At 69.0% G+C, this 56,718-nt stretch carries 51 protein-coding genes and 1 pseudogene (1 of these 52 only partly in view); 20 read left to right on the top strand and 32 right to left on the bottom strand.

All coding sequences use genetic code 11. The features are described 5' to 3' along the window. The 3 genes from ACFOWZ_RS24260 to ACFOWZ_RS24250 all read left to right on the top strand — a co-directional run. Window positions 1-621, top strand: partial view of a CaiB/BaiF CoA transferase family protein gene (locus ACFOWZ_RS24260; protein ID WP_382376152.1) — the 3' portion only. The gene continues 465 nt to the left of window position 1, outside the view; the window shows 621 of its 1,086 coding nt (coding positions 466-1,086); its start codon lies beyond the left edge, outside the window; its stop codon occupies window positions 619-621. 1 nt (window position 622) lies between these two features. Next, window positions 623-1,783 carry an acyl-CoA dehydrogenase family protein gene (locus tag ACFOWZ_RS24255; protein WP_382376150.1) on the top strand — a complete coding sequence of 387 codons (1,161 nt, stop codon included), beginning with the start codon at window positions 623-625 and terminating at the stop codon, window positions 1,781-1,783. A 100-nt stretch (window positions 1,784-1,883) separates the two neighbouring features. Further along, entirely contained in the window at window positions 1,884-2,426 is a 543-nt protein-coding gene (locus ACFOWZ_RS24250; RefSeq protein WP_382376149.1) for a TetR/AcrR family transcriptional regulator, read from the top strand. 118 nt (window positions 2,427-2,544) lie between these two features. Here the strand turns inward: ACFOWZ_RS24250 and ACFOWZ_RS24245 are convergent, their stop codons facing one another. The 4 genes from ACFOWZ_RS24245 to ACFOWZ_RS24230 are packed head-to-tail and all read right to left on the bottom strand — an operon-like array spanning window position 2,545 to window position 5,377. Then, window positions 2,545-3,237 carry a peptidylprolyl isomerase gene (locus ACFOWZ_RS24245; protein WP_382376147.1) on the bottom strand — a complete coding sequence of 231 codons (693 nt, stop codon included), beginning with the start codon at window positions 3,235-3,237 and terminating at the stop codon, window positions 2,545-2,547. A 50-nt stretch (window positions 3,238-3,287) separates the two neighbouring features. After that, the gene (locus tag ACFOWZ_RS24240) at window positions 3,288-3,620 is read right to left on the bottom strand and encodes a hypothetical protein (RefSeq protein ID WP_382376145.1); all 333 of its coding nucleotides are present in this window, start codon (window positions 3,618-3,620) and stop codon (window positions 3,288-3,290) included. Window positions 3,621-3,680: 60 nt separating this feature from the next. After that, window positions 3,681-4,307, bottom strand: coding sequence for a response regulator (locus tag ACFOWZ_RS24235; protein ID WP_382376143.1), 627 nt, complete (start codon window positions 4,305-4,307; stop codon window positions 3,681-3,683). Then, window positions 4,304-5,377 carry a sensor histidine kinase gene (locus ACFOWZ_RS24230; RefSeq protein ID WP_382376141.1) on the bottom strand — a complete coding sequence of 358 codons (1,074 nt, stop codon included), beginning with the start codon at window positions 5,375-5,377 and terminating at the stop codon, window positions 4,304-4,306. Before ACFOWZ_RS24230 ends, ACFOWZ_RS24235 begins: the two co-directional genes overlap by 4 nt. A 108-nt stretch (window positions 5,378-5,485) precedes the next feature. Here ACFOWZ_RS24230 and ACFOWZ_RS24225 point away from each other — a divergent pair, with 108 nt between their 5' ends. From ACFOWZ_RS24225 to ACFOWZ_RS24200, 6 genes are all read left to right on the top strand, one after another. Beyond that, complete coding sequence (locus ACFOWZ_RS24225) at window positions 5,486-6,169, top strand: ABC transporter ATP-binding protein (RefSeq protein WP_382376139.1); 684 nt, start codon at window positions 5,486-5,488, stop codon at window positions 6,167-6,169. Then, window positions 6,166-7,941: an FtsX-like permease family protein gene (locus ACFOWZ_RS24220; protein WP_382376137.1), complete on the top strand. Its 1,776-nt coding sequence runs from the start codon at window positions 6,166-6,168 to the stop codon at window positions 7,939-7,941. Before ACFOWZ_RS24225 ends, ACFOWZ_RS24220 begins: the two co-directional genes overlap by 4 nt. A gap of 54 nt (window positions 7,942-7,995) precedes the next feature. Beyond that, window positions 7,996-8,187: an antitoxin gene (locus ACFOWZ_RS24215; RefSeq protein ID WP_030466628.1), complete on the top strand. Its 192-nt coding sequence runs from the start codon at window positions 7,996-7,998 to the stop codon at window positions 8,185-8,187. A gap of 104 nt (window positions 8,188-8,291) precedes the next feature. Then, window positions 8,292-9,842, top strand: a complete 1,551-nt coding sequence (locus ACFOWZ_RS24210; protein ID WP_382376134.1) for a discoidin domain-containing protein — start codon at window positions 8,292-8,294, stop codon at window positions 9,840-9,842. 75 nt (window positions 9,843-9,917) lie between these two features. Beyond that, the gene (locus ACFOWZ_RS24205; RefSeq protein ID WP_382376132.1) at window positions 9,918-11,933 is read left to right on the top strand and encodes an NACHT domain-containing protein; all 2,016 of its coding nucleotides are present in this window, start codon (window positions 9,918-9,920) and stop codon (window positions 11,931-11,933) included. A gap of 52 nt (window positions 11,934-11,985) precedes the next feature. Then, window positions 11,986-12,681 carry a hypothetical protein gene (locus ACFOWZ_RS24200; protein WP_382376130.1) on the top strand — a complete coding sequence of 232 codons (696 nt, stop codon included), beginning with the start codon at window positions 11,986-11,988 and terminating at the stop codon, window positions 12,679-12,681. 505 nt (window positions 12,682-13,186) lie between these two features. On the opposite strand, the gene recQ is transcribed toward ACFOWZ_RS24200, so the two are convergent. Together recQ and ACFOWZ_RS24190 are read right to left on the bottom strand one after the other, a co-directional pair. Next, on the bottom strand, window positions 13,187-15,196 hold the full coding sequence (recQ, locus tag ACFOWZ_RS24195) for a DNA helicase RecQ (RefSeq protein WP_382376128.1): 2,010 nt from the start codon (window positions 15,194-15,196) through the stop codon (window positions 13,187-13,189). Window positions 15,197-15,235: 39 nt separating this feature from the next. Next, complete coding sequence (locus ACFOWZ_RS24190) at window positions 15,236-17,086, bottom strand: Xaa-Pro dipeptidyl-peptidase (protein ID WP_382376126.1); 1,851 nt, start codon at window positions 17,084-17,086, stop codon at window positions 15,236-15,238. A 102-nt stretch (window positions 17,087-17,188) separates the two neighbouring features. Here ACFOWZ_RS24190 and ACFOWZ_RS24185 point away from each other — a divergent pair, with 102 nt between their 5' ends. From ACFOWZ_RS24185 to ACFOWZ_RS24170, 4 genes are all read left to right on the top strand, one after another. Further along, complete coding sequence (locus tag ACFOWZ_RS24185) at window positions 17,189-18,127, top strand: maleylacetate reductase (protein ID WP_382376124.1); 939 nt, start codon at window positions 17,189-17,191, stop codon at window positions 18,125-18,127. Window positions 18,128-18,219: 92 nt separating this feature from the next. Beyond that, a complete protein-coding gene (locus ACFOWZ_RS24180; protein WP_382376122.1) occupies window positions 18,220-19,512 on the top strand; it encodes an alpha/beta hydrolase in 1,293 nt (430 codons plus the stop codon). Then, window positions 19,509-21,962 (top strand): rhomboid family intramembrane serine protease, encoded by a 2,454-nt coding sequence (locus ACFOWZ_RS24175; RefSeq protein ID WP_382376120.1) that lies wholly within the window; start codon window positions 19,509-19,511, stop codon window positions 21,960-21,962. Before ACFOWZ_RS24180 ends, ACFOWZ_RS24175 begins: the two co-directional genes overlap by 4 nt. Window positions 21,963-22,026: 64 nt before the next feature. Then, window positions 22,027-24,144 carry an ATP-binding protein gene (locus ACFOWZ_RS24170; protein ID WP_382376118.1) on the top strand — a complete coding sequence of 706 codons (2,118 nt, stop codon included), beginning with the start codon at window positions 22,027-22,029 and terminating at the stop codon, window positions 24,142-24,144. Here the strand turns inward: ACFOWZ_RS24170 and ACFOWZ_RS24165 are convergent. The 5 genes from ACFOWZ_RS24165 to ACFOWZ_RS24145 are packed head-to-tail and all read right to left on the bottom strand — an operon-like array spanning window position 24,141 to window position 27,220. Next, the gene (locus ACFOWZ_RS24165; RefSeq protein WP_382376116.1) at window positions 24,141-24,749 is read right to left on the bottom strand and encodes a LysE family translocator; all 609 of its coding nucleotides are present in this window, start codon (window positions 24,747-24,749) and stop codon (window positions 24,141-24,143) included. The two genes, ACFOWZ_RS24170 and ACFOWZ_RS24165, sit on opposite strands and share 4 nt — an antisense overlap. Before the next feature lie 19 nt (window positions 24,750-24,768). Continuing rightward, a complete protein-coding gene (locus tag ACFOWZ_RS24160) occupies window positions 24,769-25,377 on the bottom strand; it encodes a LysE family translocator (RefSeq protein WP_382376114.1) in 609 nt (202 codons plus the stop codon). 52 nt (window positions 25,378-25,429) lie between these two features. Then, complete coding sequence (locus ACFOWZ_RS24155; protein ID WP_382376112.1) at window positions 25,430-25,915, bottom strand: GNAT family N-acetyltransferase; 486 nt, start codon at window positions 25,913-25,915, stop codon at window positions 25,430-25,432. After that, window positions 25,903-26,484 carry a DUF4232 domain-containing protein gene (locus ACFOWZ_RS24150; protein WP_382376110.1) on the bottom strand — a complete coding sequence of 194 codons (582 nt, stop codon included), beginning with the start codon at window positions 26,482-26,484 and terminating at the stop codon, window positions 25,903-25,905. Before ACFOWZ_RS24150 ends, ACFOWZ_RS24155 begins: the two co-directional genes overlap by 13 nt. 7 nt (window positions 26,485-26,491) lie before the next feature. Beyond that, window positions 26,492-27,220, bottom strand: coding sequence for a S1 family peptidase (locus ACFOWZ_RS24145; RefSeq protein WP_382376108.1), 729 nt, complete (start codon window positions 27,218-27,220; stop codon window positions 26,492-26,494). Between the two features lie 117 nt (window positions 27,221-27,337). On the opposite strand from ACFOWZ_RS24145, the gene ACFOWZ_RS24140 reads away from it, so the two are divergent. Further along, entirely contained in the window at window positions 27,338-28,204 is an 867-nt protein-coding gene (locus ACFOWZ_RS24140) for a hypothetical protein (RefSeq protein ID WP_382376106.1), read from the top strand. A gap of 210 nt (window positions 28,205-28,414) precedes the next feature. On the opposite strand, the gene ACFOWZ_RS24135 is transcribed toward ACFOWZ_RS24140, so the two are convergent. The 3 genes from ACFOWZ_RS24135 to ACFOWZ_RS24125 are packed head-to-tail and all read right to left on the bottom strand — an operon-like array spanning window position 28,415 to window position 30,790. Continuing rightward, window positions 28,415-28,546 (bottom strand): hypothetical protein, encoded by a 132-nt coding sequence (locus ACFOWZ_RS24135; RefSeq protein ID WP_382376104.1) that lies wholly within the window; start codon window positions 28,544-28,546, stop codon window positions 28,415-28,417. 4 nt (window positions 28,547-28,550) lie between these two features. Continuing rightward, window positions 28,551-29,222, bottom strand: coding sequence for a response regulator (locus tag ACFOWZ_RS24130; RefSeq protein ID WP_382376102.1), 672 nt, complete (start codon window positions 29,220-29,222; stop codon window positions 28,551-28,553). Continuing rightward, complete coding sequence (locus tag ACFOWZ_RS24125) at window positions 29,219-30,790, bottom strand: ATP-binding protein (protein WP_382376100.1); 1,572 nt, start codon at window positions 30,788-30,790, stop codon at window positions 29,219-29,221. The genes ACFOWZ_RS24130 and ACFOWZ_RS24125 overlap by 4 nt, the downstream gene beginning before the upstream one ends. 141 nt (window positions 30,791-30,931) lie before the next feature. On the opposite strand from ACFOWZ_RS24125, the gene ACFOWZ_RS24120 reads away from it, so the two are divergent. From ACFOWZ_RS24120 to ACFOWZ_RS24110, 3 genes are read left to right on the top strand one after another with little or no spacing between them, the layout of a single operon-like run. Beyond that, on the top strand, window positions 30,932-31,912 hold the full coding sequence (locus ACFOWZ_RS24120; RefSeq protein ID WP_382376098.1) for a Bug family tripartite tricarboxylate transporter substrate binding protein: 981 nt from the start codon (window positions 30,932-30,934) through the stop codon (window positions 31,910-31,912). After that, window positions 31,909-32,400 (top strand): tripartite tricarboxylate transporter TctB family protein, encoded by a 492-nt coding sequence (locus ACFOWZ_RS24115; protein ID WP_382376096.1) that lies wholly within the window; start codon window positions 31,909-31,911, stop codon window positions 32,398-32,400. The genes ACFOWZ_RS24120 and ACFOWZ_RS24115 overlap by 4 nt, the downstream gene beginning before the upstream one ends. Then, window positions 32,393-33,889 (top strand): tripartite tricarboxylate transporter permease, encoded by a 1,497-nt coding sequence (locus ACFOWZ_RS24110; RefSeq protein ID WP_030466645.1) that lies wholly within the window; start codon window positions 32,393-32,395, stop codon window positions 33,887-33,889. Before ACFOWZ_RS24115 ends, ACFOWZ_RS24110 begins: the two co-directional genes overlap by 8 nt. Here ACFOWZ_RS24110 and ACFOWZ_RS24105 read toward each other — a convergent pair. Together ACFOWZ_RS24105 and ACFOWZ_RS24100 are read right to left on the bottom strand one after the other, a co-directional pair. Beyond that, complete coding sequence (locus ACFOWZ_RS24105) at window positions 33,886-34,476, bottom strand: TetR/AcrR family transcriptional regulator (protein ID WP_382376093.1); 591 nt, start codon at window positions 34,474-34,476, stop codon at window positions 33,886-33,888. The two genes, ACFOWZ_RS24110 and ACFOWZ_RS24105, sit on opposite strands and share 4 nt — an antisense overlap. A gap of 9 nt (window positions 34,477-34,485) precedes the next feature. Continuing rightward, window positions 34,486-35,277 carry an SDR family NAD(P)-dependent oxidoreductase gene (locus ACFOWZ_RS24100; protein ID WP_382376091.1) on the bottom strand — a complete coding sequence of 264 codons (792 nt, stop codon included), beginning with the start codon at window positions 35,275-35,277 and terminating at the stop codon, window positions 34,486-34,488. Window positions 35,278-35,387: 110 nt separating this feature from the next. Here ACFOWZ_RS24100 and ACFOWZ_RS24095 point away from each other — a divergent pair, with 110 nt between their 5' ends. After that, entirely contained in the window at window positions 35,388-38,372 is a 2,985-nt protein-coding gene (locus tag ACFOWZ_RS24095) for a BTAD domain-containing putative transcriptional regulator (protein WP_382376089.1), read from the top strand. Here the strand turns inward: ACFOWZ_RS24095 and ACFOWZ_RS24090 are convergent. Then, window positions 38,344-39,087 carry a hypothetical protein gene (locus tag ACFOWZ_RS24090; RefSeq protein ID WP_382376087.1) on the bottom strand — a complete coding sequence of 248 codons (744 nt, stop codon included), beginning with the start codon at window positions 39,085-39,087 and terminating at the stop codon, window positions 38,344-38,346. The genes ACFOWZ_RS24095 and ACFOWZ_RS24090 overlap by 29 nt on opposite strands. Before the next feature lie 80 nt (window positions 39,088-39,167). Further along, window positions 39,168-39,971: a calcium-binding protein gene (locus ACFOWZ_RS24085; protein ID WP_382376085.1), complete on the bottom strand. Its 804-nt coding sequence runs from the start codon at window positions 39,969-39,971 to the stop codon at window positions 39,168-39,170. 147 nt (window positions 39,972-40,118) lie between these two features. On the opposite strand from ACFOWZ_RS24085, the gene ACFOWZ_RS24080 reads away from it, so the two are divergent. After that, window positions 40,119-40,475 carry a helix-turn-helix domain-containing protein gene (locus ACFOWZ_RS24080; protein ID WP_030466651.1) on the top strand — a complete coding sequence of 119 codons (357 nt, stop codon included), beginning with the start codon at window positions 40,119-40,121 and terminating at the stop codon, window positions 40,473-40,475. 302 nt (window positions 40,476-40,777) lie between these two features. On the opposite strand, the gene ACFOWZ_RS24075 is transcribed toward ACFOWZ_RS24080, so the two are convergent. The 6 genes and pseudogenes from ACFOWZ_RS24075 to ACFOWZ_RS24050 all read right to left on the bottom strand — a co-directional run bounded on the left by ACFOWZ_RS24075 (window position 40,778) and on the right by ACFOWZ_RS24050 (window position 44,363). After that, complete coding sequence (locus ACFOWZ_RS24075) at window positions 40,778-41,368, bottom strand: ClpP family protease (protein ID WP_382376082.1); 591 nt, start codon at window positions 41,366-41,368, stop codon at window positions 40,778-40,780. Then, on the bottom strand, window positions 41,365-41,979 hold the full coding sequence (locus ACFOWZ_RS24070; protein WP_030466653.1) for a ClpP family protease: 615 nt from the start codon (window positions 41,977-41,979) through the stop codon (window positions 41,365-41,367). The genes ACFOWZ_RS24075 and ACFOWZ_RS24070 overlap by 4 nt, the downstream gene beginning before the upstream one ends. A 56-nt stretch (window positions 41,980-42,035) precedes the next feature. Continuing rightward, a pseudogene (locus ACFOWZ_RS24065) lies at window positions 42,036-42,518 on the bottom strand (SMP-30/gluconolactonase/LRE family protein); the annotation flags it as partial. Window positions 42,519-42,748: 230 nt separating this feature from the next. Continuing rightward, the gene (locus ACFOWZ_RS24060) at window positions 42,749-43,213 is read right to left on the bottom strand and encodes a hypothetical protein (RefSeq protein WP_382376080.1); all 465 of its coding nucleotides are present in this window, start codon (window positions 43,211-43,213) and stop codon (window positions 42,749-42,751) included. Then, window positions 43,161-43,481, bottom strand: coding sequence for a hypothetical protein (locus tag ACFOWZ_RS24055; RefSeq protein ID WP_382376078.1), 321 nt, complete (start codon window positions 43,479-43,481; stop codon window positions 43,161-43,163). The genes ACFOWZ_RS24060 and ACFOWZ_RS24055 overlap by 53 nt, the downstream gene beginning before the upstream one ends. Before the next feature lie 54 nt (window positions 43,482-43,535). Beyond that, window positions 43,536-44,363, bottom strand: coding sequence for a cellulose-binding domain-containing protein (locus ACFOWZ_RS24050; RefSeq protein WP_382376076.1), 828 nt, complete (start codon window positions 44,361-44,363; stop codon window positions 43,536-43,538). 206 nt (window positions 44,364-44,569) lie between these two features. On the opposite strand from ACFOWZ_RS24050, the gene ACFOWZ_RS24045 reads away from it, so the two are divergent. Beyond that, window positions 44,570-45,352, top strand: coding sequence for a GntR family transcriptional regulator (locus ACFOWZ_RS24045; protein WP_382376074.1), 783 nt, complete (start codon window positions 44,570-44,572; stop codon window positions 45,350-45,352). Here ACFOWZ_RS24045 and ACFOWZ_RS24040 read toward each other — a convergent pair. The 8 genes from ACFOWZ_RS24040 to ACFOWZ_RS24005 all read right to left on the bottom strand — a co-directional run bounded on the left by ACFOWZ_RS24040 (window position 45,316) and on the right by ACFOWZ_RS24005 (window position 56,467). After that, on the bottom strand, window positions 45,316-46,614 hold the full coding sequence (locus ACFOWZ_RS24040; protein WP_382376072.1) for a hypothetical protein: 1,299 nt from the start codon (window positions 46,612-46,614) through the stop codon (window positions 45,316-45,318). The genes ACFOWZ_RS24045 and ACFOWZ_RS24040 overlap by 37 nt on opposite strands. Then, window positions 46,611-46,994 carry a PTS sugar transporter subunit IIA gene (locus ACFOWZ_RS24035; RefSeq protein ID WP_382376070.1) on the bottom strand — a complete coding sequence of 128 codons (384 nt, stop codon included), beginning with the start codon at window positions 46,992-46,994 and terminating at the stop codon, window positions 46,611-46,613. The genes ACFOWZ_RS24040 and ACFOWZ_RS24035 overlap by 4 nt, the downstream gene beginning before the upstream one ends. Before the next feature lie 9 nt (window positions 46,995-47,003). Then, on the bottom strand, window positions 47,004-48,611 hold the full coding sequence (locus ACFOWZ_RS24030) for a PTS system mannose/fructose/sorbose family transporter subunit IID (protein ID WP_382376069.1): 1,608 nt from the start codon (window positions 48,609-48,611) through the stop codon (window positions 47,004-47,006). A 6-nt stretch (window positions 48,612-48,617) separates the two neighbouring features. Continuing rightward, window positions 48,618-49,094: a PTS system mannose/fructose/N-acetylgalactosamine-transporter subunit IIB gene (locus ACFOWZ_RS24025; RefSeq protein WP_382376068.1), complete on the bottom strand. Its 477-nt coding sequence runs from the start codon at window positions 49,092-49,094 to the stop codon at window positions 48,618-48,620. Window positions 49,095-49,237: 143 nt separating this feature from the next. Beyond that, window positions 49,238-51,175, bottom strand: coding sequence for a tachylectin-related carbohydrate-binding protein (locus ACFOWZ_RS24020; RefSeq protein ID WP_382376067.1), 1,938 nt, complete (start codon window positions 51,173-51,175; stop codon window positions 49,238-49,240). A gap of 1 nt (window position 51,176) precedes the next feature. Next, window positions 51,177-53,102, bottom strand: a complete 1,926-nt coding sequence (locus tag ACFOWZ_RS24015; protein WP_382376065.1) for a hypothetical protein — start codon at window positions 53,100-53,102, stop codon at window positions 51,177-51,179. After that, on the bottom strand, window positions 53,099-55,039 hold the full coding sequence (locus ACFOWZ_RS24010; RefSeq protein ID WP_382376063.1) for a tachylectin-related carbohydrate-binding protein: 1,941 nt from the start codon (window positions 55,037-55,039) through the stop codon (window positions 53,099-53,101). Before ACFOWZ_RS24010 ends, ACFOWZ_RS24015 begins: the two co-directional genes overlap by 4 nt. 108 nt (window positions 55,040-55,147) lie before the next feature. After that, the gene (locus ACFOWZ_RS24005; RefSeq protein WP_382376061.1) at window positions 55,148-56,467 is read right to left on the bottom strand and encodes a LamG domain-containing protein; all 1,320 of its coding nucleotides are present in this window, start codon (window positions 56,465-56,467) and stop codon (window positions 55,148-55,150) included. Window positions 56,468-56,718 lie beyond the last annotated feature (251 nt).

Here is a 56,718-nt window from a genome sequence, read left to right as displayed (position 1 = left end):
CCGGTGAAGACCGGTGTGGCGCTGGTCGACGTGCTGACCGGGTTGCACGCCTGCGTGGGCATCCTCGCGGCGTTGCGGCACCGGGACGCCACCGGGCAGGGGCAGCTCGTCGAGCTGGACCTGCTGACGGTGTTGTTGTCCAGCATGGTGAACCAGAGCGCCGGCTTCACGCTGGCCGGTTCGGTTCCGGAACCGATGGGCAACCGGCATCCGTCGATCGCGCCGTACGAGGTGTTCCCGACGGTCGACCAGCCGATCGTGCTCGCCGTGGGCAACGACAGGCAGTTCCGGCGGCTGTGCTCGGTGCTGGACGTGCCCGAGCTGGCGACGGACCCGCGGTTCGTCACGAACTCGGACCGGGTCGAGAACGTCGACGAGCTGTTCGAGCTGCTCTCGGCGCGGTTGCGCACGCGTCCGGCACAGCACTGGTTCGAGACCCTGACGCCCCTCGGTGTTCCGTGCGGTCCGGTGAACGACATCGCGCACGCGTTCGCGCTGGCCGAGTCGCTGGACCTCAACCCGACCGCGACGATCGGCGACATGACGCTCGTCGCGAACCCCATCCGCCTGTCGCGCACGCCGGTCAGCTACCGGCTGCGCCCGCCGAAGCTGGAGCAGTGAAGTGCAGGACCCGTTGCAGTTGCTGGACATCCCGTCGTTGCTGAGCGACGAGGAGCGCGACATCCAGGCCACCGTCGCGGCGTTCCTGACCGACAACGTGCGGCCGCACGTCGGGCAGTGGTTCGAGGAGGGAACCCTGCCGCGTGAGCTCGCCCAGGAACTGGGCAAGCTCGGCGTGCTCGGCATGCACCTCGAGGGTTACGGGTGCGCCGGTACGTCGGCGCTGGCGTACGGGCTCGCGTGCCTGGAGCTCGAGGCGGTGGACAGCGGGATCCGCAGCTTCGTGTCGGTGCAGGGTTCGCTGTCGATGTACTCGATCTGGAAGTACGGCTCGGAAGAGCAGAAGCAGGAGTGGCTGCCGCGGCTCGCCGCCGGTGAGGCGATCGGGTGCTTCGGGCTGACCGAGCCGGACTTCGGCTCCAACCCGTCCGGCATGCGCACGCGGGCGGTGCGCGACGGCTCGGACTGGGTGCTCGACGGCACCAAGATGTGGATCACCAACGGCGGCCTGGCGGACGTGGCGACGGTGTGGGCGCGCACCGAGGAGGGAGTTCGAGGATTCCTCGTTCCCAGGGGCACGCCGGGATTCTCGACGCGGAACATCAAGCACAAGTTGTCGATGCGAGCGTCCGTCACGTCCGAGTTGGTGCTGGAGGCGGTGCGGCTGCCGGAAAGCGCGCGGCTGCCGCTCGCGACTTCACTGCGCGCTCCCCTTTCCTGCCTCAACGAGGCCCGGTTCGGCATCGTGTTCGGCGCTGTCGGTGCCGCGCGGGATTCGTTGCAGGCGGCACTGGACTACTCCGGCACGCGCATCCAGTTCGACAAGCCGATCGCCGCTTTCCAGCTGACGCAACGGAAGCTCGCGAGCATGGCCGTGCAGGTCAACAACGCGATGCTGCTGGCGTTGCACCTCGCAAAGCTCAAGGAGGCGGGCACGCTGAAGCCGGAGCAGATCAGCGTCGGCAAGTACAACAACGTCGAGGCCGCCATCGCGATCGCGCGGGAAAGCCGGACGATCCTCGGCGCCAACGGCATCTCGTTGGAGTACTCGCCCCTGCGTCACGCGAACAATCTGGAATCGGTGCTGACCTACGAAGGCACGTCCGACATCCACTTGCTATCCATCGGCCACGCCTTGACCGGAATCGCCTCGTTCCGGTGATCGCTCGCCCTATCCTGCACTCGCAGCAGAGTCGTGGGGGGAGGGCGTTCTGCCGGAGGAGACGAACGGCCGCAGTGACGCGCGCCGCAACCGCAAGCGATTGCTGGATGCCGCGACGCACGTCCTGCGCGCTGAACCAGCTACAGCGACGATGCAGTCGATCGCGCGCGAGGCCGCACTTTCGCAAGCGACGGCTTATCGCCATTTTCCGTCCGTGGAAGCGCTTGTGGCGGCCTATCACGAGGACGTCATAGCGTCGTTGGCCGAACACGGCGAACGGTCCCGCAAGACCGGCAAGGAACTGTTCGAGCACCAGGTGACGCGCTGGGTGAAGATGCAGAACGTGCACGGCCCGGTCATCGTGCGGTTCTGGTCCCAGCGCGGTTACCTGGAGCGGTTGCACGCCGCAGATGTCCTGACGACGCTGTCTTGCACGGCATGGGACCGGGCGTTGCGCGGGGTGCTGATCGATCTGAGCCTGCCGGACGCTTTGCTGCCCGTGGCACGGTTTCTGCACAACGCGTTGTTCGACCCGCGCGCGATCATCGATCTGACGAAGTCCGCCGGACTACGTGACGAGCAGGTGGTCCGGCGGCTCTCCGACGCGTTCTACGGAGCGTTGACGGGGTGGGCCTCGCACTAGCGCCTGTATCGAAGTCCGGACCGAGCCGCTGCTGTTTGGCGCGAAAAGCACGTTCGGGCCATCTATCGGCCCGAACGTGCTTTTCGCGCCAAAAAATATGTCCGGTAGGCCTGAGGCGCTAGACGCCGAGCGGAAGCACCCACTTCAGCTCCGACTTGAGGTTCGGACGGCCGTCCAGCGGGTTCTCGCCCGCGATGCCACCGGCCGCGATCTTGTCGAGAGTCTTCAGGCCCTCGGGCAGGATCTGGCCGAACACCGTGTAGTTCGGGCGCAGGATCGAGTCCGACTGCACCAGGAAGAACTGCGAGCCGTTCGTGTCCGGGCCGGCGTTGGCCATCGCGAGCGTGCCGCGCGGGTAGATGCGGCGCAGGCCGGTCGGGTCGTTCGGCGCGGGCTTGAGGTCGACCGGCAGCTCGTCCTTGTACTTGTAGCCGGGACCGCCCTCACCCGTGTTCGACGGGTCGCCGCACTGCAGCACCTTCAGCGTCGGGTACGCGGTGAGGCGGTGACACTCGGTCTGGTTGTAGAAGCCGCGGTGTGCCAAGTGGATGAAGCTGTGCGTGGTGCACGGCGCCTTGGCTCGGTCGAGCACGAGCGGTATGTCGCCCTGGTTGGTCTTGACCTTCACCAGGACCTTGCCCTTGGTGAACCACGGGTCGTGAGGAATGGACACCGGACGAGCGGGAGGTTCGTCCGGCGTCGCCGTGTAACCGCAGTCAGGACGTGATTCCGCTTGGGCGGAAGCGGTTCCGGTCGTGATGAGTCCAACGGCCAGTGCCGCCACTGCCAGACCAGCTGCGATTCGCCTCATGCGCGTTTCCTAGTGGAGACGAAGGTGCGCCGCAAGGTTTAACGGATCACTCAGTTGATGGTGTCCTCGGTGATCTCGTACTCGCACGTCGCTTGCTTGCCCGCGTTCGAGATCTCCTTTTCCTTCTCGACGCGGAGCTTGCACGTGGCCTCGCCGCTCCGCGGCTTCACGATCAGCGTGATCCTGCCGAGCGCGTTGGCGAGCATCGCGCGGTTCTTGACCGGCAGATCAACGGTTTCGGACTGCGATGCGCCGCCGGGGACGTTGAGCGTCATCTCGGCTTTGCCGGTGCCCTCGATGTCGTAGAACGCCTCGTAGGTGTAGCTCTTCTGGCCACACGCGGAGAGCGCCAGCACGGGAATCAGCAGGAGGAGTTTCTTCATGGCTCGAATTCTGGTGTTGTGCGGGAAACGGGACTTCTGTCCGCAGACCGGTTGTGGGTCCTACTTTTGGCCGACCAGCCTGGCTTCCCACGCCCAGGCAGCGATCTCGACGCGGTTGCGTGCGTCCAGTTTGGTCTGAACGCTCGCGAGGTGCGTCTTCACCGTTCCGATGGAGATGAACAGTTCTTGTGCGATTTCCGCGTTCGTCCTGCCTATGGCCGCCAGCTTCACGACGTCGAGCTCGCGTGCGGAGAGGTTGTGCGGCCGCTGTGGTGTAGGTGCGTTCATGTGCTGCAACAGCCGGACGGTGATCGACGGGCTGATGAGCGCGTCTCCCGTGACGGCCGCACGGACCGCTTCGACGAGCAGGTTCGAACCGGCGTCCTTCAACAAGAACCCGCACGCGCCGTTCTTCAACGCTGTGTGTACGTACTCGTCGTGGTCGAACGTCGTGCACACCACCACGTGGACGTCGTTCGCGATCTGTTTGAGAGCTTCGAGGCCGTCCATGCGCGGCATGCGGATGTCCATCAACGCGACGTCCGGCTTGGTGCGGCGGGCCTCGGACACGGCCTCGACGCCGTCACGGGCCTCCGCCACGACCTCGATGTCGGGTTCAGCGCCCAGGATCATGCCGAACCCGGTGCGCACCATCGCCTGGTCGTCCGCGACGAGAACCCTGATCACGCGGTCGTCCTTCCTGTCGGGAGCGCGGCGTCGACGATCCAGCCGCCGTCGATGCCGGGTCCTGCCTTGATCCTGCCACCGAGCGCCTGCACGCGTTCGGTGAGTCCGATGAGGCCGAAACCGTTGCCCTGTCTCGCGGGTCTGCCGTCGTCGGAGATCCTGACGGTGACCCAGCTCGGTGTGGTCTGGATCTGGACGTCCACTTTGGTCGCTTCCTGGGCGTGTTTCCTGATGTTGGTCAACGACTCCAAGACCACGCGGTGGACGGAGCTGGCGACTTCGAGCGGCAGGTCAGCGGTGTCCCCGCTGACCTCGAGGGTGGCGCGCGGCTCGGCGGCGACCAACGGCTCGATGTCGACGATGCCCGCGACGGGCGCGATCGGCACGTCGTCGCGGAGCATGCCGACCATGCGGCGCATCGCGGTCATCGCCTCACCGCCGGCTTCCTCTATGCGTTCGAGGGCCTGCTTCGCCTGCGCCGGGTTGCGTTCGACGATCCGGCTCGCGCCCTGGGCCAGCACGACCATGCCGGTGACGTGGTGGCCGATGAAGTCGTGCAGGTCCCTCGCGAACTCGGCCTTCTGCTCGGCTTTGACGGCCGCGACCTGCTTGTCCCTGGCGTTGCCGAGCAGGCGCAGGTAGCCGACGAGCGCCACGACGCCGGTGGTGACGACCAGCAGACCCATCGCCAGGGTCAGGTCCTTGCTGTCGAACGGGCGCTGGACGGGCTGGGTGACCAGGGCGATGGCGATCCAGCCGATCAGCGGCCCGTCCCGCCACGACCTGGCCCGGTTGGCGGTGATCGCCAGCACGCCGGTCAACGCCAGGCTCTCCGCCAGACCGAACTCCTTGTCGAGCGGGTTGACCAGGGTGAACGCGAAGCACGCGGTGGCGGCGAGCGCGGCCAGAGCCCGGTTCGGGCGCAGCCAGGCGAGAGCGGGCAGGACGACGCAGCCGAACGCGGCCCACCCCGTCCACAGGTAGAGACCTGGCGACTTGAACAGGCCGTAGTAGGCGTCCACGAATGCGGCGGCGACCAGTGCGGCGATCGCGCCGGACCTCCAGAGCACGGCACCGACCTTATGCACCGGTGTGCGGTCCGCAGATCGGCCGAAAGACAGAGGCAGGCCGTGCTCGGGACTGAGGTTCTCACCTCCGTGCTGGACTTTCCTGGCCATGTGAACAACTTTGCTTCCGCCGCGGTCGACCTCGTGAAGGTGTACGGCTCCGGCGACACCGCGGTTCGAGCACTCGATCGCGTGACGGTCGGGTTCCGGCCCGCCGCCTTCAGCGCGATCATGGGCCCGTCCGGCTCCGGCAAGTCCACCCTGATGCACTGCCTGGCGGGGCTCGACACGGCCACGTCCGGCGCGGCGCTGCTCGGCGGCAAGGACCTGACCAGGCTCTCCGACACCACGCTGACGAAGGTGCGGCGGGACCGGATCGGGTTCGTGTTCCAGGCGTTCAACCTGCTGCCGACGCTGACCGCCGAGCAGAACGTCCTGCTGCCGCTGACCCTGGCGGGCCGCCGTCCGGACCGTGCCTGGTACACGCAGCTCGTCGAGGTGCTGGGGTTGTCGGCACGGCTGTCGCACCGGCCGTCGGAGATGTCTGGCGGGCAGCAGCAGCGCGTGGCGTTGGCGCGTGCACTGGTCACACGGCCAGAGGTGGTCTTCGCTGATGAACCGACCGGGAACCTGGACTCGCGCGCGTCCGCGGACGTGCTGAATCTGCTGCGTCAGGCCGTGCGGGAGTTCGGCCAGACGATCGTGATGGTCACGCACGACGACAGGGCCGCCTCCTACGCAGACACCGTGGTGCGGATGGCCGACGGACGTGTCGTTCAGGAGGTCGCCGCATGAGGAGGTTCCTGCCAGTCCTGTCGATCACGATCGCGGCGTTCTTCGCCTACTCGACCGTGCTCGCCAAGGACATCACCGAACGTTCTCTCGCGGTCAAGGCGGCGCGGCTGGTCGAGGTGTTCGCGTTGCTCGGCGCGTTCGTCACTGTCGCCATGATCGTGGCGGCACTGGTGTCCACTTCGACGTTCCGAATCGTGTTCGCGCAACGGATGCGGCAGCTCGCGCTGTTGCGAGCCGTCGGTGCGTCGCGGGCACGCCTGGCGCGGAGTCTGATCGCCGAGGGAGCGCTGACCGGGCTGCTGGCCTCGATCGCCGGGGTCGCGCTCGCGGTGGGCGCGGGGCAGCTCGTGCCGCTGGCAGGGCTGGAAGCGCCGGGAGTCCCGCTCACCCCGGCGCTGGTCGTGGTGTTCGGGTCGTTCGTGCTGACGACGCTCGCCGCGCTGGCGCCGGCGTGGTCCGCTGCGAAGGTCTCGCCGTTGGAAGCACTGCGCACCTCCGCCGTTCAGGACACCCGGAACCGGATCGGCGGGCCGCGCTGGGTCCTCGGTGTCCTGATGGCTTCGGCTGCGGGCGTGTTGCTGGTCAACGTCGTCGTGGACGGACTTTTCTCCAAACAGCGACCGAGTGGCATGACCGAAGATCTGCTGCTGCGCACGACCATCAGCGGTGCGCTGGCGTTCGGCGCGTTGATCACGCTCGGACCCGCGTTGATCTCACCGGTGCTGCGGTTGATCGGTGTTGCGTTGCGGCGCAGCACGATCGGAACGTTGGCGGTGAGCGGGGTGGGTGGTGCGCCACGCCGTGCCGCCTCGGTGACAGCGGTGGTGGCGCTGGGCGTCAGCCTGGTCATCGCGACGCTGACCGGCGCCAACACGTTGCAGGGGCTCGGGAAGGCCGAGATGGCGAGTGCCTACCCAGCGGATCTGGAGATCACCGGAGCGGTCGACTTGGCGGCGTTGCGGGCGGCCGGCCTCACGGACGTGCTGCCGTACCAGCGCACCGAGATCACCGTGAACGGACGACTCACCATGCAGGCCACCGATCTCGACATCACCAGACTTCGCGACCTGTCGGACTTTCGCGTCGACACCGGTTCTCTCAACAGCGTGGGGCCGCGCAGCATCATCCTGTCGACCTACACGGCGAGCAGGCTCGGGCTGGTCGCGGGGTCGCGTGCCGACGTCAACGGTGTGCAGATGACGGTGGCGGCCACTGTGTTCGGCGGTGTTCCGCTCGGCAGTGCGTTGTTGCATTCGTCCGATGTGGAGGGTGATCCGGTCGGCGCGCTCGCCAACGGTGCGAAGGATCTTGTTCCGGCGGGGTATGAAGTCGAGTCGCTCACCGACCGTCGCCTGGCGCAGGAGAACTGGTTCACCACATTGGTGGCAATCGCGGTCGGACTGCTGTTCCTCACCATGTTGATCGCGGTCGTGGGAGTAGGCTCGACCACGGCGTTGTCGGTGCTCGAACGGACCCGTGAATCCGGGCTGCTCCGCGCGATCGGGTTGACCCGCAAGGAACTCGGCCGCCTGGTCACGGTCGAGGCAGGCCTGTACGGGATCATCGGTGCGGTGCTCGGGCTCGCCATCGGTGTCCCCTACGCGTGGCTCGCGATCATCTCGCTCGGCGTCGAATGGCCGTTGCAGGTGCCGGTCTTCTCCGTCGGCGTGGTGGTGTTCGTCCTGGCCGCACTCACAGCAGGTGCGGGGCTGCTGCCTGCCCGTCGTGCGGCGCGAGTGAGCCCGGTGGCGGCGCTTCACTCGATCCAGTGAGGTGTGCCGGATACCAGACCGGGTACCCGAACTGCATCGGGAGGTGATGCAGTCATGGGCTTCGATGAACTGAAGGACAAGGCCAAGGACCTGATCGGCCAGCACGGCGACAAGGTCGACCAGGGTGTCGAGCGCGCTGGGCAGTTCGCCGACGAGAAGACCGGCGGCAAGCACAGCGAGCACATCGACAAGGGCGAGGACAAGCTCAAGGAAGGCCTCCGGAATTTCGGCGGTCAGCAGCAGTGATCGTACGAAACCGGTACCGCGAGAAGTGATGCCTCCTCACCGTTGACACACCTGCCACCATCATCCGTGGGAGCGCTCTCACGCGCTCGTTCGGAGGGTTGGCAATGAGGCTCACTCGACAACGAACATCCATCGCACTGGCAGCGGCCGGCGTGCTCACCGCGAGCGCGCTGGTCGCTGTCGCCCAGCAGACCAACGCCGCGCTTCCACCTCCCCCTGCCGGGTGGACGCAGGTGTTCGGCGACGACTTCACCGGACCGGCGAACTCGTTGCCCAACAGCGGGAACTGGCGTTTCTCACTCGGGCACGGCTATCCCGGCGGACCCGCGAACTGGGGCACCGGCGAGATCGCCGCGCACACGAACAACCCCGCGAACGTCTCGCTCGACGGCGGCGGAAACCTGCGCATCACGCCACGCCGTGACGGGGCCGGCAACTGGACGTCGGCGCGCATCGAGACGAACGCGCAGAACTTCAAGGCGCCCAACGGCGGCGTCCTGCGGATGGAAGCGCGGATCCAGATGCCGAACGTCTCCGGCGCGGCGGCGCTGGGGTACTGGCCCGCGTTCTGGGCGCTGGGCTCGCCGTACCGCGGGAACTGGTGGAACTGGCCCGGTGTCGGCGAGTTCGACATCATGGAGAACGTCAACGGCGTCAACCGCGTGTGGGGCGTGCTGCACTGCGGTGTCTCGCCCGGCGGGCCGTGCAACGAGAAGAACGGCATCGCGAACAACCGGCCGTGTCCCGGTGCATCCTGCCAGGCCGGCTTCCACACGTACCGGTTCGAGTGGGACGCCTCGGCCTCACCGCAGCAGCTGCGGTGGTACGTGGACGGCGAGCTGTTCCACCAGGTGAACCAGAACCAGCTGCCCGCGGACACGTGGAACCAGATGACCGGTCACGCCGGGTACTTCATCATCCTGAACGTCGCGATCGGCGGCGAGTTCCCCGACAACTACTCCGGCACGCGCACGCCGGGTCCCGGGATCGTGCCGGGCGTGCCGATGGTCGTCGACTACGTGGGTGTGTGGACTCGGGGGTCCGGCGGCGGCCCCACGACCACCACCACTCCTCCGCCCACGTGCGGGCCGCTGCTGTCGCAGAACAGGCCTACGTCGGCGTCCAGTGTGGAGAGCGGGAACCAGGCGGCGGCGTTCGCGGTGGACGGTTCGGCGGCGACGCGCTGGTCGTCGGCGCACAGCGAACCGCACTGGTGGCAGGTCGACCTCGGTTCCTCGCGCGCCCTGTCGCGGGTGCGGATCACCTGGGAGGCCGCGTACGGGCGGGCGTACTCGATCCAGCTGTCCGACAACGGCAGTTCGTGGCGTGAGGCCTATTCCACGCTGACCGGCTCGGGCGGTGTGGAGGACATCGGTGTTTCCGGTTCCGCGCGCTACGTGAGGTTCAACGGCACGCAGCGAGCTACCGTGTACGGATTCTCGTTCTGGGAGTTCGAGGTGTTCGGAGCCTGCGGAACCACCACAACGACTGAACCTCCAGGCGGCGGCACCTACCCAGCGTGGGCATCTGGGTCTGCTTATGCGGTTGGTTCGCGTGTGAGTTACGCCGGAGTGGGCTACCAGTGCCTGCAGGCGCACACGTCGATCGCGACCTGGGAGCCACCGAACGCGGCTTCCCTCTGGCAGCGCCTCTGAGTCACTTCCGCGATCCCGGCGACCCGGTTACCGTCGTTCGCCGGGATCGCGGAGGTGAAGGTGGATCCGAGCGGGGTGACAAGAGCTGCACGGCTGACCGCACTGGCCGCGTTGTGCCTGGTCACCGTCGTTTTACTGCTCCCGGCCGCCATCAGTGTGAGCACCGGCGGGACCGTGCCGGAGTTCTTCGGGACGTTCGGCAGGTGGCTCTGGCCCGCAGTCGGTGTGATGGTGCTCATCGCTGCGGGACTCGCGATCTGGGAACGTGTCCGAGGCCACGAGACCAGCAACCGGACCGCCGCTCTCGAGCGGGTCGAGTCGCAGGTGAAGGCGTTGCTCGCCGCGTCGCTGGCCGCGCAGACGCAGATCAAGCTCGGCGTCCTGCGCCAGCCGCGGCTGTCCGTGCGGGCAGAGGGTGAGGCGATGTCCTCCACGGACCTGGAGGCCGTCTACGACCGGCTCGGCCACACCATGGTGCTGGTCGGTCCCGTGGGAAGCGGACGTTCGACGTTGCTGCGAGAGCTCTGCCTCGTGTTGGTCGAGCGCGCGCGCAACGACCCGGAGGCACCTATTCCCGTTGTCGTGGACTTGGCGACGTGGCGGGCGTACGGCACGCGCAAGCCCACCGAGTTCACGGCGTGGCTGTTGCGCGAGATGAACCGCCGCTACGGCATCAGCCGCTCGGCGGGCACGATCTGGCTGCGACGCGAGCGGGTGGCCGTGCTCATCGACGGCCTGGACGAGGTGCCGCGCGTCGACCGCGCCCACTGCGAGTCCGAACTGGCGCCGTTCGCCTCGGTCGTCTGCTCGACCGCCCCGATCGAGAACCTGCCGTCGGTGTTCGTCGAGCCGTTGTCACGCGGTCAGGTGCTGGAGTACATCGCGTCGGTCAGCCCTCGTCTCGACAGCCTGGAAGCAGCCCTGACCCCGGAGATCTGGGAACGGCTGGACTCGCCGCTGGCGCTGAACCTGCTGGCGCTGACGCACCTGGACAAGCAGGTCGACACGATCGGCACCGACTTCGTGGGTTCCTTCGTCGTGGAACGGCTTTCCGGTCAACGCGCCGCGGGCCCCACGATCCGCGCGTTGAAGTTCCTCGCACGGTTGGGCAGGCCGGACCTCGGTGCACCCGTGCACATGCCTCACCGCCGGGCGTGGCTACCGCTGCTGCCCACGCGTCCGTTGTGGTTGCTGTTCGTGCGCGCGGTGCCCGCCGCATACGCCGGTGGAGTGTGTGCGGTGGCGTTCCTGACGGGGCTGCGACTCGGGCTGTGGCCGGCGTTGGCGTTCGTGGTGGCGGCTTCGTCGTTGCTGGTTCTGGTGAACAAACTTCCGCACGTCTTCCACCCGCCTGGACGCGCGCACGGCATCATCACCGCCGCACTCGCATTCCTGGCGGGTGTGCTGGCCGGATTCATGGTCGGGCTCGCCGGTTTGTGGCTGGGCGGCATTGGAACGCCGTGGCCGTACTTCGTCGCGTACGTTTTCGTGGTGGTGGCGTCATTCTTTTTGGCGTTGGGCTTCGTACCGGGTGATGCGCCCGTGCCGTGGGCGGTGATGATCGCCGCCATGCCCGGCGTCTCAATGATTTGGACTGGCCCGTACGTCGTGGTGGCCGGCATGGGAATGGGTTTCTCCGCAGGCGTGGCGGGCGGTGTGTTCGCCGCTGCCGTGGGACGTGTGTGGCGCACGGTGCGAACGGCGCAACAACAGCGCATGCGGATCGGACGTGCGTGGTGGATCCAGCCCGCCGTACCGGTCCTCGGACTGGTCGGTGCGCTGAGCGGGCTCGGCGCACCAGGATCTTGGGGCACCGCGCTGGGCGTGGCACTGGGACTCATGGTGACGCCAACCGCAGCCCGCGACTACGTCTGGCCGTTCGACGCACTCGCCGAGGTCGCTGCCGAGGGCGTCACCCGTCCGCTGTCGCTGGGCGAGTTGTCGTTCCGCCGCAAGGCTTTGCTGCACCTCGCCCAGGACCGGCTGCTGCTCACCCGAGTCGACGGCGAGTACCGCTTCGCACACGTGGCCCTGCGCGATCACCTGGCGTCGTGTGACCCAACCACGCTGGTTCGCGCCACGCGTCGTTGAACCTTCTCCTTCTGCGGGCCGTACGGCCTGACAGAAGGGTCGGGTGTTGCGCATGCGCTGGTCGAAGGGCTGGATCGCGGCCGCCGGGGTGGTCTCGGTCGCCGCTGCCGTCGGGGGCACGGCCTTCGCCCTTGCCGGATCCGGTTCCCCTGCAACGCAGACGGGGGTCACGGGCAAGGAGGTGTGCTCGGGGCAGCCACTGAGCTCGATCAGTTCCACCGGGCCCGCCGGTGTGTTCTCGGACCAGTTCCCGGCCGGAACCCAGTTGCGGATCACTAATCTCGCCAACGGACGAGCGATCACCGCCGTGGTGAACGGAGTTTCCCCCGGCTGTGCCGTGCTGAACACCGCCGCTTTCGATTCGCTGCAGTCGACGAATTCGGGACGGGCAGTGACGGAAAACGTTCTCCGGCGCGTCCGCGTGGAGATCGTGGGAAATGCGCCGACCCCCACACCCGCCCGATCCTCGACGTCCCGGGCCCGGGCCACCGGTGTTGTCGGTCAGGTCGTGTGCGACGGCGCGACGGTCGGGCTGTCGGCGGTGGGTGGAGCGGCCGGCGCGTTCTCGTCGCAGCTTCCGGTCGGGACCTCAGTGCGGGTGACCAACCTCGACAACGGACGGCAGACCACCGTGCGGATCATCGGGGTCGGGTCGGGCTGCGTGGTGCTGAACAGCGCGGCGTTCGAGCTGGTCGGTGAGTCGGGGAAGAACGTGATCAAGCGAGCGCAGATCGAGAAGGTGACCTGAGGGGACGTTGCTCGGGCGGCGAGTGATTCGTGAGTCCGAGTGGGGCGGCGTTCGGCGGATTCCGGGGTTCTGAAGTGGCCGGGTGTGGGCTTCGTCGAGGCTCGGCAGCCACATCAGCACGACGTGTCCCCTGGCGTTGGTGAGCGGCTCGGGTCGACGGAGGAGTCCGAGGCTCGGCGCGTTGCAGAACGGATGCGGAGCCGGGTTCGCGGCTTTCAACAGTGCTGCGGCTCGACTGGCTCCTCTGGTTCCGGCCACGCGTCTGCCGCGCCACTCGACCCCGTGCGGCACCGGTCGAGCCGGAGTTGGACAGCCCCCTGGCATCGTGCCCGGCGGGCGGGGTTCGCCGCCGTCACCAGTCCGGCGGCTCCTCCGGTCGCCACCGTATTCGTGCCTGAACTGCACAGATACGGCGTCACCCGCCCGCATCGCCGCACGGCCCACACCGCGACGGGCGAGGCCGGGTCGGGGTGCCCCTGTGGCTGCGGCCGGCGATGTGCCGACGTCACCAGTCCAGTGGCTCGTCCGGCTCCTCCGGCTCTGGCCACTCGTCTGCAGCTTCGCCGCTCGACCCCCACGCCGCGCCGCCCGTGCTCGTGGTCTTCGGCTTGGGTTTGGGCGTGGCGGGTGTGGTCGGTGGCGGTACCGGGCCGGACGGTGTGGTGGTCGAGGTGGGGGTGCCGCCGGACACCACTTCCAGGATCTGGGCGCCGTACTTGGCCAGTTTGGCCTGGCCCACGCCGCTCACGGCGCCCAGTTCGGTCAGCGAGGTGGGGCGGGAGGCGGCGATGGCTTTCAGGGTGGCGTCGTGGAAGATCACGTAGGCCGGAACGCTCTGTTCGCGGGCCTGCTGGCCGCGCCATTCGCGCAGGACCTCGAACAGCGGGGCGGCTTCGGCTGGGAGATCCACCTTTGCCTTGGCGGCTGAGGCGGTGGCCGTGCGCGTGGTCGAGCGGGTGGGGGTCGGGTCCTTGCGCAGCTTCACTTCGCGCTTGCGGGCCAGGACGTCCGCGCTGCTCTCGGTGAGGACCAGGGTCGAGTACTCGCCCTCCACCGCCAGGAAGCCCTGGGCCAGGAGCTGGCGGACCACGCCGCGCCACTCGCTCTCGTTCAGGTCTTCGCCGATGCCGAACGTGCTGAGCTGGTCGTGGTCGAACTGGATGACCTTGGCGGTCTTGCGGCCGAGCAGGATGTCGATCACCTGGCCCGCGCCGAACTTCTGGTTGCGTTCCTTGCGCAGGCGCCAGACCGTGGACAGGATCTTCTGGGCGGCGACCGTGCCGTCCCACGACTCGGGCGGCGTCAGGCAGGTGTCGCAGTTGTTGCAGGGCACGCCGGTCTGGCCGAAGTAGTCGAGCAGCATGGTGCGGCGGCACGAGATCGTCTCGCAGAGGGCGAGCATCGCGTCGAGGTGCGTCTGCGAGCGGCGGCGGAAGGCCAGGTCGCCTTCCGACGACTCGATCATCTTGCGCTGCTGCACCACGTCGGACAGGCCGTACGCGAGCCAGGCGGTGGACGGGAGGCCGTCGCGGCCCGCCCGGCCCGTCTCCTGGTAGTAGCCCTCGACTGACTTCGGCAGGTCGAGGTGGGCGACGAAGCGGACGTCCGGCTTGTCGATGCCCATGCCGAACGCGATCGTGGCGACCATGACCAGGCCGTCCTCGCGCAGGAACCGGGCCTGGTTGCGCTGGCGCACCGACGCGTCCAGCCCCGCGTGGTACGGCAGCGCCTCGATGCCGTTGGCCACCAGGAACTCGGCGGTCTTCTCCACGGACGCGCGGGACAAGCAGTACACGATGCCGGCGTCGCCCTGGTGCTCGCCGCGCAGCAGGTCGAGGAGCTGCTTCTTGGGTTCCTTCTTGGGAACGATGCGGTACTGGATGTTCGGGCGGTCGAAGCTCGAGACGAACTGGCGGCCGTCGGACAGGTCGAGCCGCGTCAGGATCTCCTGGCGAGTCGCCTCCGTCGCGGTGGCCGTCAGCGCGATGCGCGGGACCTTCGGCCAGCGCTCATGCAGCTGCGTCAGCGAGAGGTAGTCGGGCCGGAAGTCGTGGCCCCACTGGGAGACGCAGTGCGCCTCGTCGATCGCGAACAGGGCGATCTCACCCTGGTCCAGCAGGCGCAGGGTCGCCTCGGACGTCAGGCGCTCCGGCGCCAGGTAGAGCAGGTCGAGCTCGCCGTTGACGAACTCCGCCTCGACCATCCGGCGTTCGTCCCAGGACAGCGACGAGTTCAGGAAGCCCGCGCGCACACCAAGAGCGCGCAACGCGTCCACCTGGTCCTGCATCAGCGCGATGAGTGGTGAGACCACCACGCCGGTGCCGGACCGGACCAGGGCGGGGACCTGGTAGCACAGGGACTTGCCACCACCGGTCGGCATCAGCACGAGCGCGTCGCCACCCGCGACCACGTGCTCCACGATGGCGGCCTGGTCGCCGCGGAACTCGGGATACCCGAAGACGCGCTGCAGGACTTGCAGCGCGTCTCCGAGAACGGCACCGTCGGTTGAACCCATGGGGCCGATGCTAGCGAGCAGCACCGACAGTCTGGACCGCTAGCCCAACTCGCCCTTCGTACCAGCGGAAACGCTGTTGGCGACCAGCGGAGCGGCCGACGCGGACGGCACCGAGCCGCGCAACGGGATCCGCACCGACGTGTCCGCCAGGTCGACGGTCAGCCTCGGCAGCTGGCTCGGCCGCACGATCGCGCTCGAGTCCGTGCCGCCGATCAGCAGGCCCAGCCGGTGCCCCGCCGGGATCACGTGGTCCGTTGTGGACAGTCGGAACGTCATGCGGTACTTGGTTCCTGGCGTGATCGTGCGCGTGACCGAGACCGACTCGTAGTTCGCGAGGTCCGCCCAGCCGCGCGCGATGACCTGCGCGTCGACGTTGCCCGCCGTCGCTTCGGTGTTGCGGTAACAGGCGTCATCGCCCGTGCGGCTCTCGCCCCAGCACGACTCCGCGGTCAGCGTCCGGATGCCCTCACCGGTCCGCACGCGAGCAGGGCCGTAGTCGACGAGATACGCCGTGAGGTGCGCGGTCGGCGTAGACGACGACACTCCGACCGTGATCGACGACGTGCCCGCGACGCGCAGTTCCGACGTCAGCGGTGCCGTCGAGTAGATCACCCGGCCGGTGTTCGAGCCGGAGATCCAGCTGGATGGCGTCGCACTGCCGTTGTCGGTGAATGCGGCGGTGCCTGTGCCAGGTGCCGTGCCCAGTCCCGAAGAAGAAGGACGCAACACGGTGCTGACGGTGCCCGCCGGTGGCCACGTCGCGTCGTCCGTCCACTGGTCCGGCCCGCGCTCCGAGGACACCTGCGCCTCGTTCTCGATGCCGTTCGGCACGTTCAACAGCCAGCGGTCGAACCAGCGGTGCAGCGTGGAGACCCACTCGGCGCGCCGGAAGTCGAACGGGTCGACGTGCGCGGTCTGCGAGAACCACAGCTTCTTCGGCACCGTCGCGGGCACGGCGTCCCAGAACTGGCCGAACTGCAACGTCTTCACGTTGAGGTCGTTCAGGCCGTGGATCGCGAAGATCGACGCCTTCACGCGCGAGGCGTTGCGCACGAAGTCACGTGCCTGCCACATCGCCGTGTAGTCACCATTGGCGGGAGAACCGTTCGTCATCTGCGTGCGCACCGCACCACACCGGGAGCGCGCGTTGGAGTTCTCGAACTGCGAACCCAGACCGGTCGGCGAGCTGTAGCTGGGGTAGGCGACGCCGTCCGAGCGGAACCAGTCGTACCAACGGCTGATGCCCGCGATCGGCACGATCGTCTTGAGGCCGTCGATGCCGGTGGAGGCCACGCCGTTCGCGATCGAGCCGTCCCACGACTTGCCGATCATGCCGACGGCTCCAGTCGACCACGACGCCGTCTTGGTCGCGCTCCCGGTCAGGGTCGTGTAACCGGTGCGCCGGCCGTTGAGCCAGTCGATCACGGCGGTGCCGGACGCGATCTCCGACTGGCCGCCGACGTCGACGCAGCCGCGCGACCGGTTCGTGCCGAGGAAGTCGACGAGCACGACGGCGTAGCCGCGCGGCACGAAGTAGTTGTCGTAGAAGAGCGGGAACTTCACCGGCACACCGGCGGAGTCGTAGGTCTTGACCTCGCTCTCGTTGCCGCGTCCCGTGCTCTGGTAGTAGGGACTGGCCTCCATGATCACGGGCACGCGCCCGGTCGTGGACGGCCTGATGACGTCGGCGGCCACCCGGTCACGGGTGCCATCGCCGTCGAGGTCGAGGCCGGAGTCGACGTAGACGGTCTCGCGGACCGCGTCGGCCATCGAGTGGATCGGGGCGGACACGCCGCCGGACAGGGTGAACGCCGGTGTCGCCGCTGTGGCAGGGATTGGCGTCAGGGTCAGGGCCCCTGCTAACGCCACTACAACACGAACACGCTTCATGAAGTTTCACGCTAAGGAGTGACGAAGTCACCCGTCAGAGCCAAAAGGATTGATCCTCACCAGGTTGCGGGGACAACACATCGCGGCGAATAGTCGACCTTCGTGAGCTTCACCTTCGAACCCGCGCGCACACGCGTCGTCTTCGGCCGCGGCACCGCTGCCTCCGTGCGCGACGAGGCCGAACGGCTCGGCGCGACGCGGGTTCTGCTGATCGCCCGGCACGGCGGCGACAAGGTGGCGGCCGAACTCGGTTCCCTGCTCACGACACGGTTCACGGGCGCCGCGATGCACACGCCGGTCGAGGTCACAGAGCGCGCGCTCGCGTTGTTGCACGAACACGGCGCGGACTGCGTGGTGTCGGTCGGCGGCGGATCGAGCACGGGGCTGTCGAAGGCGCTCTCGGTGCGCGCCGGTGTGCCGCAGATCATCATCCCCACGACTTACGCCGGGTCCGAGGTCACGCCGGTGCTCGGCGAGACCTCCGGGGGACTGAAGAAGACCCGGCGCGACGCCGCGATCCAGCCCGACACGGTGATCTACGACGTCGACCTGACGCTGGACCTGCCGCTCGACGTCACGGTGACGAGCGCGTTCAACGCCCTGGCGCACGCCGTCACTGCGAGAGGCAACGAGAACCCGTTGATCGACGCCATCGCAACGAAGGCGATCGAGGGCGTTTTGCACGCTTTGAGCGGAAATCCGTCCACTGTGGATGCGCGGACGGAGTTGTTGTACTCGGCGTGGCTCGCCGGAACCTGCCTCGCCTCCGTCCCCATGGGACTGCACCACAAACTCGCACACGTTTTGGGCGGTACGTTCGGATTGCCGCATGCCGCCACACACACGGCGTTGCTCTCCCACACAGCACCGTCCGACCTCGCTCAACGCATTCACGACACGGCCGTGCGGTTCGGCGTGGCAACATCACTGCGCGAGTTGGGGATGGCCGAGTCCGATTTGTCCCGTGCTGCGGAGATCGCCGAGCACCCCGACGCGCTGCGGGTGCTGACGAACGCGTGGCGCGACGCCCCGTCCGGCTGAGCGGTTGTCAACCTTTAGGCTGATGTTCACGCCTCTGAACTAAGACGAACCTCCGATGCACGATGCTGAAGGGTTCCTGAAGAATCAGAGGCATGCTCAGCCCGTTGGATCTGTCGCTGATAAACGGACCGATCCCGAAGGCCGCCACCGTCGCGGCCGCTCTCGCACTGACATGTCTCGCGATCCGGAAGAACCGGACCTGGTGGGTCCGCGTGCTGCCGATCGTCGTGCTGGCGTGCGCGCTCGCCGTCACCGGGCTGACGCTGGTCATCAACCACGTGTGGAAACCGTGGCCCGAGCCGATGCCGATCATCCTGATGGTGTGGCTGGGCGCGGCACTGGTGGCCGTCAGTCTGGGCGTGGCACGGCTGCGCCCGTCGCGCTGGTACGGGCGCGTGCTGACCGTGGTCGCGGCCGTCGCCGTCATCTCCGGTGCGCTGACGGCCACGAACGCTTACTACGGGCTGTATCCGACGTCACGGGCCGTGCTCGAGGTGTTCAACAACCCGAGCGTCGACCTGCCGGACAGCGTCCCGGTCGCGGAGGAGCTCGTGGTGCCTCCCGGCAAGAAGCTGGCCGAGGTCTGGAGTCCGGCGGACCTGCCGGAGAAGGGCACGCTGTCCGAGACCGAGATCCCCGGCGCGCTCAAGGGCCGTCCGGCCTGGGTCTACCTGCCGCCCGCCTACGCCGTGAAACCACGCCCGCGACTGCCGGTGCTGGTCCTGCTGGCAGGTCAGCCGGGGTCACCCCGCGACTGGTACGACGCCGGCCGGATCTCCGACAACATGGACGAGTTCGCGCACGCCCACAACGGTCTCGCGCCGATCGTCGTGATGCCGGACTCGCTCGGCTCCCTCACCGCGAACCCGCTGTGCCTCGACTCGAAGCTGGGCCAGTCGGAGACCTACCTGACCCGCGACGTACCCAAGTGGATCAAGGAACGGCTCACGGTCGACGAACGCCGTGAGGCGTGGACGGTCGCAGGACTCTCACAGGGCGGCACGTGCTCTCTTCAGCTCGCAGTGCGCGCGCCTGACGTGTACGGAAACTTCATCGACCTCTCCGGCCAGCGCGAGCCCACGCTCGGGACGCGCGCCGAGACGGTCAAGGCCGCGTTCGGCGGCGACGAGGCGGCATTCCGCCGCGTCAACCCTCTCGACATCCTCGCCGAGCAACGGTTCCCGCAGCTCGCGGGCGTGATCGTGGCCGGCAAGGACGACGGTGTCTACCGCCCGGCGGGAGCCGAGGTGTTCGAGGCCTGTCGCAAGGCCGGAATGGACGTGCTGTGGAAGGAACTGCCGGGAGGACACGACTGGAACGTGTGGCGGCCGGGCCTGTACGGCTCCCTGCCGTGGCTCGCGCAGCGAACAGGGCTGGTCAGATGATCGCGCGGCTCTTCCGCACCGCTCCCCTGACGTGCGCGTTCCTGATCGTCTTCTGGACGGTCGGGGCGCTGACCGGCGCGATCGGCGGGACGAACGACGAGTTGCTCGCACGCGTCGGGTTCGGCACCGAGAGTCCGTTGTGGACCGTCCTCACGTCGGCGCTGTGGTCGATGGACCTGCTGGGCTACGTCGCGACGACCGTCGTGCTGCTGGTGTTCGGGGTGCTGGCCGAGCGCTCGTTCGGCGCGCTGCGGACCGCGGCGATCTTCCTCTCCTCGCACGTGATCGGCTCGTTCCTCGGCCTCGGGGTGGTGCTGATCGGGCGGGACGTGCACTGGTCGTGGCTCGAGTCGCTCGTGGGCGAGGTGGCCGCGGGGCCGTCGATCGGCGGGGTGGGCCTGGCGCTCGCGCTGACGTTCCGGATGCCGCCGCTGTGGACGCGTCGCGTACGCCTGATGATGATCTTGTCGGTGCTGGTCCTCACTCTGTACTCGGGTTGGCTGGAAGATCTGCTCCGACTGTCCGGTGGCGTGGCCGGGCTCGTGATCGGGGCGTTGTTCCTGAAGAGCGGCGCGGCGCACAAGGCGCGCTCGTTCCAGGAGACGCGTGTGCTGGTGGCGTTGCTGCTCGCGGCGTCGGCGCTCGGACCGGTGGTGGCGATGATGTCGCCGTCGCCGAACGGGCCGCTGTGGTGGTTCGCGGACGTCGTGGCGGTCGCGCAGCCGGTGCAGGACGACGTCGACGCGGTGTGCGGCTCGGACGCGGTCGAGTTGTGCCGGACGATGATGATCCAGCTGTCGTACGGCCGGTTCCCCGCGCTCGTGATGTCGCTGCTGCCCGCGTTGCTGCTGCTCGTGCTGGCGGAAGGGCTGCGCCGCGGCCGCCGGTTCGCGTGGTGGTCGGCGCTGGTGTGCAACGTGGCGTACGGCTCGTTCATCGGGTGGTACGTCGTGGATGCCGCGCAGATCCCGGAGATCGGCGCGCTGGAGGTCGTGTTCTCGTTCAGCATCCCGATGCTGGTGCCGCTCGCGATCACGATCGTGCTGTTGCTGACGCGCGACCACTTCGCCGTGCGTCTGCCTCGGCACGCCGTCAGGAAGTTCTGGCGGTTCACGGTCGGCAGCGTCGCGTTGCTGTCGGCGCTGTACGTCTTCGGCGGGTACCTGGTCCGCGACCAGTTCACGCCGGAGCCTGGTTTCGGCGCGCTGCTCGCGGATCTGCCGACGCGGTTCCTGCCGCCGGGCTACCTGCTCGGCCTGGTACCGCTGCAGTTCTCGGCGGAGGGATTCCTCGGCGCGTTGCTGTTCGAGTACACGGGCGTGGTGTTCTGGCTGATCGTGCTGGCCGGTCTGCTGATGGCGTCGTGGCGTGCGTGGCCGTCCTCGTGCGAGAAGGAGGCGGAGCACGCGCGCGAACTGATGCAGCGCTACGGCGGTTCGTCGTTGTCGTACATGACGACGTGGCGCGGCAACCAGTACTGGTTCACGCCCGATGGCGAGACCGCGATCGCGTACCGGGTGGTGGCGACGATCGCGCTGACCGTCGGCGATCCGATCGGTCCGGCGCGCGTCGAGGCCGTGCGCGGGTTCGCGGAGTTCTGCGCGCGCAACGGGTGGACACCGTGCCTCTACAGCGTGGGGGCCGAGACGAGGGAGGCGGTCGAAGGTCTCGGGTGGTCCGCGGTGCAGGTCGCCGAGGACACCGTGATCGAGCTGGACACGTTGAGCTTCACGGGCAAGAAGTGGCAGGACGTCCGCACGGCGCTGAACAAGGCCGCGAAGGCCGGCATCACCGCCGAGTGGTGCACGTACGCCGACGCGCCGTTCGCGATCACCGACCAGATCCGGTCGATCTCGGCGGAGTGGGTGGCGGACAAGGGCCTGCCCGAGATGGGATTCACGCTGGGAGGTCTGGAAGAGCTCACCGGCGACGGTGTGCGCTGCCTGATCGCGGTGGACGGCGACCGCACGGTGCACGGCATCACGAGCTGGCTGCCCGTGTACGCCGACGGTGAGGTCATCGGGTGGACGCTCGACTTCATGCGCCGCCGCACGCACGGTTTCCGCGGCTCGATGGAGTTCCTGATCGCCTCCGCGGCGCAACAGCTCCAGGCCGAGGGCGCGCGGTTCCTGAGCCTGTCGGGGGCGCCACTGGCCCGGTTGGACCGCGGTGAACGTCCGCGGGCGTTGCAGCGCGTCCTGGATCTGACCGGGCAGGTGCTGGAACCGGTGTACGGCTTCCGCTCGCTGTTCGCGTTCAAGGCGAAGTTCCAGCCGAAGTACCGGCCGATGTTCATGGCGTACCCGGACTCGGCGGCACTGCCGCGCATCGCGAACGCCGTGAGCCGTGCGTACCTCCCGCACCTCAACGCGCGCCAGGGACTTCGCCTCGCCACCAAGATGATCATCCGCCCCCGTGGACGCGTGGCCACGGCCGGTCGAACTCACTAGACCGAAAGGGTGGAGAGGTGATGCTCGTCGTCACACGGGAGCGTCGCTGAGCGAAGATGCGCCGATGACCGTGCGGGGCGATCTGCCTGCCCAGACCACGACGTTCATCGGCCGCCGGGCCGTGCTCGCCGACGCCGAGGTGCTCCTCGGCCGAGCCCGGCTGGTCACTCTGGTGGGCGCCGGGGGCATCGGGAAGACGCGCATCGCCGAGGAGATCGGCCGTGCGATGGCGCGGACTTCGGCTTTCCAGCACGGGGTCCGTGAGGTGCGGCTCGCGGACCTGAAGGATCCCGCGCTGCTCGCCAGGACGGTCGCGGCCGAGCTGCGCATCATCGACAACTCGCAGGACTCCGGCCTCGGCCGGCTCGTGGAGTCGTTGTACGACAAGAACCTGCTGCTCGTTCTCGACCACTGCGAGCACCTGCTGGACGCGGTTCGGCATCTCGTGCACCACCTGGTGCGGGACTGCGAGGGGCTGAGGATCCTCACGACGTCGCGCGAGCCTCTGGGTGTCTACGGCGAGCACCTGCTGCGGGTGCCACCGATGAGCGACGAGGACTCCGCGGAGCTGTTCCTGGAACGGGCGGGCCAGGGCGTCACGCCGCGGGTGAGCGGATCACCTCTGGCGATCGAACTCGTGGCCGCGCGGCCGGACGAGGCGCTCGCCGACGACATGACGCTCGAGCAGGTGCTCGACTGGACCGCTGAACGCTGCACGGACGAGGAACGACAGCTGTGGGCGACGCTGTCGGTGCTTCCCGCGGACTTCGACCTCGCAGCGGCCGAAGCGGTGGCGGGCACGGACGTGCTGGAACCGTTGTCGGCACTCGTGCGCGCGTCGATCGTGGTGGCGGCGACGAGTCCGGTCACCGGACACACCCGTTACCGGATGTTGGGCAGCGTCTCGGAGTTCGGTGCTCGTCTGCTCGTGGACACCAACGAACCGTTGCGACGACACGCGCTGCACTACAGCACGTTCGTCGACGAAGCAGCCCGCTCGTGGTTCTCGCCGGACGAGGTGGTGTGGCTGGGCCGGGTGCGCGAGGAGTGGCCGAACATCCGTGCCGCCGTCACGTGTGCGCTGAAGACCACCGAGCTGGCCGAGACCGGCGCGACGATGGCGATGAACGTGCAACGCACCCGGTTCACGTCCGTCGCGGGTCTGCTCGGCCAGGCCTGGGACCTGCTGGCAATGGCCCGTGAGGTGATCACCGAGGCACCGTTGCGAACGTCGCTGCTGGCGCACTGCGCGTTCGTGGCCCAGGCGCGCGGCGACATGGCAGCCGCGATCGCCCTGATCGCCGAGGCACGCGCGCTGCCCCGGTCACCGATCACGGATCTGAACCTGGTCTTCGCCGAAGCCACGCATCTCTTCTTCGTCGAGGGATCCCCGGACTGCGTGCCGTTGTACGCCCACGTCGTCGAGCTCTGCCGCCAGTACGCGTCGCCGGGTGACACCTACTTCGCCGAGCTGATGCACGCGATGGCGACGTGCTTCCTGCTGGACGCCGAGGCCGCGGACAAGGCCACGACCAGGCTGGCCGAGCACGACGACGTGCACTGGTCGCACGCCTGGGCGTTGTGGCACGAGGGCCTCTACGAGCTGCTGCACGGCGATCCGGCACAGGTGCATCCGCTCGCGGTGGAGGCGTTGCGGATCCAGCTGGCGCTCGGCGACACGTGGGGCCCTGCGTTCAGCCTGTGGTTGCTCGCCTGCGCGTGCGCCGAGCTCGGCGCGTTCGACCGCGCGGCACGGCTGCTCGGTGCGTTGCGGTCGCAGGAACGGGTCACCCGGATCTCGCTGAGCACCATGCGCCCGTTCCACAAGTTGCTGGAACGCACCGACCGAACCGTCCGCCGCGCGCTCGGCGACGACTACCCGATCATCACGACGCTGGGCGCGGACCTGCGGCAGGAACAGGCGATGGAGTTCGCCCTCGAACCGGTGCCCCTCTCGGAACGCCGTCCGGCCAAGCCCGCGCTGCCGGGCGGGCTGAGCAGGCAGGAGTTCACCATCGCAGGACTGGTCGCCGAGGGGCTCACGTCGAGGCAGATCGGCGCCAGGCTGTTCATCTCGCCGCGGACGGCGGACCGGCACGTGGTCAACATCCGCGTGAAGCTGGGACTGCCGAACCGGATGGCGCTCGCGGCGTGGCACCGTTCGGCGACCGGCGAGGCCTAGCGCGCCTCGAACGCCAGTTTCAGGCCCAGCGCCACGAACACGGACGCGGTGAGGCGGTCCAGCAGAACCCGTTGCCGCAGCAGGAAAGCACGGGCGCGACCGGCCACCGCGACCAGGATCGGCAGCCACACCAGGCCGAGGCAGAGGTGGATGGCGACGAGGGCCGCACCCCAGCCGGTGTGACCGGCGGGCATGAACTGCGGCAGCAACGACAGGTAGAAGACGCCGACCTTGGGGTTGAGCAGGTTCGTCATCAGGCCCACGCGCAACGACGCACCGGCACCCGGAACCGGACGTGAGTCCTCCAGGGACACACTCTTGCGCGAGTTCCACAACGCCTTGGCACCCAAGTAGATCAGGTACCCGGCACCGAGCCAGCGCACGACGTTGTAGGCCAGTTCCGAAGCCTGCAACAGCGCCGTCAGGCCGGCGAGGCTCGCCACCGCCCAGACCAGACATCCGAGCGTGATCCCGAGAACGACGCCCAGCGCGGCACGCTTGCCGCTCAGCAACGCCGTGCGCAGCACCATCACCGTGTCGAGGCCCGGAGTGAGGACGGTGAGCAGTGCGACGAGCGTGAAGCTCAGGAGTGCGGCGGTCGACATGGGCACATCAGATCACGGGTCAGCGCGCGTCCGCAGCCGTTTTCAGCCCGAACGCGATCAGCGCCGACGCGGACAGGCGGTCGAACAGAACCCGTTGGCGCAGCAGGAAAGCACGGGCCCGGCCCGCCGCCGTGATCAGGATCGGGAACCACACCAGGCCGATGCCGAGGTGGATCGCCACGAGCACACCGCCCCACGCGGGCTGTCCCACGGGCAGGAACTGCGGCAGCAACGAGACGTAGAAGACGCCGGGCTTCGGGTTGAGCAGGTTCGTCAGCAGTCCGACTCGGACGGCCGCGCGCACCGACGGCACGGGCGCGGGTTCGTCCAGTTCGACCGGACGCCGCGACTTCCACAACGCCTTGGCGCCCAAGTAGATCAGGTACCCGGCGCCCAGCCAGCGCACGATGTTGTACGCCAGTTCCGAAGCCTGCAACAGCGCCGTCAGGCCGACCAGGCCCGCGGTCGCCCACACCAGGCACCCCAGCGTGCTGCCCACCACCACGCCCATCGCGGCGCGGCGGCCGACCAGCAGCGCCGTTCGCAGCACCAGCAGGGTCTCCAGTCCCGGCGTCACCACGGTCAGCAGCGCGACGAACGTGAAGCTCAGGAGTGCGGTGGTCGACATGCCGTCATGAGAACACGAGAACGTCCCACCACCGGAAGAATTAACACGCTGGTCACGAGTGCACGGCCTTGGTGTAGCGGTGGGCGGGGACCGGGATCGGACCGTCCGGGTGGGGTGCCTGGTGGTCGAACAGGCCCTCGTCGGTCCACCCCTGCCGCTCGTAGAACCGGCGTGCCCGCGCGTTGCCCGCGACGACCGCGAGCCAGGCGCTGGAGTGCCCGTTCGCCGCCACCTCCTCCTCGGCGGCGGCCAGCAACGCCTGCGCTACACCGGAACCGCGGTGACCGGCGGAGACGTAGACCTGCTCGACCTCGTCACCGACCACCATCACGAACCCGGCGACCTCACCGTCCACCGTCGCGACGGTGGTGTGTTGGACGTGCTCCAACGCGCGTGGCTCGAACGTCGCCTCCGGCCGTGCGTCGACGAGCTGCTGCGGCACGTTGCCGAGATGCGCGTCACACCAGCCGGGATACCAGATCCTGGCGACGGCCGGGGCGTCCTCCGGCGTCGCTCGCCGCACGGCTACCGGTGCCACGCCCGCACCCCCAACCGCCCGGTGCTGCCCAGGTCGATGAGGATGCCCCGCTCCTGCGACGCCGGGAGCAACGACTGCCACGTGCCACCCGGCGTGGCCGCGATGTCGACGTGGCTGCCGACCTGCGGCGGGTCCATCGACGTGTGCGTGTTCCGCCACATGAACGCGCTCTGCGCGCGCTCCCCCGGCTGGACCGTGACCGGCTGCGGCGGGTCGTCGAACCCCTCGACCGACGCGATGCCGCCCGAACCGTGAACGATCTCGGTGTCCAGCTGCTGCCACTTCTCGTCGAGCAGCTTGACCTGCGGGTACCCGTTGAGCTCGACCGGCCGTGTGCCGCAGTTGACGACCTCGACGGACATGACGCGCAGACCCATCGCCGCGTCGGTGTACCCCGCGCTGAACCGCAGACCGGTGTCGCACGACGGTTCGTCCGAGGTCGGCGCGGTCAGCGAGAGCGGTCGCGCGCGGACCGGATCCGGGACCGGCAGGGCCTCCGGACGTGCGCCGCACGCGACCAGGCCGACGAGCGCAGCCAGCAACACGAGAATCCTGCCCCCAGTTCTCATGTCTCGATCATGCCACCTGGCCCGTGTGGGACTCGATCCACGCCCGGTGAGCAGGCACGTCGGAGAAGACCTGCGGGGCGTCCGCACACCAGCGCCCGCCGATCTGCCCGATCACGGTGCCCACGGCCGCCCACCCGGTGCCGGTCCTCGTGACGGCGGGGCCGCCCGAGTCGCCGTAGCAGACACCGCGCCAGCCGTCCGGGTTGTCGGTGCACAGGGTGGCCGCGTTGGTGTGGCAGCCGGGCGCGTTGTCGGCGAGCACGCGGGAATCCAGCTCCTGCAACACGGTTGGCGCTGGAGCGTTGCCGGGGTCCTTGGTGGCGCCCCAGCCGAGCAGGCGGATCGGCAGGCCGGCCGGTGCTGCCGCGGCGATCGGGGCGGGTTGGTGGGTCACCGGGGCGCTGAGCTGGATCAGGCCCTGGTCGTCGCGGTCGTGACGGATCAGCCTGGCGGCGGGGCGGACGGTGCCGCCGGTGGTGCGGTTGGTCGAGCCGACGCGGACCTGGACGCCCGACGGGTTCTTGCCTTCGAGGCAGTGCGCGGCGGTGAGCACCCACTGCGGGCGGATCAGGATTCCGCCGCAGAAGTGGCCGCCGCCGCGCGACTGCAGGGACGCCGCGAACGGGTAGGGCTCGCTCGCCGGCTTGCCGCCGATGACGAGCGGCGTCACGTCGGCGTTCGCGGCCGGGGTGACGAAGACGAGCGCCAGCAGCGCGGCGTAGATCGCGTTGCGCATTGAAGATCTCCTCACGGGTGCAGGGATCTTCGAGTCTTCGCAGGCGCGGGAGACGTCCGCTATCGCCGTAATTTCGGATCGCTCACCGGGTGCGGCGCCGGTAGGTTCGGACGGGCGATGACCGGACCGTTCCACCTCGTGTTGCGCGACGCGATCCGTGAGCGCGGGCTTCCCCTGGAACGCCTGCGGTCGCGCCTTGCCGAACGCGGGATCGAGGTCGGGCTAGCGAGTCTGAGCGACTGGCAGCACGGACGTGCGTGGCCGCGGCGGCCGAAGTCGTTGCGGGCCATCGCCGCGCTGGAGGAGATCCTCGGTCTGCCGGAACGGACGCTGACAGGACTGCTGTGCTCGCACCAGCCACCACCGTTCCGGCCGCGGCAGGGCGTCGACGAGTACAGCGGGCCGATGGCCGAGCTGCTCGACGCGTTGCCCGGCGCGCGGGCGTGGCGGATGGACGTGCTCACGTCCGAGCAGGTGGTGAGCGTCGGACCGGATCGCAGCCCGTCCAGGCTCGCGGGCCGCTCGGTGGCGCGCGCTCGCCGTGACGGCGTCGACCGGACGGTGGTGCGCTACCACGGTGCGCAGGGCTGCGAGATCGAACGGGTCGAGGTCGTGCCACGGCGAAACTGCGCTCTGGGCAAGGTGTTGCGCCACCGCGACGGACGGGTGCTCGCCGCGGAACTCCTGTTCGGCCAGGAACTTCAGGCCGGTGAGACGTGGGCGTGGGAGGCGGAGATCCGCGATCCCGAGGCCAGGCGCACGGACTGCGCGCACGCCTTCCGCCGGCCGGAGGGCACCTACCTGCTGGAGGTGCGGTTCCACCCGGATGCGTTGCCCTGCCGCGTTTTCGAGTACTTCCGCGCCGACCTGTACGTCGACCGGCACGTGCTGACCGAGCTGCCGTTGAACGTCCACCACGCCGTGCACGTCACGACGACCGGCATGACCTCCGGCGTGATCGGCGTCAGCTGGGAGTGGACCTAGGGGTCTGCTGAACGAGTGAGGTTCTGGGGCGGGAAGAACGCCGACGTGGCCGTCTGTGCGGCCGTGTGAGGTCAGGCCCCGAGGGGTCGACAAGTGGTCGTTCTTCCCGCCGGCTTCAGTGTGACAGGTCGGGGTGGATGCGTGGCGTGGGAGGGGTCAGTCCAGGGCCCCATGCTCCTGCGCGGTGGGTGAGCTTGAGCAGGCGCAGGATCACCACGACCCAGCTCGCCGACGGATCGCCCTTGGCCAGTGCGTCCACGACGTGAGCAGGTCCAGGTCCAGCCCGCCGAGCGACGGCGGCACGAACATGCGGAACATGCCGGCGTCCCGCATCGCGGCCATGGCCTCAGGTCAGCCGGTACCCGTGCGCCGGCCGGTTCGCCATGCCGTAGCGCGGCTGCACCTCCGCCTTGCCGATCGTCACCAGGTGCTCCAGGTACCTGCGCGCGCTGACGCGGGACAACCCCGCCTTGTCGCCGACCTCCTGGGCCGAGAGGTCGCTGTCGCAGTCCCGCAACGCGTCGATCACGAGCCGCAGCGTGACGGCGGACAGCCCCTTCGGCACCACCTGAGGGCGCGGGCGGTGGTGCATCAGCTGGTCGACCTCGTCCTGGTCCAGCACCTGCCCGAGCCGCTGCACCTCGATGCGCTGGGCGAGGTACTCCCGCATGCGGTCGATGAACGCCGTGCGCGTGAACGGCTTCACCAGGTAGTTGTCGACGCCCCTGGACATGGCCTGCCGCACGGTCTCCCGTTCGCGCGCGGCCGTGACCGCGATGACGTCGACCGGCGGACCGTTGCGGGCCCGCAACCTGGCCAGCACCTCGAGCCCGGACATGTCCGGCAGGTGGATGTCCAGCAGCACCAGGTCCGGCCGCAGCGCCTCCACGGCACGCAACGCCTCGCCGCCGCGGTGGGCCTCGCCGACCACCTCGAACTCCGGCATCGCCTCCAGGAACCCGCGGTGAATCGCGGCCACGGCGAAGTCGTCGTCGACCACCAGCGTCCGCACGCTCATCGGTTCCCCGTTTCCGGCAGCCACACCTCGAACGACGCGCCGCCGAGCTCCGAGTCGGTGATCGCCACCCGGCCACTGCGCCGGGTGACCACCCTAGACACCAGGGCAAGTCCTATGCCCCTGCCGTGTGCGCCCTGGACGTCCTTCGAGCTCACGCCCAGGTCGAAGATCCTGCCGCGTTGCGACTCCGCCACACCTGGCCCGTCGTCGTCCACGACCACCCGCACCCCGCTGGCCGACGAACGGACCAGCACGCGCACGGTTCCGCCGGTCTCCACCGCGTCCACCGCGTTGTCGACCAGGTTGCCCAGCACGGTCAACGCGTCGTCGCCCGCGCGGATGTCCACCGAACTGTCCGGGTCGAGCCTCAGCTCCACGCCGCGTTCGTGCGCGGTCGAGGATTTCGCCAGCAACAACGCCGCCAGCGCGGGATCCGCGTTCGCGCCGTCGATGATGTCCGCGGTGACCGAACCGGCGCCGCCGACCCGTTCGATGTAGGCGACGGCGTCGGCACCGCGGTCGAGGTCCAGCAGGCCGCCGATGACGTGCAGGTGGTTCGAGAACTCGTGGGCCTGCGCGCGCAGCACCTCGGTGACGGTGCGCTGGCCGTCCAGCTCGCGCAAGGCGTCGTGCAGCTCTGTCCTGTCCCGCAACGTGAGCACGACACCGACGGCACGGTCGTGGGTCTTGGCCGTCATCCTGTTCGCGACCAGAACCCGTTCTCCCGCGAGGACGAGCCGGTCCGCGACGTCGTCGTGGTCGCGCGCCAGGTCCAGCAGGCCGTCGTCGAGCACCTCTGCCGCGGGAAGTCCGCTCGGGTCGTCCACCAGACCGAGCAGGCGCATCGCCTCGTCGTTGACCAGCGCCAGCTTCTCCTGATCGTCGACGGCGACAACACCTTCGCGGATGCCGTGCAGCATCGCGTCCCTGGTCTCCAGCAGCTGCGCGATCTCCGCCGGTTCGAGCCGGAACGTGCGGCGCCGGACGTGCTGCGTGACCAGGGCCGCGCCGAGCACGCCGACCAGTGCCGCGGCGGCCAGCCAGCCGATCAGCTCCGGCAGGTCCTCCGCGAGGTCGTCGGACAGCTGGCTCTCCAGGACACCGACGGAGGCCATGCCGATGATGTGTCCGTCCTTCGCCCGCACCGGCACCTTGGCGCGCAACGACGTCCCGAGCGTGCCCGTCTCCGTGCCGACGAAGACCTCACCGGACAGGGCGGCGCTCGGGTCGGTGGAGACGCGCTCGCCGATGCGTGCCGGATCGGGGTGGGCGTAGCGGACGCCCTGGCGATCGGTGACCACCACGTACGTCACGCTGGACGCCTTGCGGATCAGTTCGGCCAACGGCTGAATGGTCGCGGCGGGGTCACTGGAATCGAAGGCCTCGACAACGGTCGGTAACTGCGCCACGCTTTCCGCGACGGACAACATCCTGTCCTTGTAGGCCTCCCTGATCCGGTCGCTCTGCAGTTTGGCCGCCAGAAAACCTGCCGCGCAGGTCGTCACCAGCACGATGACCACCTGCAACGCCAGCACCAAGGCACCGAACGAGACAGACCGACGGAACATGGATGGAATTCTGACGCATCATCTGTGAAACAGGTCACGAACTAAACGACCAATACGGACCTTACGACCGAACCCTTACGAGCCCGTCGGCAGTTACCTAGCGTCCCCGCCCAACGTTCGCAACGAAGCGAGGAGTGCTCGATGGGTACGGGCTGGAGACGAGCGGTGGCGGTCACCGCTGTCGGACTGGTGCTCGCCGGATGTGGGCAGGGCGCGAAGAGCGCGGGCGGCGGTGACTCCATCGCGAAGCTGGAGATCATGGCTCCGGCCGACCCCGGCGGCGGCTGGGACCAGACCGCGCGGTCGATGCAGTCGGCGGTGAGCGGGGCCAAGCTCGCGAACTTCGTCCAGGTCAGCAACGTCGGCGGCGCGGGCGGCACGGTCGGGCTGCAGAAGCTCGCCAACGAGAAGTCGACCTCGTTCCTGATGATCACCGGCCTGGTCATGGTCGGGGCCGTGGAGACCAACGCGTCCGCGGCGCGGCTGGAGGAAACGACACCGATCGCACGGCTCACCGCCGAGGACGAGGTGCTCGTGGTCCCGGCGGACTCGCCCTTCAAGACGACCGACGACCTGTTGGCGGCCATCGCCGAGAAGGGCAAGGGCGTCTCGATCACCGGCGGTTCGGCCGGCGGCACCGACCACATCCTCGCCGGCATGCTCCTCAAGGCGAAGGACATCTCGCCGGACAAGCTCAACTACGTGCCCTACTCCGGTGGCGGCGAGTCGCTGGCCGCGTTGCTGGGCAAGAAGGTCGACGCCGGCATCTCCGGTGTGGGCGAGTACCGCGAGCAGATCAAGGCGGGCAAGCTGCGCGCGCTCGGCACGTCCGGCCCCAACCAGGACGCGACGCTGAAGGTGCCGACGTTCAAGGAGCAGAACCTGGGCGTCGAGCTCATCAACTGGCGCGGGGTCGTGGCGCCGGGCGGGATCGCGCCCGAGGCCAAGGACCGGCTGACCAAGCTCGTGACGGACATGCACGCGAGCCAGCAGTGGAAGGACGAGCTCAGCAAGAAGGGCTGGACGGACACGTTCCTGACCGGCAGCGAGTTCTCCACGTTCCTCAACAAGGAGATCGGCCGCATCCGCCCCGCGCTGCAGAACATCGGGCTCGTGAAGTGATCTCTGAGAAGGTCGAGGAGTACGCGTTCGGCGGTCTGGTCGCGGCGATCGGGGCGTTCACCCTGATCGACGCGACCACGATCGTCGCGCGCGACGACAACGCCGTCGGCCCGCGCGCCTTTCCTTACGCCGTCGGGATCCTGCTCGTCGTAACGGGCGTGGCGGCGATCATCGCGGTGGCGCGCGGGAAGCTCGGCGAGGCCGAGGAGGCTGAGGACGTCGACTCGGAGGTCCGCACCGACTGGGTCACCGTCGGCAAGCTCGTCGCGTTCCTCGTCGCGCACCTGGCCCTGATCGACCTCGTCGGCTGGCCGGTCGCGGCGGCGCTGCTGTTCTTCGGCGCCGCCTGGACGTTGGGCGCGGTCTGGTGGCGCGCGCTGCCGATCGCGGTGGTGCTGGCACTGGTCGTGCAGGTGGTGTTCGCGTCCGGTCTCGGACTGTCGCTGCCCGCCGGGATTCTCGAAGGGGTGCCGTTCCTCGATGGATAGCATCACCGCTCTGCTGGAGGGTTTCGCCACCGCCGCGCAGCCCGCCTACCTGCTCTACGCGTTGCTGGGCGTCACGCTCGGCACCGCCGTCGGCGTGCTGCCGGGCATCGGACCGGCGATGACGGTGGCGTTGCTGCTGCCGTTGACGTACTCGCTGGACCCGACGGCCGCGCTGATCATCTTCGCGGGCATCTACTACGGCGGCATGTACGGCGGCTCGACGACGTCGATCCTGCTCAACACACCCGGTGAGTCCGCGTCCATCGTGACTGCCTTAGAGGGCAACAAGATGGCGAAGGCCGGACGTGGTGCGGCGGCGCTCGCGACGGCGGCGATCGGGTCGTTCGTGGCGGGCACGATCGCCACGGTGCTGCTGACGTTGCTGGCACCGAGCATCGCGGACATCGCCGTGCAGCTCGGTCCCGCCGACTACGTGGCACTGATGGTGGTGGCGTTCACGACCGTGGCCGCTCTGCTCGGATCCTCACCGTTGCGCGGGCTGGCGTCGTTGGGTCTCGGCCTGTTCATCGGCCTGGTCGGCACCGACACGTTGTCCGGTCAGCAGCGCTTCACCCTCGGGGTGACGACGCTGGCCGACGGGATCGACGTGGTCGTGGTGGCGGTCGGGGTGTTCGCGGTCGGTGAGGCGCTGTACGTGGCGTCGCGGCTGCGGCACGGGCCGATCGAGGTGATTCCCGTCGGTGGCAAGTGGTTCACGCGGGACTTCTGGGCCCGTTCGTGGAAGCCCTGGCTGCGCGGCACGTTCATCGGCTTCCCGATCGGCACCGTGCCGGCCGGTGGTGCGGACGTGTCGACGTTCCTGTCGTACGCGGCCGAGAAGAAGCTCTCGAAACGGCCGGAGGAGTTCGGCCGCGGTGCCATCGAGGGCGTGGCGGGTCCGGAGGCGGCCAACAACGCCGCCGCGGCAGGCGTTCTCGTGCCGCTGCTGACGCTGGGCCTGCCCACGACCGCGACGGCCGCCGTGATCGTGGCGGCGTTCCAGAGCTACGGCATCCAGCCGGGACCGTTGCTGTTCACCAACAACTCGGCGATGGTGTGGGCGCTGATCGCGTCGCTGTACATCGGCAACCTGATGCTGCTCGTGCTGAACCTGCCGCTGGTGAAGATCTGGGTGAAGGTGCTGCAGATCCCGCGGCCGTACCTGTACGCGGGCATCCTGCTGTTCGCGGCGCTGGGCACCTACGCGGTGAACTTCGTCGTGGACGACCTGATCGTGCTGCTGGTGATCGGTGTCGTCGGGTTCTTCATGCGGCGGCACGGTTATCCGGTCGCACCGCTCGTGGTCGGGTTGATCCTCGGGCCCATGGCGGAGGAACAGGTGCGCCGCACCCTGCAGATCAGCGAGGGCTCGCTCAGCGCGTTGGTCACGAGTCCGTTCGCGGCGGTCGCGTACAGCATTCTCGTGGTGCTGCTGGTGACGGCGGTCGTGCTCCGGTTGCGCCGCAAGAAGACCGAAGTGACGGTCTAACCGCGCACGGCGGCAAGCGCTTGTTCGTACAGCTCGCACGGATCAGCCTTGCCGCCGTGGCGGACCCACAGCTCCGACGCCGCGTCGATGCACGCGAACGTCGTGGCGATGACGCCCATCGCGCGCGGATCCGGGATCTCACCGGACTCGATGCCCATCCGCTGCTCGACCACGGGCACGAGCGCCCGTTGCCACTTCAGCCGCTTCTCGCTGTACCTGGCGCGCAGCGACGGGTTGTCGAAGATCAGCGTGGAGATCTCGAGCAGCCGTTCCGGCGTGTGGTCCGACGCGGTGAGGATCGCGACGAACCCGGCCTTCAGAGCGTCCCAAGTGGACACATCAGCGGGTTCGGCCGCGACGGTGGACACCAGGAGCGCACCCAGGGCGTCCTGCTCGCCGCAGACGAGATCTTCCTTGGTGCCGAAGTACCGGAACAACGAGCGTTGCGACACCCCCGCCCGCGTGGCGACCTGCGCCATCGTCGTCGCCTCGTAGCCCTGTTCGGCGAACAACGTCAGCGCCGTGTCGACGATCTCGGCCACCACGGCCTGACGCGACCGGTCCCACAGCGTCGCCGGCTTCTCCATGACCCCACTCTATCGGCGCTGCGCCATTCGCCCGACCACCCTGGCGTTCAGCGCGCGGGAGGCCAGGTGCCGCGAGGCGAACGCCAGCGTCCGGTTCATCCTGCCCGGGATGACGGTGGGAGGCGTGACCCGGCGGTCCAGTGCGCGCAACGCCGTCGCGACGACCTCGCCGGCGGTCTGCATCGGCAGCCTTCCCGCCATCTCCTCGCTGCCCGCGACCTCGAAGAACTCCGTGCGCGTCGCGCCGGGTGAGAGTGCCATGACGCGCAGACCCGTGCCACGCGACTCGACCCACAGGCCCTCGGTGAAGCTCACCACGAACGCCTTCGTCGCGCCGTAGACCGACATCCACGGGCTCGCCTGGTAGGCGGCCACGCTCGCCACGTTGACGAGGAAGCCGTCACCGTTGGCGCGCAACGACTCGATGAACGCCCTGCTGATCTCGACCACGGCGTTGACGTCGACCGCGACCTCCTGCCGCAACCGTTCGGGCTCCTCCTCGTGGAACGGGCCGTAGTTCCCGAACCCGGCGTTGTTGATGACGCTGGTGACGCCGAAGCCCGCGACCTCCCGCGCCAGCCGCTCACCGATGCCCGGTTGCGCGAGATCCGCGGCCACGACGTGCACGGTCACGCCGTGCGCCTCCCGCAGCGCTTCCGCCAGCTCTTCCAGCCGGTCCTTGCGGCGCGCGACCAGCACGAGGCTCGATCCGCGTGCCGCGAGCTGCCTGGCGAACTCCGCACCGATGCCCGCGCTCGCCCCGGTGACCAGCACCGTTTGCTTCCCGAAGTCGATTCCCATGCTGCCACCGTACGCCAGGCTGGCAGTCACTGCCAACCTGTCGTTATCTGCCCGAATACGTCTGTAACGTTGCCTGAGGTGCGACGATCTTGGGGCGTGGGAGGACAACGGTGATCCGGCGGCCCCGGTTGGAAGGGCTGCTCTGCACGACGAGGCTCACGACGCTGGTCGCACCAGCCGGTTACGGCAAAACGACGCTGCTGACCCAGGCGCACACCGACCGTCAGGTCGTGTGGCACACCTGCCAGGAAGGCCATCGGCTGGTGCAGCCGATGGCGTCCGCGCTGGCAGCCGGGTGGACCAGCGTTCCCGCCGTGTCCGGAGAGGACGAAGCCGGGCGGGCGCACGCCGTCGCGGGACTGCTGGCCGACGCGTGGCCGGAGGACGTGTTGATCGTGCTCGACGACATCCACGTGCTGAGACCGGAAGATCCGGCCTCGGTGTTGCTGGAGGCGCTCTGCCTCCAGCTGCCGCCGAGCGCTCGGATGGTGTTGTCCGGACGCACACCGCCACCGTTCTCGTTGCGGCGTCTGAAGATCGACGGCGAGCTGACCGAGATCACCGCGGCCCAGCTCGCGTTCACCCACGAGGAGACAGCCGCAGTCGCCGGCCACGACGTGCACCACGTCACCGGCGGCTGGCCGATCGCGGTGCGGCTGGTCGCGGAGACGGGCACCGTGGAGGAGCTCGGCGACCTGGTCGAGGAAGTCGTTGGCAGGGAACCGGAACAGACGCGGGAACTGCTCAGGACGGCTGCCGCGTTCGACCGGTTCACGACCGACCTGCTGATCTCGTTGGGGCACACCGAAGCCGCGGTGGTTCTGCCGGAGCTCGCCCGGCGCGGGTTGTTCGTCGAGCACGTGCGCGCCGAGCCGGGGTGGTTCGCGCTCGTGCCGCTCGCGCGGGAGTTCCTGGAGCCGGCGGTGGACGTGCACGCGGACGCAGCGCGCTGGTTCGCGTCACGCGGTGAGTACGTGCGTGCGGTGGATTCCCTTGCCGCACTGGAGGATTGGCCCGGTGTGACGGCGTTGCTCGGCGACGTGCTGCGGACGGCGGGCGCGGACGCCGTGCTGACCGCGACCCGGCGCGTACCGGAAGACCTGCGCACGGCCGAGGTGTGGCAGCTCGAAGGCGTCGCGCACCAGTTGCGCGGCGAGTGGCGGCAGGCGGCCGACAGGTTCACCCGTGCCACCGAGGACGGGTTGACCGCGGAACTCGCGTGGCGCATGGCGTGGATCCAGCACCTGCGCGGCGGGCCGCAGGACGCGTTGAAGATGTGCGACGGCTACGTTCCCGACGGCTCGGACCCGACCGCGGAGTCGATGGTCCTGAGCACGGCCGCGAGCGCGCACTGGGCGCTGGGTGATCTGGAAGCCGCGTCGGCCAAGGCTTTGACGGCGCTGGAGACGGCGACCGGTGACGCCGCGATCGGAACCGCGCACACCGTGCTCGCGATGGTCGCCGCGGCACGAGGAAAACGTGACGAGCTGACAGAGCACTACGACATCGCGCTGGACCACGCGCAGAAGGCCGGCGACGTGCTCGGCGTCATCCGCATCCGCTCGAACCGCGCGTCGCACCACGTCGAGGCGGGTGAGCACCGGGCGGCGTTGCAGGAGATCGAGGAGATGCTGCCGCTCGCGGACGTCACGGGGTTCGCGACCTACCGGGCCATCGGGCTGCACAACCGCGGCGAGGCGTTGCTCGGGCTCGGCAGGCTGGACGAGGCGGCTGCCGACTTCCACGCCGCACAACAGGTGTTCGACCAGGCGGGCAGCTGGCTCGCGGCCGCACCGTTGGTGTACCTGGGCGAGGTGCACCGGTTGCGTGGCGACCGCGCGCTGGCAGGGTTCGCTCTGCAGGAGGCGTTGCGGCTCGCGTCGGCCAAGAACACCGTGCCACACCTGGTGCTGGCGCACGTCGGGCTGGCCGAGCTGTTCGCCTGCGACGACCCCGATCTGGCACGCGAGCACGCCCGCAAAGCGTTGGAGCTGGGCGAAAGCGTGGCGGCGCTGCTGGTGCTGGCACGGCTCGACGCGGCCAAGGACCTGTGCCAGGAGGCGGCGGAGGTCGCGACGAGGCGGGGTGACCGGGCGGGGTTCGCACGGGCGTTGCAGCTGCGCGGAGCCCTGGAGAACGACTCGGTGCTGCTCGACCAGGCGCTGGCGCTGTGGCGCGAGATCGGTGACCCGCTCGGCGAGGTGCGCGTGCGCACGGCGCAGGCGGCGCTGGTCGGTGGTGCGGCGGGAGAACAGCTGGCCGGTGAGGCACGGCAGCAGGCCGCGGATCTCGGTGCGCGGGTGCTCGCCGAGGCCGCCGCGGCCGTTGCCGAGACGTGCAGGAAAGCGAGCAGGCCGGCGTTGTTCATCCAGACACTGGGCGGGTTCCGGGTGCTGCGCGACGGCGAACCGCTGCCGCCCGCCGCGTGGCAGTCGCGCAAGGCGAGGGACCTGGTGAAGATCCTCATCGCGCGGCGCGGACGGCCGATCACCCGTGAGGGACTGGGAAACCTGTTGTGGCCGGACGAGGAACCGGAGAAGGTCGCGAACCGGCTGGCGGTGGCGTTGTCCACGGCGCGGAGCGTGCTGCGGGCGGGCGCGGGAATCGTGGCGGAGGGTGACGCGATCCGGCTCGACCCGGACGTGCTGCCCGTCGACGTGGTCGCGTTCCTCGCCGACGCACGCGCCGGACTCGCTGCGGCGCAACGGAACTCGTCCGAGGCGCAGTCGCTGCTGGCGGCCGCCGAGTCCGCGTACCACGGCGACTTCCTGGAGGAGGACCCGTACGAGGACTGGGCGGCGCGGTTGCGCGAGGAAGCCCGGTTGATCTACCTGCAGGTGGTGGCGGTGCTCGCCGCACGGGCCGAGTCCGGTGGGGAGTACGCGCTGGCCAGCAGGTATTGCCTGCGCGTACTGGAACGCGACCCGTACGACGAGCCGGCGCACCTGATGCTGGTGCGCGTCCTCGCCGCCGCAGGGAGCCACGGCGAAGCTCGGAGGTGCTACCAGACCTACGTCACCCGGATGCGGGAGATCGAGGTCGATCCGCGGCCGTTCCCAGGAGTTTTCATCGGGAGCACACGACGTAGGGCGTGATCGACCAGCGGATGGCCTGGCCCTGCGCGTCCGTCCCCTCACCGGAGACGACCGCGCCGGGGCCGGCCGGGACGACGTCGTCGATGATCGCGCCCGCGACCGCACCGCCGGCGCTGACGACCTGCTCGTCGTCCTGACAGGCAACGGACTTCGAGGCCGTCCTGGTCATCACGACGGTGGGGGTACCGCCGCGCAGGACGAGTCCCGGCCGCGTCCCGCAGATCACGTGCGCCGTGACGTCGGTGTTGCCGGACGTCTCGATCACGCCGCCCTTGAGGTTGTTCTTGGGCGCCATCTTGGTGAAGTGCCCGCCGCCGGTCTCTCCCCCGACGCCGAGCGCCTTCTGGTTGCCGGGACAGGCAACCTCGGCGTTCTTGGTGCTGCTCTTGGACACCAGCGTGAACTCGCCGGGCGCGCAGGTGGCCCGCGCGGTCACCGTCCACGACTGCACGGTCCCCGCACCGTGCTCGACCGCGGTGACCTCGACGCTCGTGAGGTCGTCACTCGGCCGCACCCGCGTGATCGTCGTCCGCTCGCCGGTCACCGAACCGCCGGTGCCCACGACCTTCGTGCCGTCCGGGCAGGCGACCTCGACGGTCTTGCCGCTCGACGTCGCCGAGCTGGTCTCGTGCGCCACCACGACCTCGGTCGCGGCGTGCGCGACGGCAGGACTGGTCAAGCCCAGCACGAGCAACGCCGTGCTCATCACCTTCACGTCCATCCCCCTTCGGGTCCGCGGGCCCTCTCAGCCCGCGGACCCGAAGGATGCCGCGCTCGCTTAAAGCGGTCTTAAGGTCAGGGGCAGCTGACGAGCGTGTCGCCGGCCTCGGCGTCGAGGCAGGTGTCCACGCCGAGGCCGCCGTTGAGGGTGTCGTTGCCGGCGAGGCCCCAGATGAGGTCGTTGGCGCCGAGCGCGAGGATGCTGTTGGCCGCCGCGCTGCCGACCAGGTGGTCGACGTAGTTGGTGCCGGTCAGGTTCTCGACGTCGCTCGCGACGTAGTCCTTCAGCGCCAACGTGTCGTAGCCGTCGTCCGTGCCCGAGCCGATGGTGACCGAGACGCCCGAGTTCGGGTGCAGCGCGCTGCCGTTGTTGTAGTCGACGCGGTCCGCACCGGCCCCGCCGTAGACGTTCACGCCACCGCGCTTGGGCCGCAACGTGTCGACGCCGTCACCACCGCTGATCGTGCCCCTGGCACGGGTCTCGATGACGTCGTTGCCCTCCTCGCCGTACACGTAGGCCGGCATCGCGTCGCCGTTCGTGTTGTCGTAGTTGATCGCGATGCGGTCGTTGAGGTCACCGGCGTTGACCCGGACCGACGTGATCAGCTTCGTGGCGCCGGTCTCGTAGGTGCAGTACACGGTCGTGCCGCTGAGCGAACAGCCGGCGCCGACGGCCAGCAGGTCACCGGAGTCGGTGATGCTGAGCCGGTGGTTCGCGGTGTCCAGCGCGACCACGACGTTGTTCGTCTTGCCGGCCTCGGCCTCGATGACGAGCTGGTGGTTGTTCACGTACACCGTCGTGTGCGGCGCGGCGTGCGCGACGGCGGGCATGGCGATCGCGGCGAGCGTGGCGGCGCCCAGACCGATGAGCATTCTCATTGCGGTGTCTCCCCTTGGTGGTCGTTGCCGTGCGGGGAACAGCCTGCTCAGAGCTCTTTCGGTCACCTTCGGGTGGTTTTAGGGCCGTCTTTCTGCTGACAGCAGAACCCCCGTTTGCTCCGGTCTCGCTGCTGTCACCATGACGACATGGCGGAGATCCTGGACTTCAAGCGCACTCCCGAACCGTTGTGGCGTGAGGCCCTGGGCCGGAAGCTGCGCGAGACCAGAGAGGACCGGGGCGACCGCCTGGTCGACGTGGCCGAACGGGCAGGCATCTCGGTGCAGTACCTGTCCGAGATCGAACGCGGCCGCAAGGAGCCGTCGAGCGAGATGATCGCCGCGGTCGCGGGCGCGCTGGAGATCGACCTGGCCGACCTGCTCATCGGTGTCGCCGGCCAGGTCCGCCACCTCCGCGTACAGCAGGTCAGCCACTTCCACACCTCACGTCCGACCGGCCGTCCGTCGGGGCCGGTGGCGATGGGTGCGGTGTTGATGGTGGCCTAGGCTTTGCTAAGCCCTGGCCGGAAATCCTGTCCGCACCGTCGCTGCCCCGGTTTTGGCGCGAAAAGCACGTTCGGGCCGCTAGATCGCCCGAACGTCACGTTCGCTCCCCAGGCCCGTTTGGCGCGAACGTGACATTGGGGCCGATAGATGGCCAGAACGTGCTTTTCGCGCCAAAACAGGAGCAGTAGCGGACGGACTCTTGGCAGCCCACCGGTCACCGGGCGTCCGCCACCAAACCCGCTGGCTTCCTCACAGCCACGCCGTGCCCAAGCCCGCCCACCCCCAGGCTGGGCGGGCCGCACCTACGCCCGCTGGTCCAATACCTGGTCCGCGAGCCCGTACTCAACGGCACCCGGCGCGTCGAACACGCGGTCCCGGTCGGTGTCGTGGCGCAGTTCGTCCACGCTCCGACCGGTGTGCCGGGCCAGGATGTTCTCCAGCTGCGTGCGCACCCGCACCACTTCGTCCGCCGCCAGGATGAGGTCGGGGATCGTGCCACGCCCCTGCGCCGCCGGCTGGTGCAGCACGACCCGCGAGTGGGGCAGAACGGACCGGCGTCCTTCCGCTCCCGCCGCGAGCAGCACGGCGCCCGCCGCGACGGCCTGGCCGACACACGTCGTGGCCACCGGCGCCTTGATGTAGCGCATGGTGTCGTACAGCGCGAGCATCGCGGACGGGTCGCCGCCCTCGCAGTTGATGTAGAGGTTGATCTCCAGGTCCGGGTTGTCGGCCTCCAGGTGGAACAGCTGCGCGATCAACGCGTTGGCCACGCCCGAGTCGATTCCGGTGCCGAGGTAGACGATCCGCTCGGACAGCAGGTGCGAGTAGACGTCCATGACCCGCTCGCCGCGTGCGTCGCGCGTGATGACGTTGGGAATCGTGTAGCTGCTCATGCGACGGCCCCCGAGTGAAGTCCCAGCTTGTGCATGCGGACGGGCACGACCTGCCCGAGGTCGCTGACGACGTGGTCGATGAACCCGTACTCACGCGCCTGTGCCGTGGTGAACCACCTGTCGTGCAGCGAGTCGGTGAAGATCCGGTCGAACGGCTGCCCGGTGTCCTCGGCGATGAGCCCGAGCACGGTGTCCCTGGTGTGCCGCAGGTCGTCCGCCTGCACCTCCACCTCCACCGCGGAGCCACCGATGCCCGCACTCCCCTGGTGCATCAGGATCCGCGCGTGCGGCAACGCGAACCGCTTGCCCTTGGTGCCCGCCGAGAGCAGGAACTGCCCCGCGCTGCACGCCAGCCCGAGCGCCAGCGTCGCCACGTCGCACGGCACGAGTCGCATGACGTCGCGAATGGCGAGCATCGCGGGCACCGAACCACCCGGCGAGTGGATCCACAACGCGATGTCCTGCCGCGGATCCTCGCTCGCCAGCGACAGCATCTGGGTCGCCAGCACCGTGCCGTTGTCGTCGTCGAGCGCGCCGTCGAGAATCAGCACCCGCTGACCGAAGAACCGTTCTCGCAGCCCTGGGCTGAAGAGCTTCTCGTTGTTCGTCATGGCACCGACGATGCCGGTCGGCGCGGAGGGTGCGCGCTTTCTCTGCTGTGGGCAGATCAGCTGTCAGCAGGCACGTACTCGTTCGCCGGGCGGCCGGGAACGTCGACGTCGACCGCGAACAACGCGCCGTCGTACAACGTTGGGCGGCGCAGCCCGTGCTTGGCCGTGGTGATGAAGAGGCGGTTCAGGTTCGGGCCGCCCAGGCAGACGCTCGTGGGCTGACGCGCCGACAGCCGCACCTCCTGGCCCAGGCGGCCGTCCGGGCGGTAGCGGCGCACGACTGAGGCGCCCCAGAAGGCGATGCACACGTTGCCCGCCACGTCGGTGGTCATGCCTTCCGGGGTGTGGTGCGGGGTGTGCAGGAAGGCGCGGCTGGGGCCTGGTTCGCCGTCGGGGTCCAGGTCGAAGCGGTGAACGACGCCTCGGGCGCTGTCGGCGAGGTACATGTGTTTGCCGTCGTGGGTGAACGCTGGGCCGTTCGGGGTCGTCAGTCCTTTGAGGACTGGTGAGGGTGCGTCGAGGCGGTGCAGGGCGCCGCGATGCGCCTTCGCTGTCGCGGATCGGGGCGACCGCGCCCACCGGGACCGGGAGGTGGGCGATTTCCTGGAACGGGGCGGGGACGTCGCCGGGCGTTTCCAGCACGCGTCCGGCCAGGAGGTCGACCGCGACCAGCCTGCCGTTGATCCAGCGGGCGCCTTCGCCGAGTTCGAGTTGCTCGAAGTCCCACTGCGTCAGCGTCATGCCCGTCCTTCCACGAAGGCGGTGATGGTCAGGCGCCAGCGCACGGTTCCGACGCAGGCACGATCGCGACCGGGCGGGTGGGGTCGTCGCGGTCGAAAGTGCGGCCCAGCAAGGGTTCCACGCCGATGCTGCGGTACGGGCCGGCTTCCGGCCAGCCCCGCAGGTTGCGCCACAGGGCGATCGAGACGGGCTGATCGGTGCACTCCACGCGCAGGTCGAGCTGATGATCTCCATCCACCACGCGGATCTGGCCGTGCTCGACAATCGCGCCGACAGCCGTGCCGTCGTCGGGGCCGAGATCGGCGAGCCCCGCGGGCCACTCGTCGTGCACCGGCGCCGGATCGGTGATCAGCACCGGAGTGCCGGCGGGAACCACCAGACGAGCGGAAACACCTACGTCGAGCAACGCGTGCGCCGCCCACACGAACCGGTAGCCCGGCTCAGCGGTCAGTTCGTAGTCCGCTACGACGGCGCCGTTCTGCGAGCCGATCACCCGGCGGAGCGTGAAGTCCGGACAGTCCACCGGTCTCGTGCCACGGCCGGCTCCAGGCGTCGCCGTGGTCGGGCGTGCCGCGGACGGTCGGGATGCACTCCTCCAGGCCACCCGCGTCGACGAACGGGTCACCCGGCGCCACCGCGGAACGAGCGGGGTCGGCGCGGTGCCACAGCCACTCGCGGTGGGCCGTGCGCAGCGTTGTCCAGCGACCACCGAGGTCGCGATCGACTTCGGCGTGCAGCGGGACAGCCATGATGACCTGCACGTTCCACCTTCAGCAAGATCAATCAGTTAATTACTAATTTATCTTGCCGCACCTTCAGCCCTTCGCACAGACCGTTCCGTTGAGCGTGAACGACGCAGGAGCCGCGTTCCGGTCGCGCAACGACCCGAGAAACCCGATCTCGACCTCACCGCCGGGCGCGATCGTCGCCGTGTAGAACACGTTGGTCGCACTGACGGCCGCACCTCGCTGCGACGACGTCGCGTTCCACATGTTCGTCACGGTCTGCCCGTCGGCGAACGACCACCGCAACGTCCACCCGTTGATCGCGGCAGGACCGGTGTTCCTGATCCTGATGCCACCCTGGAAGCCGCCCGGCCACTGTCCACTGACCCGATACGTGACGGCGCACGGCGGCACGGGCGCAGGCGGAGACGAAGGCGGCGGAGGCGGCGGCGGAGCCACAGCCGAAGGCGTGGTGGTCACGACAGGCTTCGTCGGCTGCACGCGTTTCGGAGGCGGCGTCGTCGTCGTGACGTCCAAGCCCTCACAAGGACTTCCCCACAGGCCGCGGTTCTCGCGCGCCGCGGCGACTTCCGCATCGGCGAACGCGCCGGCCGCGCCCTGCGCCCGCAGCACGCCCTCCCGCACGGCGAGCAACGCGTAGTCCGTGCCGTCCTCGAGCCACAGGTTCACCTCGCCGGGGATGAGGGACGAGACCCGGACGGGCCGTCCCAGCAAGGTCTTCCTCGCGAACGCGACCGCCGCGGCGGCCCAGCACTCCGCGGGTGCGGCGAGCAGCGAGATCCGGACGCGGTCGCCACCGTCGAGCTCGACCGTGCGGGCGTCGATCACCTCGCGAACGATCACCGGCATCTGCCGCGCGTCGGTGACCAGGGTGGGCGTGGGCACGACAGAGCGCACAGGAGGAGCCGGACTCTCCACAGTGCACGCACACGTGAGGAGAACCATGAGAAATGACAAGGACTTCCGCAGCACCAGAAGCTCCCGAAGCGGTCGTTGAAACTTTGACGAAGGTAGCGCCCCAACGGCGTTGCTCAATCCGCCGTTCGGCCTTGATCAACTAGGCATACGGAGCCGTCGACTGGCCGCGACCATTTCACCGATCAGTGAGGCATAATGGCAAAGTGCCACGGCCCAAACACGTCCCCGCGGACGATCTGAATCTGCCCGACGCGCTGGCGCCGGACCGCCCCAAGGGCGACCAGCTCAGGGAAATTCTGGAGACCATCGCGACCGACGCCGGGCCCGGCAGGCTGATTCCGTCGGAACGATTTCTGGCCGAGCACTACCAAATCTCCAGAAGCACGGTCCGGCTGGTGATCAACCGGTTGGTGGCGGACGGGCAACTGTACCGCCAGCACGGCAACGCCACCTTCACGGCGGAGCGTCCGCCCAGGCAGATCGACATGCTGACCTCGTTCACCGAGGACATCAAGGCACGCGGCGCAGTACCTGGAACAAAGGTTTTGCTGGCACTCGTGGAATCCGCGGGCGCACAGATCGCAGGCCGCCTGAACATTCCTCCGGGTGCGCCGATTTTCCGCCTGGAACGACTCCGTCTGGTCGATGACGAGCCATTCGCTCTGGAACGCACGAACCTTTCACTCGACCACTTCCCCGGAATCGACGAACTCGACTGGGCCGCGATGTCGCTGCACAAGACGCTCGAAGAGCGGTTCGGCGTCGTTCCGGAGTGGAATGACACGGCCATCAGCGCCGAATTGCCGCAGCCACCGGACGCCGCACTGCTGCAGATCGAGCCGACCCAGCCGTGCCTCGTGCTGAGCGGCACGCTGCACTCGGCGGACGGCCGGGTGATCGAGGCGGGACGTTCGCTCTACCGGGCCGACCGCTACACCGTGTTCACCACCGCGCGCCGCTCGCGGTGAGCGTGCAGCAGCTCCGCGCAGCGATCCACCACCACGTCGGCTGAACCCTGTTCCACCAGCGCGATGTAGGACTCGTAGAGCCCGTCGCGGTAGGCGTCGTGGTCCGGCAGGTAGCCGAAGTAGCCGTTGGTGTAGCCGATCACCCTGGTGTGCGCGAACGGGCTGGCCGCCCTGATCCGCAGTGCGATCGAGGAGAACAGCTCGAACGGCGTGTGCAGCCAGGCGACCTCGCCCAGCGACACGACGGTGACCGGTATCTCCGCCTCCCCGACCAGGCCTTCCGCGGCCAGCGTGGAGAGCATCAGCGCCCCCTCGTACCGGGTGCGCGCGACGCGGACGGCCGGGTCGTTCTCCCCGCCCGACAACACCTTCCGCCACCCGAGTTCCGCACCCTCGCGCAGCCGCCGGCACTCCGGGATCGAGGGCAACGCGCGGTAGGGCAGGCGCAACGTGGTCTGCGTCAGCCGGACCGGACCGTCAACCGCCCGTCCGGACGGCAGCAGGCGCGTGATCGACTCGGCGAGCAGGCCGCCGAGCGCGGTCACCTCGGCGTAGCCGCGGCCGCGCCGGACGAACCGCGAGCTGGCGTCACCCGCCGCGCCCTGCAGGAACGCGACGACCGGGGCGTGCGCGGCCAGCTCGCGGCGGGCGACCCCCGGCCAGTCCGCCGACCAGGCGAGGTTGTCGGGGCCCAGAACGGTCGGGTGGCTCGCGTAGTCGAAGAGCATGGCCGCCGCGCTGCCGTCGAGGTGGTGCAACGTCAGCACACCCACCGACCCGTCGTGCGGCCCGTCGTGCCGGTGCCGGTTCGCACCGATCCGCGCGGCCATCCCCTCGTTCCAGCGCGCGACCACCGGTGTCCGATGTGGACAGAGCTGTCGCGCCGCCTCCCGCACCTGGTCCACCAGGCGTCCGACCAGCTCGGGTTCCAGCTCGGCAGGCAGTCCGGGGTGGATCGACCCGGTCCACCCGTCCGGCCCGGAATGCGTGTGCGAGGCGCACACCAGCACGCGCTCGGCGGGCACACCCGTCTCCGCCGCGACCACGGCGGTCAGCGCGTCGGTGAGCGCGACGTCGGCCGCCAGCGCGTCGAGCGTCACCCAGACCACGCCCGGATCGTCGTCCGAGGACAACCAGACCAGCGTCGCCTCCAGGTCGTCGTGCACGCCGGTGGCGACGCCCTCCCTGGCCAGGTAACCGCCCATCGGGTGGCCCGGCCCCGGCGTGATCACCGTTCGCCCGGCCGCGAGCAGGAGCGTCATCGGGTCAGCACCGGTTCGGCCAGAACCCCGTCCCGTCCCGCCGACAGCGCGCGCTCGGCCAGTTCGTCCACGTCACCGTTGCGCACCAACACCTCCAGCACCATCGGCAGGTTGAGGCCGGTCACGATCCTCATCCCCTCCCGGCGCGCGGCAAGCAGCTTCGCCCGGTTGGCGGGCGTGCCACCGGGTAGATCCACCAGCACCAGCACGGCAGCACCGCGGGTCAGGGCCGCGAGCCGTTCGCCGTAGGAGTCCGGATCCTCGGCGGGGCCGAGCTCGCAGACGGCGAGCCGGGGCTGCGGGCCCAGCACGAGCTCGGCCGCGCCGGCGACTCCGGACGGCAACGCGCCGTGCCCGGCCAGAACGACGGGAATGGTCATCGGCGGTTCCTAACTCTTCGGCACGGCGGGTGCGAACCAGCCCAACCAGCCCAGCGTCACGCCCACGGCGACGACGATGCCGATGACCAGCACGGGCTTGAGCCTCGCCTTGGTCAGCAGCAGGTACGCCCCGGCGGTGACCAGCACGGGAAGCAGGTGGGGCAGCAGGTCGTCGAGCCGCTCCTGGATCGGCACGGTCTGCGTGACCTGCTGACCGTCGACGCTCGCGGTCTGCCGGTAGGTCAGCGTGGTGACGACCTTGACGCTCAACGGGATGAAGCCGCCGAGCACGACGAACCCGAGCACGGTCGCGCCCTGCGAGAGACGGTCCAGCGCACCGATGGCGAAGCGGGCGGCCAGCCTCTTGCCCTCGCGGTAGGCGAAGCGGAACTGCCAGCGGCGCACCAGCGCGTACGGGACCAGCACCATGACCATCGCGAACGCGGGCCCGAACCAGTTGCCCTGCAAGGCGAGCGACGCGCCGATGGTGAAGATGATGCTGTTGTACAGCGCGAAGACGAGCGTGTCACCGATCCCGGCGAGCGGCCCCATCAACGCGACCTTGGTGCCCTCGGCGGACTCGGGCGACCGCGCCTCCTCCAGCGCGATGGCCGACCCGAGGATCAACGGCCCGCCCACCAGCACCGAGGTGTTGAAGAACTGCATGTGCCGTTGCAGGCCCAGCACGTAGTCCTGCTTGTCCGGATAGAGCTTGCGCAGCACGGGTTCCATGGCGTACGCGAAACCGAGCCCTTGCATCCGCTCGTAGTTCCACGAGATCTGGCTCGACCAGAAGTACCGGCGGAACGACCTCCTGACGTCCTGCTCGGTCAGCCGCCTGTCCACTTCGGACACCTCTTCCGGCACGGGCGCCGGTGCCGGCCGATCAGCCCTGCCGACGACCAGGAACGCGATCGCGACGCCCAGCATCGCGATGCCCAGCACCGGGACGTCCACGTACGCGAACGCCACGAACCCGATGAGCAACAGGTACCAGTACCGCGACAGCTGCATCATCGACAGCAGCAACGCGAACCCCACCGCCGGCAACAGCGACCCGGCGAGCGTCATGCCGTTCACGAAACCCTGCGGAATCCCCTTGGTGAGGTTCTCGACGACACCGCTGGACGCGGTCAGCGCCGCGAGAAACGTGGGAACCGCGCGAACCCCGCACCACGGCACGAGACCGAGCCAGTGGATCCTGGCCAGACCACGCGCGTCCCCCGACGCGGCGTAGTGGTCAGCCCGGTGCACCAGGCCCGTCGTGATCATCTTGCCGACGGGGTCCAAGGCGGACAACAGGATCGCGGCGGGCAGGGCCACCGCGATCCCGACCGCCACCTGGGCGCTCAGTGGTCCGGCCGCACTCCCCGCGAGCGCGGTGCCGACGATGGCTCCGGTCTGGTAGTCCGGAATCGTCGCGCCGCCGTACTGGTAGACCCCCAATGCAACCAGTTCGAGCGTCGCGCCGATCGCCATGCCGAGCAACGGGTCACCGGTGATGAGACCGGCCACTGAGCCCGCCACGAGGGGACGTCCCGCGAAGAGCAGGAACGGCCCCAGAACGTCGTACGTGCAGATGATTGCCCACAGCGTCAAAGCCAGCGCGACGATCATCCGCGGCTACAGCCCTTTCCGCTCGAGCAGCGCGGTGAAGTCAGCCGCCTTGTCGCGCGGCATCATCTGCGCCACCACGGGAATCCCCGCCGCGGCGAGCCGGCGGTAACCTGCCGCGTCCTGCGGGGTCACCGCGATCGACCGGGTGACCATCGTGTAGCTCTCGCCGGGGCGGGGTGCGACGTTCCCGACGTTGACCACCCGTGGCCGCACCCCACCCTCGACGAGCCGGAACGCGTCTGCCGGATGCTTCGCGATGAGCATCACGTCCTCCCCCCAGACGCGTTCCACCACCTCGGCGACCGTGAGCACTTCGGTCGGCAGCCCCCTCGCCGCCTGCGGGAGCAACATCCGCTGCAGATCGTCACCGGCCACCTCGTCGTTGCAGACGACCAGTCGCCGCACTCCGAGACCCCCCGTCCACGCGACCGTCACCTGGCCGTGGATCAACCGGTTGTCGACGCGCAGATGTGCACCCGCCATGCCCACTCCCCCTGGTCAACCGAGCACGTTCGATACTGGTGTAAACCAGTATTGGCTGTCAATGGGAACCGCGGAAACCGGCCGGTCAACGACCCGCGGCCCGGCACCTCGCCGAGGTACCGGGCCGCGGGTCGTGCGACAGATCAGCCGATCTTGCCGCCGGTGAACTGCAGCGGCGCCGCCGGGTCAGGCGTCACCGACGCCGTCCACAGGTGGTGGGCGTTGCTGTCGTCCTGCACGGAGAGCGCGAGATCGCCCGCCCGCGTCAGCGCGAGGCCCGGCGTGAAGGTGAAGGTGTGCGGGTAGCCGTCCGGCGAGACCCGCGCCCACGGGTGGAACTCCCGTCCACCCGCAGCCTTCGAGGTCGTCACCAGCGGCTGGGAGCCGACGATCGCCGTCACGGCCACCGAGCCGTTCGGCAGCAGCTGAGCGTCGAGCGGAGTGCGGAAGGGCCCTTCCGTGAGCACACCTCCGACGAGCTCCCACGTGGTCTCGAATCCCGAGCGGTCAGCCTTCTCGCGCAGGAGCCCGATCTCGTTCTTCCCGTCGTGGACGAAGTGGCCGAAGGCGAGAATGCCGTCCTTGCCATCCCCTGCCAGTGCGACCCGGGCGGTCGCGTTGACCAGAGTGCCCTTGCGCACGGGAGTGGTGCCAGGGGTGTGCCGGTACCACTCCGTCGAACGCTCGGTGTTGAAGACGATCGTCGTCTCGTCACCTCGGCTGATCACCGACGGCGAAGTGATGTAGTTCTCGTGGGCGACACCGAACGGGCGCCACGCGACGAACTCGCCACTGGCCAACTGCTCGCGGACGAGTCCCGTGCCCCTTTGCGGATGTGCGTTGTTGTGGCCCAGGGCGTAGAGCGCGAGAGTGCCGTTGGACCTCTGCACCACCTCCGGCGTCGCCGCCAGCCTGCCCTTGAGGGACAACGGCGCCTGCCACTCACCGTTCCTCAGCGTGAAGAGCTTGGCGTCCCCCGTCTCGTACTCGGTGGCACCGACGACCGCGGTACCGGCCTCGTCGTCGTACACCGGGGCCGAGATACCACCGAACTGGCTGCCGACGACACGCTTGGTCCAGCCGGAGCCGGTCGAGCGGGTGTCCACGATCTCCCTGTTGCCGTTGACCCCGACCACGTGCGTGCCACCCGAGCCCGGCGTGATGGTCCTGGTCCAGTCGGCGCCGCTGCTCCAGCCACCCACCGGGGCGGGTTGCCTCAGGCCGTTGACCGCGCAGTCGTTCGTCGTGGCCGTGATGTCGATGTCGGTGCCCCAGCCGGAACCGACCACCGAGCCGGCGGAGGTCTGCCACTGGCCGTAGCTCTCGAACTCGTCGTACTTGTTCCACAGCAGCTGCCCCGTGTCCGGGCGCACCGCGTAGAAGGCGTCACCGCCCGCGGAGAACAGCTTGCTGTGACCTTGCCACCCTGCGGCGGACTGGTCGTGCACCATGAACCGCTCGGTGTCGCGGTGGTAGCGGAACCGGTGCAGGGCGCCGGAGCTGTCCCGTGCCTGCAGGCCACCGCTGCCGCTCGCGGCGATCAGGTCGAACCGGCTCCAGCCCACGTCGAGCACTCGTCCGCTGCCCGGCGCCCACCGGCGCGCGTCCTGCTCGTAGTGCCACCAGCGCAACTGGTCGCCTTCGAGCGTGTAGAACGAGCCGTCGACATCCACGGTGATCTTGCCGCGGTTCGCGGACTCGACGAACTTCTGCCAGCCCCAGCCGAACGTCTCGTACTGCCCACCGCCGGGGAACGTGTCCCAGCCGCTGCCGTTGTACCGGAGCCTGCGCAGCTCACCACCGGTGGTGATGTTGAACAGCCAGCCGTTCGGACCGGCGAAGGTCTTGCCGCCCCAGCCCCAGCCGACCTGCGTGGCGCCCGCCCAGTTGAACGACCCGTCGGCCGCCCCCGCGTGCTGGTAGCGCCACAGGTCGCCGTCGGCCTGCATGGTGAAGATGTTCGCGACCGGCTTGCAGGACAGGTACCCCGCAGTGGCCGTGCCGGCCCCGCTGACCATCGCGGTGACCGTCGTCGCGAGCGTCGCCGCGGCGAGACCCAGTGCCTTCAGCCTGTTCGTCACGTCAGGCCACCTGCCTTCCGGTGAACGACGGCGCAACCGCCGGGTCCTGCGGGACCCTTGCGTCGAAGAGGTAGTAGGAGTCGTTGCTGGTCACCGCGGTCACGAACAGGTCCCCGCCCGCGATCCGGATGCTGGTCGGCTCTGTGAACTCGGCGTTCAGGCCCTCGGCGCTGATCTGCTGCCACGGGTGGAACTCCGTGCTCGTGGCCGCGCCCTTCGACGTGGTCACGTAGACCTTGCCGCCGGCCGTCAGCGACACGGCGAGCGCCCCGTTCGGCAGCACCACCGCGTCGAGCTCCCTGCTCTCGGAGTCGGGAGCACCCGGCAGGTCCGGCAGGAACCTCACGGTGTCCTCGAAGTTGTCGCGACCGGCCTGCTCGTGGATCACGAAGGCACCCAGCCCGGCCCCCTCGCCCCAGCGGGGCCCCACGTCGACCAGCAGCATGCGGTCCTGCGCGTCCTTGACGAGCTTGGGCCTCGGGCCCACGGTGGACGGGAGCGGGCCCAGCCAGCGCACCACACCGTCGGACTGGGTGCGGAACTTCGCGCTCGTGCCGTCCGCGCTCCGCCCGACGACCGTCACCTGGTCACCTCGTCCGAGCACGCTCGGCGTCCCGGTGAACGATCCGGTGCCGAACCTCCTCCACGCCAGGAAGTCGCCGTTCGGCAGCTGCTCGCGGTAGTGGAGCTGCCCCTCGCCCGTCGCGTACACGACCAGCGTGCCGTCCGGGCGGCGGACCAGCGCCGGTGCCGCCTGCATCGCGCCCTTGAGCGACTGGAAGCCCTGCCACGAGCCGCCGTCCAACGTGTTCAGTTGAACGTCACCGGACTGGAGCTGGGTCGTGCCGAACGTCTCCGCTGGCCAGGTCCCCGTGCCGGGCACCACGTTCGACACGCCGCTGAAGCTGCCGCTGAACGGCTCGAAGACCCAGTAGCCCATTCCGCTGTCACGCAGGTCGGTGAGACGGTTGTCGGGCATGATCCGGACGAGGTGCTTGGCACCGTTGGGGTTCACGTGAGCGATGGGCATGGAGCCCTGGTCCTCGACCGAGGGGTTCCTGGGCACCCAGTAACCGGGCGCCGCGCAGTCCGACGTGGTCGCGGTGATGTCGACGTCGGTGCCCCAGTCGTGGCCGATCACCTGGCCCGGGGTGACCTTCCACCCGTTGTCCGAGGTCTCCGAGTAGCTGTTCCACCTCAGCTCTCCGACGTTGGGCTGCACCGTGTAGTAGATGTCGCCGCCAGGAGAGAACAGCTTGGTCGTCGCCTGCCAGGTGTAGTTGTGCTGCTTCTTGTAGAGGACGAAGCGCTCGCTCACGCGGTCATAGCGGAAGTGGTGCAGCACATAGCTGGCGTCGCTCGCCTTGAGGCCACCCTGACCGCTGGCGGCGATCATCCTGAACTGACTCCAGCCCGTGTCGAGCACGCGTCCGCTGCCCGGCGCCCACGTGCGCGCCTGGTGGTCGTAGAACCACCAGCGCAACTGGTCGCCCTCGAGCGTGTAGAACGAGCCGTCCGAGTCGACGGTGATCTTGCCGCGGTTCGCGGACTCGACGAACTTCTGCCAGCCCCAGCCGATGGTCTCGTACTGGCCACCGCCCGGCTGGGTGTCCCAGCCGTTTCCGTTGTACCGCAACCGGCGCAGCTCGCCGCCCGTGGTGATGTTGAACAGCCAGCCGTCCGGACCGGCGAACGTCTTGCCGCCCCAGCCCCAGCCGACCTGCTTGGCACCAGCCCAGCTGAACGACCCTCCGGTCGGGTCAGCGTGCTGGTACAGCCACAGGTCACCGTCCGCCTGCATGGTGAAGATGTTCGCGACGGGACCGCACGACGCGGCGGACGCGGTGCCCGTGCTCATCGCGGCCGTCGCGGTGATCGTCGTCGCGAGCGTCGCCGCGGCGACCCCCAGTGCCTTCAACCTCTTCATGCCACCTGCCTGCCCGTGAACGACAGCGCAGCTGCCGGATCTTGTGAAACGCTTGCCTCGTAGAGGAAGTAGGAGCCGCCGCTCGTGACCGCCGCCACGGACAGAGACCCGTTGACCATCCGCGTGCTGGTCGGTTCGGTGAACTCACCGTCGCCGCTCACCTGCTGCCACGGGTGGAACTCCGTGCTGCCGGCACCCTTCGACGTGGTCACGTAGACCTTGCCGCCGTTGCCCGTCAGCGACACGGCGAGCGCTCCGTTCGGCAGGTACACCGCGTCGACCTGCCTGCTCTCGGAGTCGGGCGCACCCGGCAGGTCCGGCAGGAACGTCCAGGTGCTCTCGAAGCCGCTGCGATCCACCTTCTCCTTGAGCACGAACACACCCAGGCCCGCACTCTCACCCGGCCGCCAACCGACGTCGACGATCATGATGCGGTCCTGCGCGTCCTTGACGAGCTTCGGCCGCGGACCGACGACGTACGGCGTCCTCTCCACCTCGACGGGCACGCGGTCGCCCACAGCGCGGAACACGGTGTTCCAGTTGCTGACCGTCCGCGCGACGATCGTCACCTCGTCGCCGCGGGTGATCACGCTCGGGGTCTCGACGACGAGCCCGGAGCTGAACCGCTTCCACGCCAGGAAGTCACCGTTCGGCAGCTGCTTGCGGTAGTAGAGCTGGCCTTCATACGGACCGCGGTCGCTCGCGTGATCGCCCATCGCGTAGACGACCAACGTACCGTCCTGGCGCCGGACCAGCGCCGGAGCCACCCTCATCGCGCCCTTCAGCGACTGGAAGCCCTGCCACTGTCCGTTGGCACCCAACGTGTTCAGCACGACGTCACCGGTCTGGAGCTGCGTGGCGCCGATCATCTCGGTGCCGGGGGCCTCGCCCGCCACCACGTTCGAGACGCCGGTGAACGTGCCGCCGAACGGCTGGGCGCTCCAGCCCTCGGTGCCGACCTCGTGCAGGTCGGTGAGCCCGTTGTCCGGCGTGACGCGGACGAGGTGCCTGGTGCCGCTCGGGTTCAGGTAGGAGATCGGCATGGCCCCCTGGTCCTGGACCACGGGGTTCCTCGGCGTCCAGTAGAGGCTTTCGTACTTGCAGTCCGACGTGGTCGCGGTGACGTCGACGTCGGTGCCCCAGCCGGTGCCGACGGTCGAGCCCGCGGACGTCTTCCACCCGTCGCTCCAGTACTCCGAGTAGGAGTTCCAGACGAGCCGGCCGTCGCCGAGCACGGTGTAGTAGACGTCACCGCCGGCCGACAGCAGCCTGGTGTGCGTGGTCCACGTCAGGTTGTGCTGCCACGTCTCGTAAAGCGCGAACCGCTCGCTCACCCGGTCGTAGCGGAAGTGGTGCAGCACGCCCCGGTCGTCGCGTCCCTTGATGCTGCCCTGGCCACTCGCGACGATCGCGTCGAACCTGCCCCAGCCGGTGTCGAGCACGCGTCCGCTGCCCGGTGCCCACGCCCGCTGCTGGTGGTCGAAGAACCACCAGCGCAGCTGGTCACCCTCGAGCGTGTAGATCGAGCCGTCCGAGTCGATCGTGATCTTGCTGCGGTCCTGGACGAACTTCTCCCAGCCCCAGCCGATCGTGTCGTACTGCCCACCGCCGGGGAACGTGTCCCAGCCGCTGCCGTTGTACCGGAGCCTGCGCAGCTCACCACCGGTGGTGATGTTGAACAGCCAGCCGTTCGGACCGGCGAAGGTCTTGCCGCCCCAGCCCCAGCCGACCTGCGTGGCACCCGCCCAGCTGAACGACCCGTCGCGCACACCCGAGTGCCGGTAGTGCCACAGGTCACCGTCCGCCTGCACGGTGAAGATGTTCGCCACCGGACCGCACAGCCCGGCGGACGCGGTGCCGGCGCCGGCGGTCAGCGCGGTGACCACGCTCGCCGTCAGCGCAGCACTCAGCGCGAGTGGTCTCAGCTTCTTCGTCACGGGAAGCCATTCCCCCAGGGTTGATCAACGTCAGTTCGCTACTGACACGCTGCAGGGGTGCCGGCGGTTGCCACCGTTTTCGCGGCAGACCGCCGGCACCCCCGGCGCTTAGGAAACCAGCACGCCCTGCGTCGTCACGAGGTCGTCGACGTTGCCGTTGAAGGACTCGCCCGTGCTACCGCGCCCGATCGACAGCACACCGGTGGAGTTCCAGCCGACCACGCAGGTGACAGTGCTCTTCTGCGTGCCGTCGACCGTCAACGTCAGCGTGTGCGCGCTCGCGTTGTAAGTGGCCACGAGGTGCGTCCACCTGCCCGCGACCGCGTCGGCCTTGGCCTGCCACCACCTGGACGGGTTCACCGCCGCGTCCGGCATCTCGGCGCTCCACCGCGAGCCGTCGTACTTCAGCGTGAACGGGTCCACTCCGGACGGCCCGCGCTGCGCGAGGACCGTGCGAGCGGTGCCGGTGTCGTCGAGCTTGGCCCACACGTCCACGGTGAACGACTGGTCGGTGTACAGCACGGGCTCACCCGTGCTCGCGGAGCCGGTGCCACCGAACACGAGACCGAACCCACGGCGACCCGTTCCGAACGTGGCGCCACCGCTCAAGGTGATGTCACGCGCGTACGGCGAGCTGTCGATCGTTCGCGACCCGTTCCCCTCGTTGAACAGCCACTCCCCGACCTTCGCCGCCTCGGCCGTCTTCCGCACCTCCTGCGGGTCGATCGCACGGTTCCACGCCCGCATCTCGGTCAGCTCACCGTGCCACGCCTCGGTGGCCGCGGAACCGCGCAGCGCCTTGCCGATCCACAGCTCGCCCTCGGCGCCAAACCCGTTGTCCACCACCGCGGTCTTCTTCTGCGCAACCCCGTCGACGTACAACCGCGCCTCACGGCTCGTGCCGTCGTACGTCCCGGTCAGGTGCGTCCAGACACCCGCGACGGCGGGAGCACCCGACTTCGCGGTCTTCTGCACGGCATCCGCGGCATCGCTCTCCGCCAACGCGAACGCCCACTTGTGCGAGGCCGCGTCATAACCGAGCCGGAACGCCGACTCCACGGTCCCCTGCTGGCTCACCACAGTGCGGCTCACGGTGTCGTCGGTGAGCCGAACCCAGGCGGACACGGAGAACCCCTGCCCGACGTCCAGCACCTTCGCCGTGGTCGCCCCGCCGGACGCCACCCCGTCGAACCCGACAGAGCCCCACCCGGCCACCGTGCGCCCGGCCCGCCAGGCATCCACACCGGTCAACGCCAAGTCATGACCGTTGCCGGTGCCGTCGAAGGCAGGATCGTCGTCGGAGAACCACTGCGCCACAGCAGGCGCCTCGTCCTGCGCCGAGGCCGGAACCGCCGCCCCGAGCACCAACGCCGCCACGACCGGCACCACCCGCAGCCCGAAGCCGCGCATCCCGAAAACCCGTCTCACGTCAAAGCCCCCAGATCCGTGCGCGCCCCCGACAACACGCGAAACGTCAAACCGGGCGAAAGCCTCACACACCACACCCGACCAGGCAACACCGAATCCACAGTGGATCGAAGCCGCAAGATCAAAGCGAAGAGGAGTCCTCGACCGAACCGACGGGTCGAGCGAAGGGCGGACGGGTCGAGCGAAGCGACGACCCGAAGCGGGGGTCCGGGGGCGCAGCCCGCCGGCTGGGGTGTGGGGGCTCGGCCCCC

This window comes from Lentzea rhizosphaerae (assembly GCF_042649515.1).
In the GTDB taxonomy this organism is placed as follows: Bacteria; Actinomycetota; Actinomycetes; order Mycobacteriales; family Pseudonocardiaceae; genus Lentzea; species Lentzea aerocolonigenes.
This window is presented reverse-complemented; position numbering and strand designations above follow the sequence as displayed.

Bases quoted from the DNA above. Each gene is read 5' to 3' on its own strand.
- ACFOWZ_RS24245 (WP_382376147.1), bottom strand. From the start codon at position 3,237: ATGAGGCGAATCGCAGCTGGTCTGGCAGTGGCGGCACTGGCCGTTGGA.
- ACFOWZ_RS24240 (WP_382376145.1), bottom strand. From the start codon at position 3,620: ATGAAGAAACTCCTCCTGCTGATTCCCGTGCTGGCGCTCTCCGCGTGT.
- ACFOWZ_RS24220 (WP_382376137.1), top strand. From the start codon at position 6,166: ATGAGGAGGTTCCTGCCAGTCCTGTCGATCACGATCGCGGCGTTCTTC.
- ACFOWZ_RS24215 (WP_030466628.1), top strand. From the start codon at position 7,996: ATGGGCTTCGATGAACTGAAGGACAAGGCCAAGGACCTGATCGGCCAG.
- ACFOWZ_RS24210 (WP_382376134.1), top strand. From the start codon at position 8,292: ATGAGGCTCACTCGACAACGAACATCCATCGCACTGGCAGCGGCCGGC.
- ACFOWZ_RS24200 (WP_382376130.1), top strand. From the start codon at position 11,986: ATGCGCTGGTCGAAGGGCTGGATCGCGGCCGCCGGGGTGGTCTCGGTC.
- recQ (WP_382376128.1), bottom strand. From the start codon at position 15,196: ATGGGTTCAACCGACGGTGCCGTTCTCGGAGACGCGCTGCAAGTCCTG.
- ACFOWZ_RS24190 (WP_382376126.1), bottom strand. From the start codon at position 17,086: ATGAAGCGTGTTCGTGTTGTAGTGGCGTTAGCAGGGGCCCTGACCCTG.
- ACFOWZ_RS24180 (WP_382376122.1), top strand. From the start codon at position 18,220: ATGCTCAGCCCGTTGGATCTGTCGCTGATAAACGGACCGATCCCGAAG.
- ACFOWZ_RS24175 (WP_382376120.1), top strand. From the start codon at position 19,509: ATGATCGCGCGGCTCTTCCGCACCGCTCCCCTGACGTGCGCGTTCCTG.
- ACFOWZ_RS24170 (WP_382376118.1), top strand. From the start codon at position 22,027: ATGACCGTGCGGGGCGATCTGCCTGCCCAGACCACGACGTTCATCGGC.
- ACFOWZ_RS24165 (WP_382376116.1), bottom strand. From the start codon at position 24,749: ATGTCGACCGCCGCACTCCTGAGCTTCACGCTCGTCGCACTGCTCACC.
- ACFOWZ_RS24160 (WP_382376114.1), bottom strand. From the start codon at position 25,377: ATGTCGACCACCGCACTCCTGAGCTTCACGTTCGTCGCGCTGCTGACC.
- ACFOWZ_RS24150 (WP_382376110.1), bottom strand. From the start codon at position 26,484: ATGAGAACTGGGGGCAGGATTCTCGTGTTGCTGGCTGCGCTCGTCGGC.
- ACFOWZ_RS24145 (WP_382376108.1), bottom strand. From the start codon at position 27,220: ATGCGCAACGCGATCTACGCCGCGCTGCTGGCGCTCGTCTTCGTCACC.
- ACFOWZ_RS24140 (WP_382376106.1), top strand. From the start codon at position 27,338: ATGACCGGACCGTTCCACCTCGTGTTGCGCGACGCGATCCGTGAGCGC.
- ACFOWZ_RS24135 (WP_382376104.1), bottom strand. From the start codon at position 28,546: ATGGCCGCGATGCGGGACGCCGGCATGTTCCGCATGTTCGTGCCGCCG.
- ACFOWZ_RS24130 (WP_382376102.1), bottom strand. From the start codon at position 29,222: ATGAGCGTGCGGACGCTGGTGGTCGACGACGACTTCGCCGTGGCCGCG.
- ACFOWZ_RS24125 (WP_382376100.1), bottom strand. From the start codon at position 30,790: ATGTTCCGTCGGTCTGTCTCGTTCGGTGCCTTGGTGCTGGCGTTGCAG.
- ACFOWZ_RS24120 (WP_382376098.1), top strand. From the start codon at position 30,932: ATGGGTACGGGCTGGAGACGAGCGGTGGCGGTCACCGCTGTCGGACTG.
- ACFOWZ_RS24110 (WP_030466645.1), top strand. From the start codon at position 32,393: ATGGATAGCATCACCGCTCTGCTGGAGGGTTTCGCCACCGCCGCGCAG.
- ACFOWZ_RS24105 (WP_382376093.1), bottom strand. From the start codon at position 34,476: ATGGAGAAGCCGGCGACGCTGTGGGACCGGTCGCGTCAGGCCGTGGTG.
- ACFOWZ_RS24100 (WP_382376091.1), bottom strand. From the start codon at position 35,277: ATGGGAATCGACTTCGGGAAGCAAACGGTGCTGGTCACCGGGGCGAGC.
- ACFOWZ_RS24085 (WP_382376085.1), bottom strand. From the start codon at position 39,971: ATGAGAATGCTCATCGGTCTGGGCGCCGCCACGCTCGCCGCGATCGCC.
- ACFOWZ_RS24080 (WP_030466651.1), top strand. From the start codon at position 40,119: ATGGCGGAGATCCTGGACTTCAAGCGCACTCCCGAACCGTTGTGGCGT.
- ACFOWZ_RS24075 (WP_382376082.1), bottom strand. From the start codon at position 41,368: ATGAGCAGCTACACGATTCCCAACGTCATCACGCGCGACGCACGCGGC.
- ACFOWZ_RS24070 (WP_030466653.1), bottom strand. From the start codon at position 41,979: ATGACGAACAACGAGAAGCTCTTCAGCCCAGGGCTGCGAGAACGGTTC.
- ACFOWZ_RS24040 (WP_382376072.1), bottom strand. From the start codon at position 46,614: ATGACGCTCCTGCTCGCGGCCGGGCGAACGGTGATCACGCCGGGGCCG.
- ACFOWZ_RS24035 (WP_382376070.1), bottom strand. From the start codon at position 46,994: ATGACCATTCCCGTCGTTCTGGCCGGGCACGGCGCGTTGCCGTCCGGA.
- ACFOWZ_RS24030 (WP_382376069.1), bottom strand. From the start codon at position 48,611: ATGATCGTCGCGCTGGCTTTGACGCTGTGGGCAATCATCTGCACGTAC.
- ACFOWZ_RS24025 (WP_382376068.1), bottom strand. From the start codon at position 49,094: ATGGCGGGTGCACATCTGCGCGTCGACAACCGGTTGATCCACGGCCAG.
- ACFOWZ_RS24015 (WP_382376065.1), bottom strand. From the start codon at position 53,102: ATGAAGAGGTTGAAGGCACTGGGGGTCGCCGCGGCGACGCTCGCGACG.